This window comes from Nostoc sp. S13 (assembly GCF_029379315.1).
Lineage (GTDB): Bacteria > Cyanobacteriota > Cyanobacteriia > Cyanobacteriales > Nostocaceae > Nostoc.
This window is the reverse complement of the sequence record NZ_JAQYWQ010000001.1, coordinates 115,344-160,391: the sequence shown is the minus strand read 5'-3', so window position 1 is coordinate 160,391 and position 45,048 is coordinate 115,344. Positions and strand designations below refer to the sequence as shown.

At 39.9% G+C, this 45,048-nt stretch carries 37 protein-coding genes and 1 pseudogene; 23 read left to right on the top strand and 15 right to left on the bottom strand.

All coding sequences use genetic code 11. The features are described from left to right. Positions 1-207 precede the first annotated feature (207 nt). Both PUQ00_RS00720 and PUQ00_RS00715 read left to right on the top strand, forming a co-directional pair. Positions 208-2,535: a tetratricopeptide repeat protein gene (locus tag PUQ00_RS00720; RefSeq protein ID WP_300412142.1), complete on the top strand. Its 2,328-nt coding sequence runs from the start codon at positions 208-210 to the stop codon at positions 2,533-2,535. A gap of 3 nt (positions 2,536-2,538) precedes the next feature. Then, positions 2,539-3,705: a CHAT domain-containing protein gene (locus PUQ00_RS00715; protein WP_366145943.1), complete on the top strand. Its 1,167-nt coding sequence runs from the start codon at positions 2,539-2,541 to the stop codon at positions 3,703-3,705. A gap of 175 nt (positions 3,706-3,880) precedes the next feature. On the opposite strand, the gene PUQ00_RS00710 is transcribed toward PUQ00_RS00715, so the two are convergent. Continuing rightward, complete coding sequence (locus PUQ00_RS00710; protein ID WP_300412139.1) at positions 3,881-4,072, bottom strand: hypothetical protein; 192 nt, start codon at positions 4,070-4,072, stop codon at positions 3,881-3,883. A 595-nt stretch (positions 4,073-4,667) separates the two neighbouring features. Between PUQ00_RS00710 and PUQ00_RS00705 the strand changes: the two genes are divergently transcribed. Beyond that, positions 4,668-5,432, top strand: a complete 765-nt coding sequence (locus tag PUQ00_RS00705) for an ABC transporter ATP-binding protein (RefSeq protein WP_300412136.1) — start codon at positions 4,668-4,670, stop codon at positions 5,430-5,432. A gap of 45 nt (positions 5,433-5,477) precedes the next feature. Further along, positions 5,478-5,906, top strand: a complete 429-nt coding sequence (locus PUQ00_RS00700; RefSeq protein WP_300412133.1) for a GNAT family N-acetyltransferase — start codon at positions 5,478-5,480, stop codon at positions 5,904-5,906. Between the two features lie 105 nt (positions 5,907-6,011). Here PUQ00_RS00700 and PUQ00_RS00695 read toward each other — a convergent pair whose 3' ends face one another. Beyond that, complete coding sequence (locus PUQ00_RS00695) at positions 6,012-6,542, bottom strand: orange carotenoid protein N-terminal domain-containing protein (protein ID WP_300412130.1); 531 nt, start codon at positions 6,540-6,542, stop codon at positions 6,012-6,014. A 216-nt stretch (positions 6,543-6,758) separates the two neighbouring features. Between PUQ00_RS00695 and PUQ00_RS00690 the strand changes: the two genes are divergently transcribed. Next, positions 6,759-7,136: a hypothetical protein gene (locus tag PUQ00_RS00690; protein WP_300412127.1), complete on the top strand. Its 378-nt coding sequence runs from the start codon at positions 6,759-6,761 to the stop codon at positions 7,134-7,136. Between the two features lie 54 nt (positions 7,137-7,190). Here the strand turns inward: PUQ00_RS00690 and PUQ00_RS00685 are convergent, their stop codons facing one another. Together PUQ00_RS00685 and queG are read right to left on the bottom strand one after the other, a co-directional pair. Continuing rightward, positions 7,191-7,826 carry an HAD-IA family hydrolase gene (locus PUQ00_RS00685; RefSeq protein ID WP_300412125.1) on the bottom strand — a complete coding sequence of 212 codons (636 nt, stop codon included), beginning with the start codon at positions 7,824-7,826 and terminating at the stop codon, positions 7,191-7,193. Beyond that, positions 7,801-8,775, bottom strand: coding sequence for a tRNA epoxyqueuosine(34) reductase QueG (queG, locus tag PUQ00_RS00680; RefSeq protein WP_300412122.1), 975 nt, complete (start codon positions 8,773-8,775; stop codon positions 7,801-7,803). The genes PUQ00_RS00685 and queG overlap by 26 nt, the downstream gene beginning before the upstream one ends. 360 nt (positions 8,776-9,135) lie before the next feature. On the opposite strand from queG, the gene PUQ00_RS00675 reads away from it, so the two are divergent. Next, complete coding sequence (locus PUQ00_RS00675; protein ID WP_300412119.1) at positions 9,136-9,576, top strand: ketosteroid isomerase family protein; 441 nt, start codon at positions 9,136-9,138, stop codon at positions 9,574-9,576. 201 nt (positions 9,577-9,777) lie between these two features. Here the strand turns inward: PUQ00_RS00675 and PUQ00_RS00670 are convergent, their stop codons facing one another. The 3 genes from PUQ00_RS00670 to PUQ00_RS00660 form a co-directional block, all read right to left on the bottom strand. Then, positions 9,778-10,203 carry an anti-sigma regulatory factor gene (locus tag PUQ00_RS00670; protein WP_300412116.1) on the bottom strand — a complete coding sequence of 142 codons (426 nt, stop codon included), beginning with the start codon at positions 10,201-10,203 and terminating at the stop codon, positions 9,778-9,780. Positions 10,204-10,206: 3 nt separating this feature from the next. Then, positions 10,207-11,880 (bottom strand): SpoIIE family protein phosphatase, encoded by a 1,674-nt coding sequence (locus tag PUQ00_RS00665; protein ID WP_300412113.1) that lies wholly within the window; start codon positions 11,878-11,880, stop codon positions 10,207-10,209. Positions 11,881-12,047: 167 nt separating this feature from the next. Beyond that, entirely contained in the window at positions 12,048-12,767 is a 720-nt protein-coding gene (locus PUQ00_RS00660) for a response regulator transcription factor (protein ID WP_300412110.1), read from the bottom strand. A gap of 283 nt (positions 12,768-13,050) precedes the next feature. On the opposite strand from PUQ00_RS00660, the gene PUQ00_RS00655 reads away from it, so the two are divergent. Then, complete coding sequence (locus PUQ00_RS00655; RefSeq protein ID WP_300412107.1) at positions 13,051-13,806, top strand: WecB/TagA/CpsF family glycosyltransferase; 756 nt, start codon at positions 13,051-13,053, stop codon at positions 13,804-13,806. 426 nt (positions 13,807-14,232) lie between these two features. Next, complete coding sequence (gene ftsE / locus PUQ00_RS00650; RefSeq protein WP_300412104.1) at positions 14,233-14,973, top strand: cell division ATP-binding protein FtsE; 741 nt, start codon at positions 14,233-14,235, stop codon at positions 14,971-14,973. Positions 14,974-15,131: 158 nt separating this feature from the next. Here the strand turns inward: ftsE and PUQ00_RS00645 are convergent, their stop codons facing one another. The 3 genes from PUQ00_RS00645 to PUQ00_RS00635 form a co-directional block, all read right to left on the bottom strand. Then, positions 15,132-16,244 carry an acyltransferase gene (locus PUQ00_RS00645; protein ID WP_300412101.1) on the bottom strand — a complete coding sequence of 371 codons (1,113 nt, stop codon included), beginning with the start codon at positions 16,242-16,244 and terminating at the stop codon, positions 15,132-15,134. Positions 16,245-17,219: 975 nt separating this feature from the next. Next, positions 17,220-17,993, bottom strand: a complete 774-nt coding sequence (locus PUQ00_RS00640; RefSeq protein WP_300412099.1) for an armadillo-type fold-containing protein — start codon at positions 17,991-17,993, stop codon at positions 17,220-17,222. Positions 17,994-18,339: 346 nt separating this feature from the next. Beyond that, on the bottom strand, positions 18,340-18,924 hold the full coding sequence (locus tag PUQ00_RS00635) for a hypothetical protein (RefSeq protein ID WP_300412096.1): 585 nt from the start codon (positions 18,922-18,924) through the stop codon (positions 18,340-18,342). Positions 18,925-19,437: 513 nt separating this feature from the next. Between PUQ00_RS00635 and PUQ00_RS00630 the strand changes: the two genes are divergently transcribed. Beyond that, on the top strand, positions 19,438-20,334 hold the full coding sequence (locus tag PUQ00_RS00630) for an alpha/beta hydrolase (RefSeq protein ID WP_300412094.1): 897 nt from the start codon (positions 19,438-19,440) through the stop codon (positions 20,332-20,334). A gap of 209 nt (positions 20,335-20,543) precedes the next feature. Here PUQ00_RS00630 and PUQ00_RS00625 read toward each other — a convergent pair whose 3' ends face one another. Then, on the bottom strand, positions 20,544-21,131 hold the full coding sequence (locus tag PUQ00_RS00625; RefSeq protein ID WP_300412091.1) for a Uma2 family endonuclease: 588 nt from the start codon (positions 21,129-21,131) through the stop codon (positions 20,544-20,546). Positions 21,132-21,690: 559 nt separating this feature from the next. Between PUQ00_RS00625 and PUQ00_RS00620 the strand changes: the two genes are divergently transcribed. After that, positions 21,691-22,983, top strand: coding sequence for a protein kinase (locus tag PUQ00_RS00620; RefSeq protein ID WP_300412088.1), 1,293 nt, complete (start codon positions 21,691-21,693; stop codon positions 22,981-22,983). Between the two features lie 193 nt (positions 22,984-23,176). Here PUQ00_RS00620 and PUQ00_RS00615 read toward each other — a convergent pair whose 3' ends face one another. Continuing rightward, positions 23,177-23,395: a DUF4327 family protein gene (locus PUQ00_RS00615; protein ID WP_012407469.1), complete on the bottom strand. Its 219-nt coding sequence runs from the start codon at positions 23,393-23,395 to the stop codon at positions 23,177-23,179. Positions 23,396-24,761: 1,366 nt separating this feature from the next. Here PUQ00_RS00615 and PUQ00_RS00610 point away from each other — a divergent pair. From PUQ00_RS00610 to PUQ00_RS00565, 10 genes are all read left to right on the top strand, one after another. After that, positions 24,762-25,178, top strand: coding sequence for a tetratricopeptide repeat protein (locus tag PUQ00_RS00610; RefSeq protein ID WP_300412085.1), 417 nt, complete (start codon positions 24,762-24,764; stop codon positions 25,176-25,178). A gap of 101 nt (positions 25,179-25,279) precedes the next feature. Then, the gene (locus tag PUQ00_RS00605; RefSeq protein WP_300412082.1) at positions 25,280-26,290 is read left to right on the top strand and encodes an NAD-dependent 4,6-dehydratase LegB; all 1,011 of its coding nucleotides are present in this window, start codon (positions 25,280-25,282) and stop codon (positions 26,288-26,290) included. Positions 26,291-26,303: 13 nt separating this feature from the next. Beyond that, positions 26,304-27,488: a LegC family aminotransferase gene (locus PUQ00_RS00600; protein WP_300412079.1), complete on the top strand. Its 1,185-nt coding sequence runs from the start codon at positions 26,304-26,306 to the stop codon at positions 27,486-27,488. Between the two features lie 29 nt (positions 27,489-27,517). Continuing rightward, positions 27,518-28,567: an N-acetylneuraminate synthase gene (neuB, locus tag PUQ00_RS00595; protein WP_300412076.1), complete on the top strand. Its 1,050-nt coding sequence runs from the start codon at positions 27,518-27,520 to the stop codon at positions 28,565-28,567. Next, positions 28,564-29,736, top strand: a complete 1,173-nt coding sequence (gene neuC, locus PUQ00_RS00590; RefSeq protein ID WP_300412074.1) for a UDP-N-acetylglucosamine 2-epimerase — start codon at positions 28,564-28,566, stop codon at positions 29,734-29,736. Before neuB ends, neuC begins: the two co-directional genes overlap by 4 nt. Before the next feature lie 25 nt (positions 29,737-29,761). Then, positions 29,762-30,433 carry a class I SAM-dependent methyltransferase gene (locus PUQ00_RS00585; protein WP_300412071.1) on the top strand — a complete coding sequence of 224 codons (672 nt, stop codon included), beginning with the start codon at positions 29,762-29,764 and terminating at the stop codon, positions 30,431-30,433. Continuing rightward, entirely contained in the window at positions 30,430-31,485 is a 1,056-nt protein-coding gene (locus PUQ00_RS00580) for a GNAT family N-acetyltransferase (protein WP_300412069.1), read from the top strand. The genes PUQ00_RS00585 and PUQ00_RS00580 overlap by 4 nt, the downstream gene beginning before the upstream one ends. A 188-nt stretch (positions 31,486-31,673) precedes the next feature. Next, positions 31,674-32,723, top strand: coding sequence for a nucleotidyltransferase family protein (locus PUQ00_RS00575; protein ID WP_300412067.1), 1,050 nt, complete (start codon positions 31,674-31,676; stop codon positions 32,721-32,723). After that, on the top strand, positions 32,720-33,433 hold the full coding sequence (locus tag PUQ00_RS00570) for an acylneuraminate cytidylyltransferase family protein (protein WP_300412065.1): 714 nt from the start codon (positions 32,720-32,722) through the stop codon (positions 33,431-33,433). Before PUQ00_RS00575 ends, PUQ00_RS00570 begins: the two co-directional genes overlap by 4 nt. A gap of 19 nt (positions 33,434-33,452) precedes the next feature. Continuing rightward, positions 33,453-37,502 carry a CmcI family methyltransferase gene (locus tag PUQ00_RS00565; protein ID WP_300412063.1) on the top strand — a complete coding sequence of 1,350 codons (4,050 nt, stop codon included), beginning with the start codon at positions 33,453-33,455 and terminating at the stop codon, positions 37,500-37,502. On the opposite strand, the gene trxB is transcribed toward PUQ00_RS00565, so the two are convergent. Then, positions 37,478-38,848 carry a thioredoxin-disulfide reductase gene (gene trxB, locus PUQ00_RS00560; protein ID WP_300412162.1) on the bottom strand — a complete coding sequence of 457 codons (1,371 nt, stop codon included), beginning with the start codon at positions 38,846-38,848 and terminating at the stop codon, positions 37,478-37,480. The genes PUQ00_RS00565 and trxB overlap by 25 nt on opposite strands. A 335-nt stretch (positions 38,849-39,183) precedes the next feature. Here trxB and PUQ00_RS00555 point away from each other — a divergent pair. From PUQ00_RS00555 to PUQ00_RS00545, 3 genes and pseudogenes are all read left to right on the top strand, one after another. Next, positions 39,184-39,750: pseudogene (locus PUQ00_RS00555) on the top strand (Uma2 family endonuclease). A 204-nt stretch (positions 39,751-39,954) separates the two neighbouring features. Next, positions 39,955-40,509 carry a type IV pilin-like G/H family protein gene (locus tag PUQ00_RS00550; RefSeq protein WP_300412060.1) on the top strand — a complete coding sequence of 185 codons (555 nt, stop codon included), beginning with the start codon at positions 39,955-39,957 and terminating at the stop codon, positions 40,507-40,509. Between the two features lie 139 nt (positions 40,510-40,648). Next, the gene (locus PUQ00_RS00545) at positions 40,649-42,868 is read left to right on the top strand and encodes a tetratricopeptide repeat protein (protein WP_300412058.1); all 2,220 of its coding nucleotides are present in this window, start codon (positions 40,649-40,651) and stop codon (positions 42,866-42,868) included. A gap of 119 nt (positions 42,869-42,987) precedes the next feature. Here the strand turns inward: PUQ00_RS00545 and PUQ00_RS00540 are convergent, their stop codons facing one another. Together PUQ00_RS00540 and PUQ00_RS00535 are read right to left on the bottom strand one after the other, a co-directional pair. Beyond that, positions 42,988-43,644 carry a nucleotidyltransferase family protein gene (locus tag PUQ00_RS00540; protein ID WP_300412056.1) on the bottom strand — a complete coding sequence of 219 codons (657 nt, stop codon included), beginning with the start codon at positions 43,642-43,644 and terminating at the stop codon, positions 42,988-42,990. A 12-nt stretch (positions 43,645-43,656) separates the two neighbouring features. Further along, positions 43,657-44,814, bottom strand: coding sequence for an XdhC/CoxI family protein (locus PUQ00_RS00535; RefSeq protein ID WP_300412053.1), 1,158 nt, complete (start codon positions 44,812-44,814; stop codon positions 43,657-43,659). Positions 44,815-45,048 lie beyond the last annotated feature (234 nt).

Sequence of the window (45,048 nt, the reverse complement as noted above, 5' to 3'; positions counted from 1 at the left end):
TTACAACATTAAGGAGAAACATTACAACGTTGGTCATTAACATTACAACATTAAGGAGAAACATTACAACGTTGGTTATCAACATTACAACATTAAGGAGAAACATTACAACGTTGGTCATTAACATTACAACATTAAGTAGAAACATTGCGTGAATCACTGACAACTCATAATATAGAAGGTGTTACATAATACTTGCACCGGATTATGAACGAACAGCGCCTACAAGCTTATTACCAGTTGATCAAAAGGTTGCTAAATTGCCCTAGTGGGGAAGAAGCAGAGATTTTAGCAGCTAATACAGAATTACTTGATGCTGGTTTTTTGCAGGCGTTGGCAGCAGTAGCAGATCATTTTGCACAGCAGGGTAATGAAAATATTGCAAACTGGTTGAGAAACCTAGCAACACAACTCACCCCAAAAACTACCCCCATCGCCCCAGACGATATAGACACTTACGATCAATTTTTAAGAGAAATACTGCAAGCAACAGCAGACAGCAACGGCGATGCTCAAGTAATTTACCCATTGCTGGCAGCAAATACCGATAAACTCAATGATATTTTTGCTGACTTATTGTGCCGTTGGGCAACAAATACCCTAGCAGAAGCGGAACCAGATAGAGCAACATACATTGCCGCAGTGATTGGTAATTTTAGTAATCTGATTCAGCAGTTTCCTTTGGGTAGCAAAGCCAACAATATGGAAATTGTGATCGCTGGCTACAAAATCGCTCTCACTGTTTACACCCGTAGCGCCTTTCCTAAAAATTGGGCAACCATGCAAAATATTTTGGCGATTGCTTACGGTGAGAGAATAAAAGGAGAACGAGCCGAGAATATTGAATTAGCGATCGCTGCTTATACTGTTGCACTTGAAGTATACACCCGCAGCGCCTTTCCTGTTGATTGGGCAGGTACGGAAAATAATCTGGGCAATGCTTACAGTAGCAGAATATTAGGAGAGAGAGCCGAGAATATTGAATTAGCGATCGCTGCTTATTCTGCTGCACTGTCCGTTAAAACCCGCAACGCCTTTCCTATTGATTGGGCAATGGCGCAATATAATCTGGGGATTGCTTACCGTGAAAGAATAAAAGGAGAACGAGCCGAGAATATTGAATTAGCGATCGCTGCTTATTCTGCTGCATTGGAAGTTAGAACCCGCAACGCCTTTCCTATTGATTGGGCAATGACGCAAAATAATTTGGGGGTTGCTTACCGTGAGAGAATATTAGGAGAACGAGCCGAGAATATTGAATTAGCGATCGCTGCTTATTCTGCTGCACTGGAAGTTAGAACCCGCAGCGCCTTTCCGGAAAAATGGGCAGATATGCAAAATAATCTGGGAGAGGTTTACCGTAACAGAATATTTGGAGAACGCGCCGAGAATCTGGAAATGGCAATCGCTGCTTGTTTTGCTGCACTAGAAGTAAGAACCCGCAACGCTTTTCCTGAAGATTGGGCAATGACACAAAATAATCTGGGGGCTGCTTACTCATACAGAATATTTGGAGAACGCGCTGAGAATCTGGAAATGGCGATTGTTGCCTATACTACTGCACTGGAAGTTTACACCTGCAACGCCTTTCCTAAACAATGGGCAACCACGCAGAATAATCTGGGGGCTGCTTACTTATACAGAATATTTGGAGAACGCCTCGAGAATCTGGAAATGGCGATCGCTGCTTATTCAGCTACACTGGAAGTCAGAACCCGTAACGCCTTTCCTGATGATTGGGCAATGACGCAAAATAATCTGGGGATTGCTTACTCTGAAAGAATGTTTGGAGAACGCGCCGAGAATCTGGAAATAGCAATCGCTGCTTATTCTGCTGCACTGGAAGTCAGAACCCGCAACGCCTTTCCTGAACAATGGGCAACCACGCAAAATAATCTGGGGGCTGCTTACCATAACAGAATATTCGGAGAACGAGGCGAGAATATTGAATTAGCGATCGCTGCTTATACTGCTGCACTGGAAGTTACAACCCGCAGCGCCTTTCCCCAAAATTATGTAGAAACTTTATTTAATCTTGGCATTTTATACCAAGGCGAAAAACAGTTTAACTTAGCTTACGATAACTTTGTGGCGGCGATAGAAACAGCAGAAGCTTTGCGAGACACAATTATTTCTGGCGAAGAAGCCAAGCGTAAGCAAGCAGAAGAATGGAACAAACTTTTTGCAAGTATGGTGGAAGTTTGCCTAGCATTGAGAAGGGACACCAAGGCAATAGAATATATCGAACGCAGCAAAACTCGCAATTTAGTAGAACTTATCCTCAACCGTGACCTCAAAACTATTTTCCCTCCAGAAGTTGTGACTCAATTAGAAAAACTTCAAGACGAAATAGCCAGTGGTCAGTATCAACTCCAAAATGGCAAAGCCGAAAATCCCACAGACTTAGCCCAACATCTCCAGCAATTGCGACAGCAACGCCAAGTATTACAAGATAGCTATTTACCTGTTGGTTTTGGCTTTAGATTTGACCAATTCCAAAAAACTTTAGAGAAAGGTACTGCAATTATAGAATAGTACATCGTTAAAGATAGAATTATCACTTTTGTTATCAAACCTAACGGGCAAGAATTAACATTTTGGCAATCACAACCAGAAGACTTTAATGCCTTAATTGATTGGAGTAATAAATATCTAAATGACTACTACAACCAGCAAGACCAATATAAAATTCAATGGCGGAATCAGCTAGAAGAACGGCTGAAACAATTAGCAGAAATTCTGCATCTTGAGGAAATCTTAGCCCCATTATCTAAAGAATGCGACAGATTAATCCTAATTCCTCATCGCTTTTTGCACCTGTTTCCTCTCCATGCTTTACCTGTCAAGGAATCATACTTACTTGACTTATTCCCCAACGGCGTAGGCTATGCACCCAGTTGTCAACTCCTGCAACAAGTGCAACTGCGTCAACGTCCTGACTTTCAATCTTTCTTTGCGATTCAAAACCCTACAGAAGACCTTTTTTATGCAGACGTAGAAATAGAAAGTATTCAGCATTATTTTCCAATTGAACAAACAACAATATTGCGTGGAAAAGATGCTAATAGAAACGCTTTAGATACAAAAATAGCAAATCTCGCAGAAGTAAATTGTCTTCACTTCTCGTGTCATGGTTCTTTTAACCTGAACAACCCTGCTAATTCTTGTCTACTTTTAAATGGTGCAATTGTTAATGAAAAACTTGACCTCAACAAATGCTTAACTTTAGGTGATTTATTCAATAAAGATTTTAATCTCAATCAATGCCGTCTCGTTGTTCTTTCTGCCTGTGAAACTGGTATAGTTGATTCCCAAAATATCAGCGATGAATATATTGGCTTACCTAGTGGATTTCTTTATGCAGGAAGTTCAAGTGTAATCAGTAGTCTTTGGACAGTTGATGATGTTTCCACAGCATTTTTATTCATTCAATTATATGAAACCTTGCAAAACTATCCAGAATTAAAACAGGGAGATATAGCAGTTGCTTTAAATAAAGCTCTGACTTGGTTAAGAAAACTGACCAGTAAAGAAGGAGAGCAGCTTTTACAGCAAATTCAGCCTTATATTGATATTATGTTTCAAGGACAAGATGATATTCTTAAAGATTTATTTATTGATGGGGCAAAAACTAAATTTAAATCTAATGCCCGACCGTTCGCTAATCCTTTTTACTGGGCAGCTTTTACAGCTATTGGTTATTAGAATCACACCATGTTTTGACACCTTTTTTAGCTAAATAAATAACAACAGGAGTAGCAATAGCCTGTGGAATTTGACCTGTAGCCGTTAAACTAGTGACAGCAAAAGTTAATAGTCCAGTCATTAACTCATCAATAAATGTTTCGTCGCAAATAAGATAACTAAACTTTTGCGCTAACTAATCTAAAACTGGGTGTGATTTAGTAATAGCAATATTATATTTAGGAGCAAGTAAATTTACAGCTTTAGTTAAATCTCCATCAGATGCTTCTATGATTTTAATTGCATAGAGAGCGTCATCTAACCCTGCAAACTTATCACGATATTCGGCGATTTCTTCTGAAGTAAGGATAATAGAGTTAGCAGTCATGTTTTTTTAATGATATTTAAGATTTTCCCAAATTAACATAATGTAGTTATGAGTGCAACTTTAGCAATTTCACTATTAGATTGACTGATTACCAAACAACCTCTTAGAGGATGTTTGAAAAATATTTTTGATAACATCAAAGCCTCCCAAACCTAACACAGTGGAACCCCCTTCCTTTGTAGGGAAGGGTTTCAAAGCCTCTCGGACTGTGGGGAAGAGGAATGGAAGCGGGGTTCTTTCGGTAAACTTTACGACTTTTCAAACATCCTCTAAAGTAGATTCTTAATTATTTCCCAATTGGTATAATTATGTGTATATTTCATTGATCGCAGAAACTATCCAAATAAAAGACATGAGCACAGGATAGTTACAAAACTTAATCCCTAACATAGTAGATGAGTACTTCGATGATCCTGATGAGGGAAACAAAATTAAAGAGTCGTTTAAACAAAGTTTATTATAAATACGGCAAAAATGGCTAGAAGGAAGACTTACTATTCCAGCATCGGAGGTGTATAAAAGGTATGAGATAGAGCATTAAATGAATTATTCTGTGAGTTTTTAACCAGAGTCTATAACTAATAACTAAATCTTTATGGCAAAAACTATTTCAATTACCGATTCCCTGGTTGCTAATCCTGTACCGAAACCAGTAATCATTCGACTAGAAAACATTTTCAAAATTTATGGTAGTGGCGAAACAGAAATCCGAGCGCTGAATGATGTCAACCTAATTGTGGAACAGGGCGAATATTGTGCAATCATGGGGCCTTCAGGTTCTGGTAAATCCACAGCGATGAATATTATCGGTTGTCTAGACCGTCCCACAGGCGGACACTATTACTTAGATAATCTCGATGTAGCCCAAATGGACGATCGCTCATTAGCACACATCCGTAATAAAAAGCTGGGGTTTGTCTTCCAACAATTCCACCTATTGCCCCAACTAACAGCATTAGAAAATGTGATGTTACCGATGGTGTATGCTAACGTAAATCCTAAAGAAAGAAGCGATCGCGCCACAGAAGCACTGACGCGAGTCGGTTTAGCAAATCGCCTCAACAACAAACCAACTCAACTATCTGGCGGACAACAACAACGAGTAGCTATCGCTCGTGCGATCGTTAATCGCCCCGTAGTACTCCTAGCCGATGAACCCACAGGCGCACTTGATTCGCGCACAACTCAAGAAGTTTTAGATATTTTTGGCGAACTAAATGCCAGTGGAATCACCGTTGTCATGGTAACTCATGAACCAGAAGTTGCCCGTCAAACCCAACGCATCGTTTGGTTCCGTGATGGTGAAGTAGTACATTCTAATCTCACCCCATCTGACTTGAGTCAGCTTGCTATGTTATAAATTCTTACTTTGCTGACTGTAACATCTATCAAATTGTGTGCTGCAATGGTGACATACAAACACGATCTGGAAAATGTTGATTGGCAGGAGATGAAAGCTACACTCAGTCAAGATAAATTCGACAACGGTAGAAGTGCTGAACAACTCAAAGCATCGTTTGCCAACAGTTATGCCACTTGTATTGCTTATGCAGGCGATCGTATTATCGGCACTGCTCGCGTTCTATCCGATGGTATTTGTAATGCTTACATAGTTGATATTTGGACATTTACGCCTTATTGTCACCAAGGAATTGCTAGCACAATGATGCGAATCTTATTAGACAAATTGCAAGGTCAGCATGTCTGTTTGTTTACAGATGATTCTATCCAATTTTACAAAAAACTTGGCTTTACCGAAAGAGAAACTTGTCTGGAGCAGATAATCGGTAAAGGGTTAGTGAATACATCATTAACAGATAGAACAGATAGCTAAATAGCAAGCCTATTTAATTTTTAAGAATTGAAAGCCCAAGATCCCCGACTTCTTTAATAAGTCGGGGATCTTGTTTTAACGGTTATGGATATGGATTTAGTCTAATTACAAACTTGAGGTTTTGCCAGTTTCTGCTTGCGTTGCGATCGGCTTGACATCCGTGTAACCCAATTCACCAGATATTGTCCGAAACACCGATATTTGCTCTTCAAATTCTAATCCTTCAATTTGCGAAAGCAAATCATTAATTTCTTTAGTTGGCTGGTAGGTACTTGGCAAATCAACCACCGTATCTCCCATAGCTACCGCCCAAGCATACCAAACTAACAGTTGATTGTTTTCTTTTATCGCCCCATAAGCACGGGAATGCTCTGTATCCTTACGGTTGACTATATCCCGCATAATTGCCAGTTGCTCCTCATCTGACAATTTGAAATAGTCTTCTGATAGAATTGGTGATAGTTCTGGTTCAGCAGCAGCTGGAGCGGCTGGAGTCACAGAGTCACCCATTTTTTTATAAACCAAATAGAACCAGGCTAATTTTGCATCGGTATCTAAGGCATTAAACGCATCCACCAAGTTTTGAGTTTCATTGCTCTGGGCTTGAGAAATATTTTTATCGTAACTTGCAGTCATAAATTTGTTTCCAAAGAAATTTTACCCGCCAAACTAAGGCTTACCACAGTTTGAGCATCAAATTCTACTACCTATAGAAAGAGTTAAAATAATTTAAAATTGCAGCTTTAATCTACCTTTTAATAGAGGTAAAAGTCTCCCGCAAGAAGCAAGAAAGCAGCACATTACTTTGCTACAATCGCTACAGCAATAAAAAATTTACCTAAGGTTTTAATTATGCCTGATGAAGAAGTGAAGCCCAATTTAAATGAAGCTTCCACCCAGGATGCACAATTAGCTGCCGAAAGTATAGCTAGTGGTGAAGAAAAAGCGCCAACGGTGGATTTTGATAAAGATTATGCAACTGCACAACAATTCAGCGTTAGTGAAGTTGATCGCACAAGTAAAGGTGGAGCAGCAGCCCAAGCAGCGACTGCACCTAAATATCAAACCTCTAAACCAGAAGAGACAAAAACCCAAACCCAGTCAACTGGCAATCCTGATGATTTTCTAGAGTTAGCAAAGGAAGTTGGCAATTCTCAGACTCAGGGTGCAACTAATGTCACTGATGATTTAGTCCAACAAGCTTTGGAAAAGGGTGAACGGAAAAATTAAGTTTTCCCCAATATTAAATAGTTAATAGTTAAATATTTAACTATTAACTATTAATTAACGACTATTCATTACTTCTAATAGTTCGCTAGGTCGCTCAATTAAATAATCTGGATTTTGCTTGGCTAGTACTTCCGGTGAGTTAAAGCCCCAAGTCACTGCAATTACTTGGATATTTGATTTTTTTGATGCTTCTATATCTCTGGTTTCATCTCCCACATAAATAACTTCTTGAGGTTTGAGTTGCCTTTGCCTCAATACATTATTAATGATCGTTGTTTTGCCAAAAATTGTAATTCCTGAGTAGATAAAATCAAATAAGTGATTTAAATCATTAATTGTAAGGAATTGCGTAACATTTTCTTTCGAGTTAGAAGTGATAATTCCCAGTTCATATCCTTGATTCTGGAGTTCCATTAATGCTTCTTTAATTCCCGGAATTGGTTTTAATTCTGGGATTTTGTTTTTTAATTCTCCTTTAACTTTTTTAACTAGAAAAGGGATCTTAAATAGAGAAACTCCTGAGTACTTAATAATTTCCCTAGATGTTAAGTTTTTGAGGAGGGCTAATTGCTCTGGACTTATGTGTCTAAAACCAAAGTCTACAGCTAGACGATTAGCAATACTGACAAGGGCATCTACTGTATCAGCAATTGTGCCATCAAAATCAAAAATAATTACTTTCGGGGTCATTCTTTCGCCTGGATGCGTCAAGATTAGCTAGGGCGTTGCGTCGTAACATTTCTGGCTTAATCCGCCGCAAGGCAGATGCTGGAAATCGTTTATCCCATTCCTGATCTGAGATTTGGGCTAATTCTAGCAGCTGGGGAGCAATATTCCCAGGATAAGGCTGAAACTCTGCAATATCAGTTGTGCTGGCAAAACGTTGATTCCAAGGACAAACATCTTGGCAAATATCGCAACCAGCAACCCAGCCTTGTAAATGGGGTGTGATTGTCTCAGGCAGTTTTTCGTCCCGATTTTCAATGGTATGATAAGCAATGCAGCGATTAGCATCCACGACAAAAGGCTGAGTAATTGCACCTGTAGGACAAGCTTGAAGACAACGAGTACAGCTACCACAGTGTTCTGTATGCGGGCGATCGCTCTCTAATTCCAAATTGGTTAACACTTCTCCCAAAAATACCCAAGAGCCATATTCTCGTGTAATCACATTACCATTTTTGGCAATCCAACCAATTCCGGCTTGTTGTGCTAATACTTTATCTTGTACTGGGCCAGTGTCTGCATAATAACGAGCTAGTACGCCTGCATCAAGTGATTTTAGCCATGTAGATAGCTGCTTGAGTTTTTTATGGATCACCTTGTGATAATCCCTTCCCCAACCATAACGGGAAATTTTGGCGTATTCGTCGCCTTCGGGACGTTGATATGCTGTGTAGTAGTTTAGCGCCACACACACTAGCGATCGCGCCTCTGGCATCACTAAGCTGATATCCTGACGCTTTGAATTAGCCATCCATTCCATATCGGCGTGATAACCCAGTTCAATCCATGCTTGTAACCTCTTTGCTGCTGTGGCATCTACCCTATCTACAGCAACAATCCCAACTTTGTGAAAGCCCAACTCCCTGGCTTTTTCTTTCACTAGACTGCTGCTTGTTACGGAATACTGATTCATTTTTTTATTGGGATTTTGCCTAAAGAAAGGCTATATGACTATACATTACTTAATCAATCGCTTTGATTAAGATTTGTTACTTACATAAAATTTTATTTATAGCCGAATGTACTACTAGGCAAAACCGTCCCTCTCCGACTCGGAGAGGGACAGGCTTAAACTAAAGTTTAAGGTAGGGAGAGGTTCGTCGAACTCACATCTTTTTCAGGAGGGTTAAGACTGCTCCTGTTGAGTTTTGCTCTAAAACTTCCATCGTGAGGAAGATTTAGCAAAATGTAGCAATCTATCTCAAAAGTGGCTTTCTTTTTACCTATTTTTGTATTGAAATTAATATTCAGCTAGGATGATACAGGTAATTTTATGACCTCTGCTGAATTTATCTCGCCAGCGCAGTTGAAAGAAGAATTCCAGATTGAGGGAATTACAGAACCAAGTATACTGCGTTATTTTGAAACCTTAAATGCAGTAGAATTTGAGACAACTGCTGCCTTATTTGCGGGAAATGGTGTGATGCGTCCACCATTTGAATCTGATATTGTGGGGACAGATGCGATCGCAGCCTACTTAAAACAAGAAGGCCAAAACATTAAAGCTTACCCCAACACCGGAATAGCTGACACTTTAGAAAATGGTGATATCCAAGTCCAGGTAACAGGCAAAGCACAAACTTCCTGGTGTAGTGTAAATGTTTTGTGGCTATTTATCCTCAACCAACAACGGCAAATTTCCTATACCAGAATCAAACTTTTAGCTTCTCCCCAAGAGTTACTTTCTTTAAAGTCAGTTCAACCGGGTACATAGTGTCAGCCTAATTAGTCGAATCAAAAGACCTATTCCTCTCCGACGCCCTGAGTAATAGGTTTGTCGAACTCACATTTATTTACATCGTCAAAAGTAGCAAATAAGTATAATGGCTTAGGCAAGGTCTAATAATACCCAAAACAAAATCTAGTTATCTAAAATTCGGATAAATCACATGACTTGAAAAATAGGAACTTTTGTCTATTGGACTAATTCGGGTAAAGTAGCTTCTAACTTGAGACAGTTGGCACCATTAACCTGCAACTGATACTCTACCTTATCCATAAGACGATTCATAATCAGCCAACCATAACCACCTTCTTGTTTTTCTATAGGGTCTGGAGCGTAGTAAGTAGACATATCAAAGCCTTCGCCGTAGTCCCAAACTTCTAGAGCAAGATCCCGGCCTTTGAGTTCCAAACGCAGTAAGATCGGTAAATTTGGTTTCTCCTTGTGAGCATGACGGACTGCATTTGAGTAGGCTTCTACCAAAGCCAGTCTCAAACGACTTGATTGCCGTGACCAATCTACAGAATCTCCTAGCTGGATTTTCAAACATCCCAGCAACCAGTTTTCGACAATATTAAGAAAATTCAAGTCACTTGGTACATGAAGCTCGCTTTTCATGACTTACAAAATCTCCAGTGAAAGTATAGTTTGATCATCTTCTTGAACGTGGTTATCTGCCTGGATGCGAGCTAGTAAATGCTTAAGAGAAAGCGGTTGTTGCTCTTGTTGCAAGAGTTGCCAAAGACCATCTTGATTGAGCATAGAACGCTTCACTGACTCAACGTCAGACTCGGTTTTTACTGCTGAATCAGAATTATTTGATATCATTGCTTCTGTAATTCCATCGCTGGCAAGTAACAATGTGTCTCCAGCAGCGAGAACCAAACGACCAGACTGTGCCTGCCACTTAGGCAAGATCCCCAAAGGAACGCTGCGGACTTTGAGGTAATTGGGATTATCGGCTAAAGCACCTTGGTGTGACCATAATAGTGGATAGATATGACCGGCATTAGTGTAGACGAGTTCCTTAGTGGTAGGGGTATAACAGACTAACACAAGGGTGATAAAATAATTGTTGCTAATCAAGTCTTCACTGAGAGCGTGGTTGAGGTTCTGCATGACCACATTTGGCTCGGCTGGTGTTTCTTGAGATAATTCCCGGCGCAAAACTGAAATAATACTAGCCATAAATAAAGCAGCTGGGACACCCTTGCCAGAAACGTCACCCACTGCTAACCACAAGTCGCCTTTGGGATGAACAAAAACTTCAAAAAAATCGCCTCCGACTTCCCGCGCGGGATAGCAGCAGGCTTGCACCTTGACACCTTTGATGTCAGGTAAAGTTTGGCGTAGCAAGTTGTATTGAATTTGGCGAGCCACTTCCAACTCATTGTGAATCTGCTCTTGCTTTTCTTGGAGGCGCTGGTAGAATTTTGCTTGAGAGAGGGCTAAGGCTGCTTGTTCGGCAACACCTGCAATCAGTTGGATGTCTTCGTCTTCCCAAGGGCGATCGCGTCCCCATTGGTAGAGGGCCAGCACAGCCAACATATGCTGCTGGTAGCTCAGTGGCACAACCAAAAGGTGGGAAGGCTTGCCCTTATAGACATCTTCAGCAAGTTGATAATGACGGGTTTCCAGCACCTTTTCAATTAAAAGAGTGGGGTCGAAGAAGCAATCTGATACATCGGATTCCGGATCGTGGTAAAAAAACCGGTCTTGTGTGAGGCGATCGCCCTCTACTGGTCTGAGCAAGCAACTGGTAGCTTCAAATGTTTGTCCAATAGTTGCTACAATCTTTTGCAGCATACTGTCGTAGTCTAAAGATTCCCGAATTGCTGTTGTTACCGCATTAAACAAAGATTCTCGCCTTAAAGCCCGACGCAATTCTTGGGTGCGCTTCTTAACTAGGCGATATGTATCAGTGGCTTGCTCAACTAACGCTCTCAGCCGATCCGGATTCCAGGGTTTGGTAATGTACTTGAATACCTGACCGGAGTTAATCGCATCCACCAAATCTTCGACATCAGTAAAACCAGTTAACAAAATCCGAATCGTGTCTGGAAAGCGCTCTACAGTACGACTCAAAAATTCAGTGCCATTCATTTCTGGCATTCTTTGGTCAGAAATAATCACCGCCATTTCGCCAAATTTCTCCAAGATTTCCAGAGCAGCAAAGGCATGATTGGCTTTATATACTTGAAAATCTCGCCTAAAAGTGCGGTAGAGTAGATCTAAGTTATCTGGCTCATCATCTACCACCATGAGCTTAAGTTTGTCCAACCCGATCTCAGACATATTTGACTTCAGTTTTCACATATTTGAATGGCGAGATAGTATGATGTTTATCTCACCTGATAAATAACAGAAAATCAGAGAAGCTATTCACTTTGAAAATATAACTTTCTCAAAGTTGTGAGTTTCTCTTGTTCATCCTTAATAATTGCTCCACACCAAAATTAACTTTATCCAACCAACCCAGAACGCAAGGCGCGGACTGCTGCTTGGGTACGGTCATCGGCACATAGCTTATTCAAAATATTGCGAACGTGAGTTTTAACAGTGCCAACAGTGATGTAAAGTCTTTCGGCAATTAGTGCATTACTACAACCTTCGACAATCAACTGTAACACTTCTAATTCCCTTTCTGTCAGGGTGTAAGGTTGAATTCCTTCCAGATTCTCAAAAGAATCAGGGTTAGGGGCAATAGTCTTGGTATCGACAAAAGCCGATTCCAACTTTGGGGGATTTTGTTGCGCTTGTTGTAATACAATCCGAGCGATCGCCGGATCGATCCAGGCGTTGCCATTGTAAGTTACTCGCACTGCTTCCAGCAAATTATCGAATTTGATATCCTTCATGCAGTAAGAGTCTGCGCCAGCAGCAAAAGCTGCCAACACCGCTTCTTTGTTATCCCGCAGCGTCAAAATTAACACCTTTGTGAGTAGCTGCTGTCCATTAATAGTAGATTTTACCTCCCGTGTCAGTTCAATGCCATCCTTATCTGGTAAACCAATATCTACAATCGCAATATCTGGTTGTAGCATTTTTAACATTTTTAGTCCCTCAGCAGCATTAGCAGCTTCACCTACAACTTCAATTTCATCCTTTTGCAGTAGTGCTGTCCGAATACCCACACGAGTTAGGTCATGATCTTCAATCAGAGCGATACGAATTTTACTCATAGCCAACTTCAGCCCGTTACACTACCTTAACTATAAAGTCGAGTTTCGTGACATACTCCCACACTAATCCCAAGTAGTATAGCGGGGGTTAATCAACAGCACTCAATAAGCTAACAATTACTCAATGAGTGCTCATCCTTATTTAGCTTAATTTGTGCTAAAATCGACCGAATAACAAGGTTTTTACCGTCTCCGTCAGAAGATACACCCGTAAGCATTCACTGGCGTTTGATAAAATTAACATTCAAGGAAATCTGGTGTGATGGTTAATCAAGAATAGGCTATGTCTAACGGCAATCAAGCATTTTCAGTGTTGGGAATACCAGTTCATGTGATGGCTAACTATCCAGGCTGGTTGTTAGAATGCCTGCACGCAGGCAAAGGAACTCATGTAGTAACCCTCAATGCAGAAATGACTATGCAGGCAGACCGAAATCAATTCTTAGCTCAGGTGATTAAAAATGCTGAACTAGTGATTCCAGATGGAGCCGGGGTTGTTCTGTATTTGCGGTGGCTGTTATGGCAAAAAGTACAGCGTTTTCCGGGGATTGAATTAGCAGAAAAACTTTTGCAAGAACTTGGGCAACAGAAGACAAGGGCAAAGGTCTTTTTCTATGGAGCAGCGCCTGGAGTGGCCTCAATTGCGGCAGATTTTTGGCAGCAGCAAATTCCAGATTTGAATATAGTAGGCACTCACTCAGGCTACCATTCCCGAGAAGAAGAAGCACAATTGCGACAAACTCTGGCTCAATTGCAGCCAGAAGTGATTTTTGTAGGTTTGGGAGTGCCACGTCAAGAGTTATGGATTGCCGAAAACCGCCATTTGTGTCCTCAAGCAATTTGGATTGGCGTTGGTGGCAGTTTTGATATTTGGTCGGGAACTAAAACTCGTGCTCCCGCCTGGTTAGGAAATAATAATTTGGAATGGTTGTATCGGCTTTATCAAGAACCTTGGCGTTGGCGGCGGATGTTGGCTTTGCCAGCGTTTGCTGCAAAAGCGTTTGTTTATCGTTTGACAGCAAGGGGTGCTATTAGTTAAGAGTGGGGAGTGGGGAGAGACGCGATTAATCGCCTCTGTACAGGAGTTAAGAGTGTTATTACTTATACTATTTGACACAAACTTTCAGAGATATAGATTTCTCGTAGGCAATATTGCTCATGGGTGTAAACTCATAACGTGAAAGTTAGTCTAGAAGCAGCATTTAGAGGTTGTCTCGTTCCCAGTCTCCGACTGGGAATGCCTAATGGGGGGTGCCGCCTCTTGACTTACGCCATCGCAATGAGGTGCATTTCCAGCCTCTAGCTGGAAACGAGATTTTAAAAGGATTAAAGTCTTCCAAAAATTTGAAATTTTCTTTGTTGTATTTTAAATTCCCAGGCGAAACTTGGGAATCCTTATTTTTGAGAGGAATGTCACATCTAAGTCGGCAAACTATTTGGTTGTGGGTATGAGGAAAATTTAACAATGCCAGTATTAACAACTCAAGTTAAGACAGACAAATCAGTTTATAGAAAGGATGGTGAAACTCAACAGCGCGATAGCAATACTACTGCAAAAGTACAATTGCAATCTGTAACCAAGACCTATACGAATGGCTGTCACCCCTTGTTGAATGCGAACCTTGAGATAAAAAAGGGAGAATTTCTGTTTATCACGGGGCCAAGTGGTTCTGGTAAATCAACGCTCTTGAAACTGTTATATGGACAGGAGTTGCCTACACAGGGAGAAGTAATTGTTGATGGATATAATGTAGCGGGTTTACGGGGCGATCGCTTGTCATTATTGCGGCGACGGATTGGCATTGTGTTTCAAGACTACAAATTGATTACCCAACGAACAGTAGCGGAAAATGTGACTTTTGTGCTACAAGCTCAAGGGTATACCCGTAAAGAAATTCAACGACGCCTACAACCAACCTTGAAACTAGTGGGTTTGCTGAATAAAGCTGACTGCTTTCCAGATCAACTGTCTGGGGGAGAGCAACAACGGGTGAGTATTGCACGAGCGATCGTTGGTACACCACCCCTGCTGTTGGCGGATGAGCCGACTGGAAATCTCGATCCAGATAATTCCTGGCAAGTCATCCAGATTCTCCAGAAGTTAAATTCTTTTGGAGCTACGGTAATTGTTACCACTCACGATGAACAATTAGTACGGCGATGCAATCATCGGGTAGTACAAGTTCGCAATGGACAGCTGTCTTAAAAATAAGCATTGGTCATTTGTCATTTGCCATTTGCAAATGACAAATATAGTGATAGTAGGAGCGCACAGCAGGAAGTCAGAGACAGCCGTCGGCTACTCCTGACTTACCCGATCATAGTAGTTCCTAACCTATTTTGTCTTGTTTGCGTGAGTATAATTTATTTCAACAACAACATAGAAAGCACATTTGAGTAATTCTGACCATATCTGGTTTTCCTAATTATTCCAGAAACGATTTTTTTCTGTAGATAAGTGACTGCGATCGCTCCTACAGTTACCACTGAAAAAGCAATCAGAAAGTGACTAGCAAATTTTGGTAAATATACCACCATAGTTTGCCAATAATAAACAAAGAATATATGCCACAAATATATCCATAAAGAGGATGAACTAATAAAAATAATTCCCCTAATCAACACATGATTATTGTTAGATAAATTATACTTATAACAAATTCTATCTACTGCACAGAAAGCAAACAAAGACATAAAAATCCCATAGGAAACAAAGTACATTCTGGGTGGATACTTAAAATCTTGGGTAGATATAAAATGTCCTCGACTACGGTAATAGAAACCAGCTAATAATAAGAATATAGTCAAAAAAATTCCAGAAATAAATAATATTTTTTTTAATCTAAGTTGGGGTAACGCTATGCCCAAGCCAAATAAACAACCATAGGGAATAAGATAAAATAAGTAATCATCGATCAATTGTATAATAATTTGACTATGTAAGTGAAAATGACCAATTTTAATAAATAATATTTCGTATCCCAGATATATTAAAAATAGCAAAGCTAAAAATTTATTTTCCGACTTAGATAAGTTGTATAACTTCAATAAAGGATTTGCAAAAATAGCAACGAGAGTAAATACACGAATAATCCAAACATATCCAATCCCTTTTAAGAAGAGAAAAGTTTCAATTATTTCTGAAGACGAAAATGGATAAGGTTTAGCCAGCAAAAGAAATATCAGATCAGCCGAAATGAAGAAAAAAGTGAAAAATAACCATACCGGGGCAATCAGACGAGGCAATCTTTTTTGCAAATAATTCCAAAATGATATCTTTTTATTCTTAGCTGAATAGTAATATAATGTTCCTGATGCAATAACCATCAGAGGTACATCAAAACGTCTGATGTCAAATAAAATATTATTTTCAGGGCCTACATGGGCAAAAATAATACAAACCAGCGCGATAGTTTTTAAGATATCAAATCTAATATCTCGCTGTTTGTCTAGAGTTTTTTCTATCTTATTTATCATTGGCTACACAAAAGTAATTTAATGTTGATGGCTTTTCAATAATTATGCAAAGTTGCTTCACCAAAAGTATGGAAATTTTGCCAGATAAGAAAAAATAAGAAAATTATTTAACATTGGAAAGACAATTTTGCAGCAGCAACTGGGGCGTTCTATCCTTGATTTTTAAGTAAAATTTGGATTTTGATGTTTAACTAAATATAGGAATCACTTCTGTGCTGTTCCCTGTTCCCTACCGCGCAAGTAAATTCAGGAATCAAATCCGATTGCTATAGTCTGGCATACTATATATTGAATAACCATATTTCTTTACACATACAGTAGAATTCAGGAGCGGAGCTTGGGATTACTCCACCGAGGCATCAGAATTGGTGAATGAGCTACGTCCCGCTACGCTAACAGAAGTAAAACACCGTTTATACCTGGCTTTGAGACGAGTCGCTCTGTACTTTACCTTCATGGAGATGTGCTATATATTACCTAAGTTACTTGCAAAACTTAAGTAGCATAGTAGTATGACTTGACCTTTTTTTTATTAAAAATTAAAAGTTAAAAATTAAGAAGAATAATAATTTTTAATTAATTAATTTGGGGTTCAGAGCAACCACTGATAGCGAAGCGTTAGCGAGTCCTCGAGCGTCTTGCAATTTTTAATTAATAATTTTTAATTTTTAATTGGAGCGTTCGCCTTTGGCGTCTCGTAAAGAAGCGACTTGACCCGAAACTTTCTTTGGTACTGTACCCATCTGGGGAAGCAAGCTACGCGCAGCGTCTCACCAAATCCCATCCGTGAGAAGCTAGCGCCTGCCGTAGGATGCCCGTACTCCCTGACAAGCAAGCTACGCGTAGCATCTCCTGTCTTGAGAAGGGCAGTAGGGAGAAGCAACTGGCGTGCGGTTTATAACCGCCCTTTTTACGTTAAGTTGACACCAATGCACAGATGTGCACTCCTACTCATTCAAATGAGAATGGCTATAACTAATAAACGTGATGCTTGACTTTTGTAGATACGGATACGAAAGTGGCTGCTGTTTTGAGTGGTAGCAGTTGTAAGCGATCGCAAGCTTGTAAACTCTTAAAAGCTGCCTCTCGGATTACAACTTCCTCCTCTTGACTGAGTAGGAGTTGCAAGCATTCGACAACATCTTGCTGCACTGAAGAATCAACCCGCTTATGGCTGATGAATTTAGTTAGTTGACGTAGGGCAATCAACCGCTTCAATGGATCTTTTTCTGTTAAATTGACCAACAACTGATCAAGGTGGTCTTCTTCTCGATTTTCATAGAAGTTGACAATTTGCCATATCAATAAAATTAAAGTTAACAGGGTTCCCACACCTTGCACAATAGCACCAGCGCCAATCCAGGGACTGTAAGAGTCAACCCAAATTGCAACTGCCATGTAAGTGCTGACAGTAGCAAGACCACCACTAACGACTGCTAAGGCTAACCGACGATTTGAACTGTTTAAGAACTTACGTATCTTAGACCAGTGCAATTGCCAGTCCCACTCCTGCATTGAGTAAACCAATACCATTATCCCAACGCCGATTAAGAGAGCCAATAGCAGTATCCAGTTCCACAACAACATGGCAACGACGATTGTCAGTAAGCCCAGAAAGCCACCAGGCCCAGAGACGCGCTTAAATGTTTGCTGCTTTGTAGCTCCCTTTGTCTTGAATTTTGTCAGCGGCCAGTTCCATTTGGGGATCTGGTTGATCAATTGCTGCCAATAAGACGAAGCCTGTGCCACAGTGTTTACCTACTTGATTACAAAATTACCTATTGTATAAGTTTTACTAGAGCTTTGATTCAGTAATCAAAAACCTAACCCCCCAGCCCCCTTCTCTAGCAGGGAAGGGGGAGTCAAACTCCCCTTTGGGCTTGCCTAACAGCAGGCTGATGCCAAGGTCGAGGGGTTGGGGGAGAGATTTTTCCAAGATTACTGAATTGCTGTTCTAGGGATGAAGAAAGGGTGAAGACCCAAACCAAAAGATGCCCGATTTTCATCGACGGATACTAGACTAGTACAGCACGGCGGAAATCAAGATACCATTTTAAATGGCTCATAGCAAGGGCATCTTGTGCGTAAGTCCTATTTAAAGACAAAAACGAAAGTGATCAAGCGTGAATTGACCATCAAAAGCACAGAAGGTAACGCTGTAGATGTTATTCACATTTATAGATAATAAGGTATTGGGGGAAATTGCAGAGTCTGAATTGCCAAGATTAGCGCTTGGTAGTGCAGTTTGACCGAGCAGTTGCCGATCGCGATCGTAGGCAGAAAGCACTAGCCGTTGCGAACTAGTGACAAAGGCGCTAACCGAGTTAACCGGACGTAAGAAAGTAGCTTCTAAAAGTCCGCTTTTAGGCGCTCCCATTAAGACTGTTAGCCCTGAATAGGTTGGAAATGCTGGATTTGATGGCTGTATTGCTAGAGAATTGTGAAAAATTACTCCCCAGCGTTCATACTGGCGCTCTACTGTTTCAAAACACTTCAAGTCTTCTAAGTCTAAACAAATACAAGTAGGTACAGTCACTCTGGCAGCGTCAATACCTGGTTCGACCTGACCCCACCAAGCTGAAGCTGTAATTTCGTTTTGTATATCAAAGTTGTCAAGCGCAAATTTAGCGTCTTCAATCGTTAGTAGTTTATTTGATTGAAGAGTAGCCTGCTTTACCATGACATCCCGCCTTACCATTACCTAGAGAACAATCAGATTAGTTATACATCAAAAGCTATTGTTTCTACATATAGAAGTAGAATTAATAGTTTATTAAAATGAGCGTTTTGACTCTTCATGACGCTCAAAATTATTTATGAGTTTTTTGATAGACTACCATAAAAACTTATGTTTCATTCACGCTTTTGTGATAGTCGCTATCACGAAAAACCCTTATAAAACAGTAATTACAGCGTTAAGTTATTTTTTCATAATAAAAAACAATTACAAAATCTTTACAAGTAATCTAGTAATTTTATATCTACTTAATCTAGCGGTAGCGAGAAGTCCTAAAGTGATTGGTTCGCCGATAATAACAATGAGTGGGAAGTTGGAACTAAACACGCAAGCATCTAGAGTGATAAAAAACACAGCGATGCGGAGAAATTATCAAATACTCTCTTTGCGTCCCCGCGTCCCAGGTCTATTGTTTCACTTGTGCCAACTAATCACCACAGTTAACAAAAAATACTTATGTTTCAACCACTAGGATTTGAACAACGCTCCATAAATACCTCACTAGGTAGAATGGCATACTATACTGCTGCTGGGGCACCTTGGCTGGACAGTGTAACTGCCAAAAATGATCGGGAAACTTTGGTGTTCTTGCACGGCTTCGGTGGTGGATCTTCTGCTTATGAGTGGTCAAAAGTTTATCCGGCTTTTGCCGCCGAATATAGGGTGATTGCGCCAGATTTGATCGGTTGGGGTAGGTCTGAGCATCCAGCGCAAAGTTATAAGATTGAGGATTATTTGACCACGATTCGGGAATTTTTAGAGCAGACTTGTACTGCGCCAGTAACAGCGATCGCTTCTTCTTTAACCGCAGCATTTACAATTCGAGTAGCAGCAGATCATCCTGATTTATTCAAGTCTTTAATTCTTACTACCCCCGCCGGACTTTCCGATTTTGGCGAAGACTATTCCCGTAGTTTTTTTGCCCAGTTAGTCAGCGTTCCCCTTGTTGACCGTTTACTTTACAGCACTGGAATTGCTACGAGTGGGGGTATTCGCAGCTTCTTAGAGCAACGGCAATTTGCCCAGTCTAATCGAGTGTACCAAGAAATTGTAGATGCTTATCTACAATCCGCCCAACAGCCTAATGCTGAGTATGCAGCGCTGTCTTTTGTACGCGGTGATTTGTGTTTTGATTTATCTCTTTATATTCAACAACTAACAACTCCCACCGCCATTATTTGGGGACAAAGGTCAGAATTTACAGGCCCATCCATTGGTCGCCGCCTTGCGGAAATTAATCCCCAAGCGATCCGATTTTTTCAACAGTTGGAAGATGTGGGGTTAACACCGCAGTTGGAATTGCCAGCAGTAACAATTGGGTTAATTCGTAAATTTTTGCCTTTGCTTAATTAGTGGTTTGCTCAGTTGTCAAAGCCTCATCTAATTTTCTACCTTTTACCTTCTTTAATGTTCTAATTTCAACCATAATTGTGTCGCTAGACTTTGAATTTTCGAGGCTTATTGAAGAATTCAGGAGTCAGAGTTAATGCTGAATTCTGACTCCTGAATTCTGTTTTGATAAAGTCGTTTGAAATGCGCCATATGTATCAGAATCGATAAAGCTACATAATCTGCCGTAAATCTAGTACAAATCCAGGTAGTACATTTTCTCCTGATAAAGTAGCAGGATTGTCTAATATCTCTACATTTTTACCTGGACGATAAATTTCTACTTGCTTGTTTTTCCGGTCAATTAACCAGCCTAATTGAGCGCCATTTTCGATATATTCCGGCATTTTCTCTTGCAATTCTTTCAAGGAATCAGAACGAGAACGCAACTCTACTACAAAATCAGGACAAATCGGGGCAAATTTTTCTTGTTGTTCTGGGGTTAAAGCATTCCATCGCTCAATTTTCACCCAAGAAGCATCAGGAGAACGTTCTGCACCATTGGGTAGGGTGAAACCAGTTGAAGAGTCAAAACCTTTGCCTAATTTAGGCTGTTTATTCCAGATTCCTAATTCAACAACGATATCAAAGTTACGGTTGCCAGTATCACTACCTGTAGGTGGCATAATTAATAATTCCCCTGATGCTGTACGCTCAAATCGATAATCGCGGTTTTTCTGACACATCTGGAAAAATTGCTCATCAGTCAAGTCAATTTTCAATTTGAATGTAGAAGGGAAAGTGGTTGTTGTAGCGTCCATAGGCGATTCTGAGCATATTAGTTTTTAGTTTAGTATTTTGTGGTAAGCGATCGCTTGATGAGATGATGGAGAGGGCAAACCACACAACTTGCAACAAAACGTAAAGTAGTAACACACACAGGCGTAATATATAAGTGATGGAATTACATAAATTAAATAATTATTGTAAAGTTATAACCTTTGGTCTTTAATCAAATTCACGAGTGGGTCAAAAATTCTGGTTTTGGCTCCCTAGCGTCATTTGCCGCCGTAGGCATCGCAGCATTTCTAGAGTAGGCGTAGTTTATCCTCTTGAAAGAACTGCCCTCTGCCTCCTGCCTTCCTCGATAAATCGTTGATTAAGATGGAAAGTCTATGTAATAGTGGTAACATCGTAATTTTTCTCACATTCTTGGCATCGAATTATCATCTTTGATATACGCACAAGCCTGTCTCTAATTACCATTAAAGGAAATTGAGGCAATTAATGCCGCGAAGCGATCGCCATTCATCTATAACGCACAACTTGGGTTAATACCTAATCTCCACTCCCTGTTCCTCTTAGCTTTTAGGTTGTATTGTGGTTAGTCTGACTCTGTTAGAACCGCAACAGAAAACACCCCTCCAGCAGTGGTGCTTTGAGAACTCCTCGATAATTCGGATTGGTCGAGCAGCAGATAATCACGTTGTTTTAACTGATAATTTAGTTTCCCGACATCATTTAGAACTCAGACAAGTCGGTTCCTCTACCAATGGCGACGCTTGGCAGCTGATTAGTCAGGGTACAAATGGGACTTTTCTCAACGGTATCCTTGTAATTCAGAGTCCGTTACCAGATAATTCCCTTTTGCAATTGGCACAGGGAGGCCCAATACTGCAATTCCAAATTCAGGAGGTAACAGTACTGGAAACTGGTTTGCGATCGCCACAATCGCCACAAATACAAGAGACGGAAGAAAACGCTGCCGAGACGCTTTACTCAGCAAAAAATTCGGCTAGTTCATCCTCCAGTTGCACTCACGAAGGTAACTCGCCGAATAATCTGTTTTGCATCCACTGCGGTCAACCCCTTTCAGTGCAACAGAGGATTCGCCATTATCAGATATTGCGAATTCTCGGACAAGGAGGTATGGGTACTACTTATCTCGCATGGGATGCGGCTGGTCTGATTGCGGGTATACCACAACTGCTGGTGTTGAAGCAAATGAATGCTGATATGATGAAAATTGCCAAAGCTCAAGAGTTATTTGAGCGGGAGGCGTATACTCTCAAATCCCTTAACCATCCTGGAATTCCCAAGTATTATGACTTCTTTGTAGAAGACGGAAAAAAATACTTGGCAATGGAACTAATCCACGGACAAGATTTAGAAAAACGTGTCTATACTACTGGGCCAGTGACACCAAGCCAAGCGATCGCTTGGATGATCCAAACCTGCGATGTCTTAGACTATCTTCATAGCCAAAGCTCTCCACTGATTCACCGCGATATTAAACCCGCCAATCTGATGGTGCGAAGTTCAGAAAATCGCATAGTGGTGCTGGATTTTGGCGCAGTTAAGGAAATTGGCACAGCGCCCGGTACTCGAATTGGTGCAGAAGGTTACTGCGCTCCTGAACAAGAACGAGGACAACCTTTGACTCAATCTGATTTGTATGCAATTGGGCCAACGCTGATTTTTCTGCTCACAGGAGAAAACCCGTTTAAGTATTATCACCAACGAGGGCGAAACTTCAGGTTTGATGTGGCAAAAGTTCCCACCATTAGTTCCCAATTAAGGGATGTGATTGATCGCGTTACAGAACCATTGCCACGCGATCGTTACCAAACTGCAAAGGAGCTAGCTGCGGCTTTAGCTGCTTGCAAAGTTTAGAGAGTGCGGAGTCGGGAATAGGGAGTGGGAAATATTGAAAACCCCTATTCCACGCGATGTGTAACTTATTCTTGGAACCCCGCTTCCATTGCTCTCTCTCCGCATGGAAAGAGGCTTTGATTCTTACTCCCCTTCCTTGTAGGGAAGGGGTTGGGGGTTAGGTTTGAGAGAAAGTTGCACACGGCATTATTTCCTATTCCTCATCCCAAGTTTCTACAGCTAGCAATTCACTAACTGGGTCTTGCATACTAAAGCCAAAGTCAAGCAGTTCCTGTTTCCAGTGCTGCCATTCATTGCCGTAGAGCAAAGCGATTTTCCAGATGCTATCGCTTGGCTTGATAATATTCGATTCTATGAGTGATTGCACATTGCGCTGCAATTTCACCATTGGGTGAATCACTTGCTGAGTCATAACTCTCGATTGAATTCAGATTTTGTTGGTAAATACTTAATCAAAACTGCTTCCCATTCTGCAATTGTTGCCGGGTCGTAGAGTGGTGTAATTCGGTAAAGCTAGTCTTAACTTTCTAACTATACCATAACAAACTCTACTAAGTTACTGGTAAATTCGGTTTTGTACGGTAATTACCACCACAAAACTCCAATTCCATCAAGCAGTCCTTATACTTTTTGCAGAAATCAGGCAAAGATTCAGGGCGAAGGGTTAAGGGATGCTTATGTTTCCACTTTTCCCTTTAATCTTTCCCCGTCTTCTTTGTCCTCTTATAGCGGTTCCCAGGTGCATGAAGTACATATCAAAACCTCACTCCCTCCCTGAGTTCGGAGAGGGGAGATAAAGCACAGCTTTATCGGGGTGAGCTTAAGCTGTAGATAACCTTTACCCTTTCTCCACTAGAGTGCAACAGTACCTTTTTTGACGCACTCCTCCGCATGAATGACGGGGGATTCTTTCAAGCAGCAATTGCAGGTACAACCCATCTTACATTGCGTCGCCCACTGGATAACGCCCTGCCCAGGATATATATCTTAACTATTAACGGCTGAATAAATGAGCGACTGGGTTGGGGAGGCAGTGCGTTGGGCGGCTCTGCCGACAGCCAAGCAAGTGGTGTTCAGGCATCCGCTTATATTCCCCGTATAAATGACGGGGGCTTTACGCATCACAACTCCTAAGATATTCATTGTGGGCGCAGAGCAAAATAATTAGTCCTCTGTGAAGTTGCAGTGACACTCCGACACCGATTGTAAGCAATACAGTGTGGGCTTGTGGCGGAAATTATCTTTCCAGAACTTTTTTGGCAGTACTCCAAGTTGTTTCCTGCTACAGCAGTTTCTAGTCAGGTACGTATCCTGCCCGACTGTCTTTTTTTAAAGGCTACTATTTGTCTCAATCACGAAAGATATGTGTGCTTGTTGAAGAACCCATCGGACACGGGCTAGTTTGAAAGTTTTTGACTGACAGGGAAATTTGCAATTGAGTAGAAATATCTACTGTTTCTGTTTCTTCAAACGTTATTTAGAATATCGCAAACATCTGGCATTAGGCAAATTAATTGCAAATCTTTATATAATTTTAATGTTTTATCTAGAAAATAAGACCTGGAGGGTCGCCCTGTTTAGATGCAGGAGCGGATCGCATGGCAAAATTGTCGGTACAGCATAGGCTTACCATAAAGTTCCCTCCTCTTCAGAGTCAGCATTTGAATTTTGTGTAAAAAATTTTTAGCCGAGATGTTAGTTTCTGTTGAGCAGATGGGCATCCTCATAACAGGAGGCTTGCTGATACCTAAGTATTTACCACAGCAAGTATGTGAGGCATGGCTAGTTCGGAGGCAGAATACCTAATTACTCGCAAAAAGCAGATTCAGCGGCGACAAAAGATTGTCACGATAGTGTCGATGTTCTCTTTTTTTGGTTCTACGGTATTTGCAATCATTCCGGTAATACAACAGGCTAGTCAACCTAAGCCAGCAATTGCGTCTCCTTCTGCTGAGTCAGGATTACAGCAACAGGCGCGGGGCTACGAGTTGGTTTTACAACGGGAACCAGAAAACCAACTTGCTTTAGAGAAACTGTCTGTGGTGCGGTTGCAATTGAAGGATGCTAAGGGTGCGATCGCACCTTTGGAGAAGCTGGTGAAGTTGCACCCTGAACGGCAAGATTACAAAGTTGTATTAGAGCAGATTAAGAAACAAGAAGGAAAGAGCGATCATAGCACAAATAAGCAGCCCTAAACTAAGTGATGCTTCCTAGTCAAGTAGTATTGTCAAAATCTCACCTACGGCATTTTTATCAAAATAGTGGTTTTCTCTTGGTATACACCCAAAGGTATTCAGTGGAAGATTTATCTAATATCAAAATCTTAGTTACAGGTGCTGATGGCTTTATCGGTTCTCATTTAACTGAAGAACTTGTTAGAAAAGGCTTTGAAGTCCGAGCTTTTGTTTTTTATAACTCTTTTAACTCTTGGGGCTGGTTAGACAACTCTCCTCAAGATATTAAAGAGAGTCTAGAAGTGTTTGCTGGAGATATTCGAGATCCTTACGGAGTAAAGAAAGCCCTAGAAGGGTGCGACATCGTAATGCACTTAGCGGCTTTAATTGCCATTCCTTATTCTTATCATTCTCCTGATACTTATATTGACACTAATATTAAAGGAACACTCAATGTTGTGCAAGCTGCTAAAGAATTAGGATTGCAAAAAGTTATTCATACTTCTACTAGTGAAGTGTACGGTACTGCCAAATTTGTTCCTATTACTGAAGAGCATCCCCTTCAAGGACAATCACCTTATTCAGCAAGTAAAATTGGAGCAGATCAGATTGTAATGTCATTTTACTACTCTTTTAATACTCCAGTCACAATTATCCGACCATTTAATACTTATGGTCCTCGACAATCTGCTCGAGCAATTATTCCAACTGTAATTAGTCAAATTGCTACTAGAAAACACAAAATTAAACTAGGTACATTAAATCCAACTAGAGATTTTAATTATGTCCAAGATACCGTTCAAGGCTTTATCGCTGCGGCTCAATCAGATAATCTTGGTGAAGTTATTAATATTGGCAGTAACTATGAGATATCGATTCAGGAAACTGTTCAATTAATTGCAGAGATAATGAATGTTGAAATTGATGTTGAAACTGAACAGCAACGCCTCCGTCCTGAAAAAAGTGAAGTTGAGCGTCTCTGGGCGGATAATACTAAAGCAAAGCAATTGCTAGGATGGAAACCTCTTTATGGAGGTAAGGAAGGATTTAAGCAGGGACTAACAGAAACCATTAGATGGTTTACTAATGAAGAAAATCTTAAGTTATACAAAGCTAATATTTACAATATATAATAAAATAATTTAAATGAATAAACTTGATTTAATAAGTATCTTAGAAGCATTACAAAAAGTTCTGCCTCAAAATCAAGAGTTTATTGGATTGCATGAACCCTATTTTATCGGTAATGAATGGGTTTATATCAAAGAATGTTTAGATACCAGATGGGTTTCTTCAGTAGGGAAATTCGTTGATAATTTTGAGTCTAGTTTAGCTAACTACACTGGCGTAAAACGGGCAGTTGCAGTGGTAAATGGTACTGCTGCACTTCATATATGTTTACAGCTAATTGGAATTAAAGCAGGAGATGAAGTCTTAATTCCAAGTCTGACGTTTGTGGCAACGGCTAATGCTGTTTCTTATTGTGGAGCTATTCCTCATTTTATAGATAGTGAAGAAAGAACATTGGGAGTAGATCCTAAAAAATTAGGTAATTATCTAGATAGCGTTGCAGAAATTAAATCTGAAGGTTGCTGGAATCGAGAAACTGGGCGATGGATCAAAGGTATTATCGCAGTTCATACATTTGGTCATCCAGTAGACTTAGATCCTTTATGTGAGGTTTGTGAACACTTTCAATTAATCTTAGTAGAAGATGCAGCTGAGTCTTTAGGTAGTTTTTACAACGGACACCATACAGGTAACTGGGGTAAAGTTTCAGCACTGAGTTTTAACGGTAATAAAATTATTACCACCGGAGGAGGTGGAGCCATTCTCACCCAAGATGATTCTTTAGCAAACTTGGCCAAGCATATGACTACAACTGCCAAATTACCGCATCGGTGGGCCTTTAATCATGATCAGGTTAGTTATAATTATCGTCTGCCTAATCTGAATGCAGCTTTAGGATGTGCTCAACTAGAGAATTTACCAGAATTTTTAAGCGCAAAACGGGCTTTAGCAGAAAAATATGCTCAAGTTTTTCAAGGAATTCGTGGCATCAAGTTTTTCAAAGAACCTGATTTTGCACATAGCAATTATTGGCTAAATACTTTGTTATTGAATGAAGATTATGTCGCACAAAGAGACGAGTTATTGGAGTTAACTAATAGTCATGGTATTATGACTCGTCCTGCTTGGACTTTAATGCACAATTTACCTATGTTTCAAGACTCTCCTCGAATGGATTTGAAAGTTGCAGAAAGTTTAGAAAGCAGATTGATTAATATTCCTAGTAGTACTTTTTTATCAAAAAGATTAGGCATAAATTGAAAAAATCTAAGTCTTTATTTAATTAGCCAATGAAAAAAATAGAAGTATTTGGCATACCAATAGGACAGGGATATCCTTGTTTTATCATTGCTGAAGCAGGGGTAAATCATAACGGTAGCCTAGACATGGCTAAACATTTAATCGATAAAGCCTTTGAAGCTGGAGCAGATGCAGTAAAATTTCAATCTTTCAAATCGGAAAAAGTTGTCAGTTCTACAGCTCCTAAAGCAGAATACCAACTGCTGACGACGAATCCTAAGGAATCTCAACTGGATATGATTCGTACTTTAGAATTGTCAGTAGAAGCACATCGAGAATTACAAGCTTACTCTCACAAGCAAGGTATTTTATTTATTTCGACTCCCTTTGATGAAGAAAGTGCAGACCTTCTGGAGGAGTTAAAAGTCCCCCTATTTAAAATTCCCTCGGGAGAAATCACAAACTGGCATTTTCTACAGTATGTGGCACGTAAGGGTAAACCCTTGATTGTTTCAACCGGAATGTCTTACTTGAGCGAAGTTGAAGAAGCCCTACGGTTAATTCGCCAAGCTGGATGTGAACAAGTGGTCTTATTACACTGTGTCTCTAACTATCCCGCGAACCCTGCTGAAGCTAACCTTAAGGCAATGCATTCAATGGCGACAGCATTGCAAGTGCCAGTGGGCTATTCGGATCATACACTAGGGATTGAAGTGGCACTAGCAGCAGTTGCTTTAGGAGCTTGCGTCATCGAAAAGCATTTTACCTTAGATAAAAACTTGCCCGGACCTGACCACAAAGCCTCTTTAGACCCCCAAGAGTTACAGGCATTGGTCAAGGGGGTGAGAACCGTAGAATATGCCTTAGGGAATGGCTTGAAACAACCAACAGAATCTGAAGCTAATACCCGTGTGATCGCTCGTCGTAGCATAGCAGTAAGGTGTGATGTCATAGAAGGGACTGTACTCCAACCAGAAATGCTAACTGCCTTGCGCCCAGCCAGTGGGATTTCTCCAACCCTGCAAGAATTAGTACTAGGTCGCAAGGTAACGCGATCACTTCAAGCCGGTGAGTTGATCTCTTGGAGTGATTTCATATGAGAAATATTGGTGTTGTGACGGTAGGGCGATCAGACTATAGCAGTTGTCTACCGATTCTCAAACAGATTCAACAAGATCCCGATTTAAAATTACATCTAATTGTTACAGGAATGCATCTGTCGCCTGAATTTGGGTTGACTGTGGAAGACATTGAGGCTGATGGTTTTGAGATAGGCGATCGCGTCGAAATGCTCCTCAATTCTGATACACCCGAAGGCGTTGCTAAATCTATAGGTTTAGGGGTGATTGGCTTGGCACAAAGTTTTGCCCATTATCAGCCGGATCTGTTGCTAATTGTAGGCGATCGCTTTGAACTACTTTCGATTGTCAGTTCTGCTTTAGCTTTTCGCATTCCTATTGCTCACATCTCTGGTGGGGATATCACCGAAGGAGCGATAGACAATCAAATCCGTTACGCAGTGACTCAAATGAGCCATCTACATTTTGTGGCTATGCAGCAACATAAAGAAAGATTACTCCAGATGGGCGAAGAACCTTGGCGTGTTTTCGTAACAGGAGATCCAGCTTTAGACTCAATCCAACAAATGAAATTACTGGTGCGAGAGGAGTTAAGTCAGAGTCTTGGACTTGAGTTAAAGCCTCCTGTCTTGCTGATCACCTATCATCCCACGACCCTTAGTAGCATGAGTCCTTTGGAGGAAATTCAGATTGTCTTGAAGGCTTTAGAGCAGGTTGAAGGAACTTTAATCTTTACTTTTCCCAATGCCGATCCTGAAGGACGAGTGATTATTGAAAAAATTCAGGAATTTGTTACTGCTAAACCCCAAGCTAAGTTTTTTTATAATCTCGGTCAGTTAAGATACTACAGTTTACTAGGACAAGCTGACGTAATGGTAGGCAATTCTTCCAGTGGGATTTGGGAAGCGCCCAGTTTTTGCCTGCCAGTAGTTAATATTGGCGATCGCCAGCGAGGTCGTCTGCAAACAAAAAATGTTATCGATGTTGGTCTAAACGTTGAGTCTATCATTGAAGCCATCCACAAAGGATTATCTATCTCTTTCCGAGCGTCGTTAGATCAGCGACAAAATCCTTATGGGAATGGTTACGCAGCCCTTGAAATTGTAGATGTTCTCAAAACCGTTGAATTAGACTTAAATTTATTGCAAAAAAAATTTAAGACCACCAATCACTGTCTTGATAAAACCTAACAACAAACTAGAACAGGTTTAGATTATGAGTTGGGATGCAAGTTGGGAAAACATATTCATCAGCCAGGAATGGGGAAAATATCCTCCAGAAGACGTTATTCGTTTCGTGGCGCGGAATTTTTATGTCTTTCCAGATAGAAAACAAATTAAATTGCTAGAAATCGGCTGTGGTACTGGAGCAAACGTCTGGTATATGAGTAGAGAAGGGTTTGATGTCTATGGAATTGATGGGTCAAATACTGCGATAGCTAAAGCAGAAAATTATTTAGACTCAGAAGGTTTAAAAGCCCATCTCCAAGTCGGAGATCTGATTTCCTTATCTAATTTTTATCCTCCCGCTTATTTTGATGCAGTGCTAGACATAGCGTGTTTGCAACATAACTCAATTGAAAACATTAAAATCATAGTAGAACAAGTTAAAACTATGCTCAAACCTGGGGGCAGAATCTTTTCTATGACCGTTGCTTCTGGATCATGGGGAGATGGCTTAGGGAAAGAAGTCGAACCAGGAACGTTCATTGAGATTACAGAAGGACCTTTAGAGGGTAAAGGGCTGTGTCATTTCTTCAATTTAGAAGAAGTGCAGCAACTCTCGAATTACTTTGCTGATGTGCAAATCGAATATTTAATTCGTAGTCTGAACAACCAACAACAATACTATAAGCATTGGCTTGTCGAAGGCAAAAAACAACTGTGAAATGGCAAATTTTTACTACTCAAGAGATAGAGGGGTGGTACAAAGCACTAGAGCATTTTCACTCAATAGATATCTATTTTCTTCCTGAGTATCATAGGGCGTATGAGTTAAATGGGGATGGAATAGCTTATGCTTTTGTTGCTCAAGATGAAGACCATCTTTGGTTTTACCCTTTCTTTGTACGTCCTATTAAGCAAGTCGGATCTGAAGTCGTAGACAAGCCTTGGTACGATATTGAAACAGTTTACGGATACAGTGGTCCGTTAAGTACTACCAACTATCCACCGTTTTTGACAAAGGTTCAAGTCGTTTTTTCTCAATGGTGCCAAGATAACCGCATCATTGCTGAGTTTATCCGCTTCAATCCACTCCTAGAAAATTACCAATACGTTGATCAGTCTTGTTGGATAATCCTCAATCGAGAAACAGTCGTTGTTAATTTAAAGGGATCTGAGCAAGACTTATGGACAAACTATCCTTCTGTCCACCGAAATATGGTCAATAAAGCTATTAAAAAGGGATTGGTTTGTACAGAAAGTTCTACATCAGAAAGCTTAGAAACCTTCCGACAACTGTATGGACAGACAATGAAACTTCTCGGTGCTATTCCCTATTACTACTTCTGTGAGTCTTACTTTAATTATTTATGGAGTAATCTAACTCAAGCAGTTAAACTATTCACAGTCAGATATGAAGAGCAGATTGTTACTGCTGGATTATTTCTGCAACACGGAGATTGCCTCCATTACCACTTAGCTGGCAGCGATCTCAATTATCGCTCATTTGCTCCTAACAATTTGCTCTTACACACAGTTGCACTATGGGGTCAAAAAAACGGCTTTCGCTGGTTGCATCTGGGAGGAGGACGAACCTCTGATCCCAAAGATGACCTCTTCCGCTTTAAAGCCAGCCTCTCGAAATTGTGCCTTCCTTTTTATATCGGTGGACGCATCCACAATGCAGCTATGTACGAAAAACTCTGCGTTAGTTGGATGCGTCAGCAAAAACTCGTCCAAAGGCCTAGCTACTTCCTTCTTTATCGCTTAACCTGAGCGAATCACTGTTATTTTCTGGTCATTTCTGGGAACTCTATTAATTGACACAACTTGGAAAGCTAATGGCTAAACTCTAGTTTTCAGCAAACGCTGGAAAGGATAAAATTGCCTCATTTCTCTTTGTTACATTAAGTGAACTTTCCAAATTGTGAACTGAAAACCCTGAATAGAACTAGGAAAATACTGTGAAAGACTGGAAAATAATACTGATTCCGCCACAACACTCGATTCGGGAAGCAATCCAGACAATTGATGTTAGTGCTCTGCAAATTGCACTGGTTGTCAACGAACAGCAGCAATTATTAGGAACTGTAACTGATGGAGATATCCGCCGAGCTATTTTGAAAGGGTTCTCGCTAGATGAACCTGTTTACCTAGCGATGAGTCCACAACCCATCACCGTCGATACAAATACGACTAATGATGAAATTATTGCTATGATGCGGCGAAAAAGTATTCGTCAAATACCTGTAATTGATTTAGACAGGCGAGTTGTAAAACTTGCATTACTAGAACAACTACTAGAAGTTACTAAGCGAGATAACTGGGTTATTTTAATTGCTGGTGGTTTAGGAACTCGGTTAGCTCCCTTAACTCACGATTGTCCAAAGCCCTTATTGAGAGTAGGCGGTAAACCAATTCTAGAAAATATCTTAGAGAGCTTTATTGACTGTGGATTTCACCAATTTTTTATTTCAGTCAATTACAAATCTCACATGATTGAAAACTACTTTAGCAATGGCTCACGGTGGGGAGTAAAAATTAAATATCTGCGTGAAACGCAACGTTTAGGTACTGCTGGTGGTCTGAGTTTGCTGCCGAAGCGTCCAGAATTACCTTTTTTTGTAATGAATGCGGATTTATTGACGAAAGTGAACTTCCATAAGATGCTCAATTTTCATCAAGAGCATGAAAGTAGGGCAACAATGGCTGTCACGGAGTATGATTTTCAGATACCTTTTGGTGTAGTTGATACAGAGCAACAAAAAATTATTAGTATTAGAGAGAAACCTCTATATAAGTTTCATATTAATACGGGGATTTATATTTTAGAGCCATCTTGTTTAGAGTCAATTCCTAAAGCAGAATACTACGATATGCCATCTTTATTTGAAACACTAATTCAAAAGCAAGAAAAAACCTCTGCTTTCCCCATTTGCGAATACTGGTTGGATATTGGAAGGATGAGTGATTTTGAGAAAGCCAATGAAGAATTTAGAGAGGTATTTGCATGATTCAAGGTAAAAAAGTCTTAGCAATTATTCCAGCCCGAGCAGGTTCAAAAGGAGTCCCGCGTAAAAATATTCGAGAAATAGGAGGCAAACCTCTGATTGCATGGACAATAGAAGAAGCTAATAAATCTAAGTATATAGACAGATTAATAATGTCATCAGAAGATGATGAAATCATTAGCATTTCCCAAAAATGGGGGTGTGAAGTTGCTTTTAAACGGCCTGTTGAACTGGCTCAGGATGACACCCCAGGAATTGCTCCTGTATTACACGCTTTAAATCAACTTCCTATATATGATTATGTTATCCTACTCCAGCCGACTTCCCCTTTGAGAAAGGTCATAGACATTGATAGTTGTCTTGAAGCTTGTGTTAGGTCTCAAAGTTATTCTTCTGTCTCAGTTACTAAATCTGATTCAAGTCCTTACTGGATGTATACCATAGATAAAGCTGGACAAATGAAGCCTTTTATCAAAACACACGATATTTATGAGCGTCGGCAAGATTTACCAAATATTTATTTATTAAATGGTGCAGTTTATGTTGCCCAAACAGCATGGCTTATAGAAAATAAAACCTTTATATCGGAAGGAACAACTCCATATGTTATGCCAATAGAACGTTCATTAGACATAGATACTGAATTAGATTTTAATCTGCTTCAACTGAGAATTAAAGAGACAGTTACTACTCAAACAATATACACTTGCTAATTTTATTACTAGAAAAACTATGTCTGAAATTAGGTTAGTTATAGTTCAAGGGCCAGCTCAACTGCTAACTATTCTCTCGGTTCTTCGTTCACAAGAAGAAAATGGAGAATATAGAAACTGCGATGACTTTTTGATAATGGGGGGGTATGGAGACCAAAAATTAAATAAAGTCTGTTTACAGATTTCTCAAATTTGGAAATTTAAAGAGAGGTTATCACTTCATGAATTTGAAAGCTTTTGTTCTGTAAAAGCTTGTGAATTTTTGACTGCGACAGATTTATTAAAGAAATATCTCAAGATTCCATTTGCAGATGTTGTTTATACTTGTCGCAACTGGCAATTTGTGAACGAAGTCTTTTTATCAGCTTATCCAAGCGCCCGTAAAATATGTTACGGAGATAGCTTAGGTTTATTAAATCTGAATAGTACTAATTCAATCAGTAAATCTCTAAATCCATCCGGGTTTATTCCTATAGATGATAGCTATCTTATTACACCTATTGATTGCGGAAAATCCTTTGATATTTGTAAGGTTAGACAGATTAAACCAGAGTTTTTTGAATACACTGTTGCTGATAGTGCTAAACAAATAGATGGGCTTAGTGAATATTGTAAAAATATTAGCAATCAATTTGGCAATTCACTAACAATTGCCCTGACATCCTATGAAACAGAAGCAGGATTGATCAAAAATTATCAAGATGAAATTAATTGTTACCTATCAAGTATCTTACCTTATACTCAAATAGGCGAAAATATTTTAGTCAAAGGTCACCTAAGGCAGCAACTCAATCAAGCACAGGTACTAGCTAGAGAATTATGTAAACATAAGCGTAATGCCTTAGTTATTCCAGAATGGTTTACTAGAGTGCCTATTGATCTATTTTGTGTCTTTTTGAAAATTACAAAAGCATTTACGTCTTATTCCTCAGCATGTGTATCAATTGCTTATCTTTGTCAAAGCGAATTGGTGATAGGATATGGGGAAAAAATAATCAACAAATTTTATGAGAATAATGTTGGAGAAGAAAAACTTATATATGAACATATTTTCTCTTTAGCCGTCAAGCAAGCTTATACGAAAAAGTTTGAACCAATAAAATTTCTAGACATAAGAGAACAAATTACAGAATTTCATCAAGATCCAATCTGGATTAAACCAACCACCAACATGCAATACCAAATCCAATCCCAAGTCACAGAAAAAGATATTATTCAGTGGTTTCATCAACTTTACTATAATGCTGCCCAGCAACGAGGGCTAACGTGGCAAAAAACTTACTGGATGGGAATACCAGTTTATAAGTGTCCTCTAGATTTATGGATTTACCAGGAAATTATATTTAAAATTAAGCCAGAAATTATTATTGAAACTGGAACTCTTTATGGCGGTAGTGCTTTGTTTTTGGCACAAATGTGTGACATAATTAGAAACGGTGAAATTGTGAGTATTGACATCCAAGAGCGCCCCAATCGACCCCAGCATCCGCGCATTTCTTATTGGCTTGGTTCTTCAACATCTGATGCTATGATAGAACAGGTGCGGCGAAAAACAGCTAATAAAAGCTCAGTAGTGGTGATTTTGGACTCTGATCATCGTGCAGAACATGTACTGCAAGAGTTGTATTTATATAGTCCATTTGTGACGCCTGGAAGCTATCTTATTGTCGAGGACACCAATATCAACGGTCATCCCGTGTACTCTGAGTATGGGCCAGGACCGATGGAAGCTGTTCAAGCTTTTATGCAGGAAGATTCGTCTTTCGATATAGACCAAGAATGCGAAAAATTATACTTAACTTTTAATCCTTCAGGGTATTTAAAGAAACGTAATATTCAAATATTAAATAATTTCACTAATAAATTCTCTCTTTATATTCAAGAGTATCAAAAAGACCCTGGTGATCCATTAGCGCTCGCTAACTTGCGTCAGTTACGTTATGAAACCGCTACTGAATTATTGAATTTACAAACTTCTCAGATTGAAAGCCTGTATATGGGAGAATTGGGTAAAAAGTATCAATTACTACTAAAACTTGGTTTAAAAAATGAGCAATTAGCTGTTAACGAACAAACTTTAGTTGATGAAGTGCTTACCGATATCTTTAGAGGAGTTAATGATCCTCATACAATAATTCAGTATCTAATGGTAGCTATGCTTTATCTAGATCCTCAGCAGTTACCAGCACCCCCTGAGATTATACACATACCTCATTGGTTACTAAATGATTATGAGACATATCTGTTTAATTCCCATTCCTACTTCCAAAAAATTGGAGACGCAGATAATTACTACCGCTATATCCAATGTTGGATTGATTACTTACATAGTGGAATTCTAGAACGGAATAATTCTGAGCAATGGAATGATTTTTTAGAGTGCTTTGTAAAAAATGCTAATTTTATTCCTGTTTACTTTAATGATGCCAATCTTCAAGATATTTATGTCAAAAGAGCAAAGATTATAGAGTATTTTCTCACAACTAGAAACTATGGCATAGATTATGAATTCGCTGAAAACCCTGTAGGCGGAAAAAAAATTACTTTAGGTATATTAGCCAGCAATTTTCTCCCATCAGCCGAAACATTTGCGGCTCTTCCTGTTTATGAATATATCAGTAGAGATTTTGAAGTAATTTTGTATTCTCTTAATCAAACTGGTCATCAACTAGAGCAATATTGCCAAAGCTGTGCAAACTCCTTTAAACTACTACCACAAGATTTAACAGAACAGGTAAATATTATTCGTGCTGATGATCTCGATATATTATTCATTGCTACCAATGTGACGGCAGTAACGAATCAAATCTGCCTGTTATCAATGCATCGGTTAGCTAGAATACAAGTCACGAGTGGCGGATCTGTGGTAACAACAGGAATGCGGCATATTGATTATTACATCTCTGGTACACTAACTGATCCATCGGCAACGGCAGAACAGCAATATCAAGAAAAGTTGATGAAACTGGAAGGAACTGCTCATTGCTTTAGTTATGGTAATGAAAAAGACAAGGTAATTGTAAAAAGTGAGCGACAAAGTTTAGGTATTCCTGACGATGCTGTTATTTTTATCTCTGCCGCTAACTACTTCAAAATTATCCCTGAACTGATTGATACGTGGGCAAAAATAATTTTTGCTGTTCCCAACTCCGTTTTAGTCCTTCTGCCATTTGGTCCAAATTGGTCAAACGCTTATCCTAAAAAAGCTTTTGTGAACCACTTGAATAAAGTATTTTCAAAGCATGGAATAACAGCAGATCAATTGATAGTCTTAGATCCTCAACCTGTACCAAATCGACAAGAAGTTAAAGCATACTTTGCTATTGCCGATGTTTACCTAGATTCTTTTCCATTTGCTGGAACAACTTCATTGATAGAGCCACTACAGGTTAATTTACCAGTAATTACTAGACGGGGAACTACCTTTCGGTCTACAATGGGGGCTGCAATGGTGCAAGTATTAGATGTACCTGATTTAGTTGCGGATAGTGAAGAGTCTTATATACAGTTAGCGATCACACTGGGAACTGATCCTGAATTACGCCAACAAAAGAGCGACCAAATCAAAGAAAAAATGCAAGGTAATCCTAGTTTTCTAGATAGCCGCTCTTACTCAGCTAAAATAGGCAGCCTCTTCCAAGAACTATTTAGTAAATATCTTACAGATACTCTGAGTCAAAATTTCCGCTTAAAAGATATTAACCTCATTATTTTCCCAGACTGGTCAGAGCCAGAAGACCTACTATATCAAGATTTAGCAAGTGTCATTTCTACTCTCACTACTCACCCAGATAAAAGTCATATAACTCTCCTGATAGATACTCATAACGTTTCTGAGGAAGAAGCTGATATGCTTTTATCGTCTTTGACCATGAATTTGCTCATGGAGGGTGATGTAGATATAACTGAGGGGCCAGAAATTTCTCTACTAGGCAAGATGAGTGATACACAATGGAAAACTCTTTTGCCTAGAATTAATACTCGAATTGCTTTAGCAACAGATAATCAACAGGCGATCGCCCAAGCGAAAGCAGAAACTCTTCCTTACAAATTGCTTTCAATCAACTGACGGTATTCGCTCTTTTGCTTCACACCTTTAACTTCCTTCACCAGTTCCTTATTTTTGAATAATTGAACTGTTGGCGTTCCGGTCACACCAGCATTTTCAGCAATATCTCGGTCTTTGTCGATGTCAATTTCCACAAAGTGAATTTTGCTGTCAAATTCATCCACCACTTTATTTAAAATTGGCTTCAGGGTATGACAAGGGCCGCAACCAGGAGAGACGTATTTAACCATGAGTAAGCGATCGCTTTCATGGAACAATTTCCGTAAAGCATAACCTCCCTGATGGCGCGTCCCATTCAAATTAAATTCAGCTTCTTCCTCGGCTTCAGTCTTTTTGGCTGGCTGATGTTCTAATTCATTATTTGCTGTTTCTGACTGTTGATGAAATTCTTGAATTAAGCCACTGAATGATAACCAACGTTCTGCTAACATCGCTGCCATACAACCAGTACCCGCAGCCGTAATTGCTTGCCGAAACTCATGATCTTGCACGTCGCCAGCAGCAAAAACGCCCTCCACACTGGTTTCTACAGTACCGTGCTTGGTGACAACGTAACCCACCTCATCCAGTTCTAATTGCCCCTTAAATAGAGAGGTATTCGGACTGTGACCAACAGCGTAGAATAAACCCTTAGCGTGCAGTTGGCTCACTTCACCAGTTTTGGTATTGCGGACTTTCACCCCTTCCATATGACCGTTACCGAAGATATCTACAGCCTCTGTATTCCAATGCACCTGGATTTTTGGATTGCTCAAAACCCTGTCTTGCATGGCTTTAGAAGCCCGCATCTTATCAGTGCGTACCAACATATTCACCTTAGAGCCGTATTTGGTGAGGTAAATTGACTCTTCCGCCGCCGAGTCGCCAGCACCAATTACAGCCAATTCTGCGCCGTGAAAAATTGGTGTTGCACCATCGCAAATCGCACAAGCAGAAATTCCCCGACTCCAAAATTCATGTTCGTTAGGTAAACCCAAACGCTTTGCAGTTGCACCAGTAGCAATGACGATGCTGTTAGTTTTAATTTCCCTTTCTTGCGATCGCACTATAAAGGGACGCTGACTCAAGTCAACTGAGATAACATCTTCAGTATATAGTTCAGCCCCCCATCGCTCCGCCTGTGCCTTCATCTGATCCATGAGTTCCGGCCCGGTAATGCCTTGGGGAAACCCAGGAAAGTTCTCGACTTCCGTGGTTGTCATTAGTTGCCCACCAGGTAAACCCCCGGCTTGGAAACCTTCAAATACAACGGGTTTCAGGTTGGCGCGTCCGGCATAAATGGCGGCTGTGTACCCTGCTGGACCAGAACCGATAATTACTAAGTTTTCTACTGTGGGGTTAGTGATGACCATATCCAAACTCATAACGACTACGTTTAATATAGCATAATAAACTGTGATTGACTACGTCAGATGGTAAGCGATGTCTGCGACGGGCTACGCCTACGCAAAATGCCTACGGTACTATGCGCTCAATACTTTTAAAACATCCTCTGAACCGTTATCAATAAGTTCAAAAAATATCTCTGGTAGTTCCTTTATAAGTTCATAAAAAATTACATCTGTTTTCATTGATGCTACTAATGGCAAACTATACAGCCGTTTTTCTTTGAATACAATACATTGTAGCTTTCGTATAGTGCGGTACTTATGATACATATAAGAGTATTTTCTGTAATATTATGTCTTTCACCATTACAGACTTAGAGGAGCTACAAACCGAGCATCCAGAATGGCAGATGGAGCTGGTAGAAGGGAAAATTATAGTTATAGGGCCATCAGATTACGAGTCAGAAGAAATTGGCACTCGGTTGAGTACCTTCTTGAATATTTAGGTAATGTCGCGCAAGCTAGGGCGAGTGACTGGCTCTAGCGCAGGCTTCATATTATCTAGAATAGAAGAGGACGACTTAGAAAAAAGAAACTTACGTGCTCCTGATGTGTCTTTTGTTAAAGCTGAACGACTGAAAAAAACCAAACGCGATTTTGTAGAGTTAGTTCCAGACCTGATGGTTGAAATTAAATCTAAAAGCGACAGAATCAAACCACTTGAGGAGAAGATTCAGTTATTTTTGCAACTTGGATCTGTAGTCGGCATATTGATTGACCCTGACAAATTGACAGTAACGATTTATCGAATAAACCAAGCTCCGGTGGAATTGCACAATGGCGACACGCTGATACTACCAGACTTGCTACCAGGTTGGGAACTGGCAATATCAGAGTTGTGGCCACCTGAGTTTGAATAAGGCACTTCCACAATTAAAATTGAGAATCTAGCCCCTGATGTTGACCAAGCGCTTAGTGATGTTTGTGTGATTTGGGATGGAAGGATTCTGGATTATGTAATTGTATCTCCTCAAACTTTTTTTCTGAAGGTGATAGGAAAGCGATCGCAGGTGGGTAAGTTACATCTAGAACACGCAATCACTTTCTACCCCCGGAAAACACTTATGAAAACCGAACTAAAAGCCAAATTTCTCCAACACATCCTCACCAAGAAGAAGGGAGATGAAGGTTTTACACTTATTGAATTACTAGTAGTAATTATCATCATCGGTATTTTGTCTGCGATCGCCCTGCCTTCTTTCTTGAACCAAGCTAACAAAGCCAAGCAGTCGGAAGCTAAAACATATACAGGTTCCATGAACCGCGCACAGCAAGCTTATTACTTAGAAAATACTGCATTTACAAGTTCAATTGGTACTTTAGGACTTGGTATTGCAACACAAACCGTAAATTACAAATACGCGGCTGTTGTAGATACGCTCGGTACTACAGTAGCCAACCAAGGAATAGTAATACTTGCCACTGCGCCTCTCAAAGCCTATATTGGTGGTGTAGAGCTGACAACCCAAGCTGCTACCAGTGAAGCTACTACCATAGCTGTTTTGTGTGAATCTAATACCGCTATGGTTAACGGTGGTACAAATGCAACTGGCGCTACATTTGCCTACACCGCTGGATCAGCTAGTTGTCCTGCCAATTTCACCTCTTTGGCTAAGTAACCAACCAAGGACAAGGAGTATCTAAATTGTCTCTCAGCTAAATATTTTTCCAAGTGGGTAGATGCTTCTATCCACTTTATTTCCATTATGTAAGTCGTTCACAATTATATTTCTCATAAAATTTTCTCAGAGAATCACAATGATTACTGATATATATAATTGGCAAAATCAAGCTGAACAATACTTTATTCAAGAAAAATATTCGCAAGCAGCACAGTTATATGAGCAAGCAATAGCGATAGAACCAAATGCTATTTCTTATTATTGGCATTTAGGACTACTATTGCTATTACAAGGGCAAGAAGCAGAAGCTCAAATGACTTGGATGCTGCCAATGACAGAGGCAGATGAAGAACAGTTACAAATTTGGACAAATGAACTATTTCAAGTTTTGCAAATAGAAGCTGAAAGGCGTGAAACACTGGCGGAATATTCTCTTGCTTGGTTAATTCGCCAGCATATGCGGGAAATTAACCCTAGTTATATAAATAATTTGCTTCAAATTCTTATACTTTCTATCAAGTTGCAAAAATTTGAAGAAATTGATAGTTTGAATGAGTGGGGATTAATTGAAAGCTTAAATGCAAAAGAAAATATAGAAATTAATACCGAATTATTAATCCAATTTTTAAAAGAATTTTTAAATACTGTTACTTTACATGAAATTAATCTAAATTTAATAGAAGCTAGTCTACCTTATTTCTCTGATACTCATCAATGCTTCTCTATCCTGCTTCCTGCTGCTATGGAAATTGGTCATACTTTGCGGCAGCCTTTACTAGCAGCATCTCTGCTAGAATTGCATTTACGATTGGAGCCAGATAATGTAGAAATTTTGCGGCACTTAGCGACTTTTTATCAAGATGCTCGTAATTATTCTCAAGGTATAGAGACAGCTAGATTGTGTTATTCCTTATCAGAAAGCTTGGCTGATAAAATTTTTGCACTCCATTTGCTGTTAAGGGGTCTAATGTCAGCAGGAGGATATTGGCAAGAGATATGTACAACTTGTCAAGAATTGGAAACTGTGTTTCAACAGTTTATTAAAGCTGAACGAATTCCTTTAGAAGAAGGAAGAATATTACGGTTACTTACGCCATCTTTTGCGATACCTCACATTAAAGATGCCCCTGCTGAATTTCGAGCTATTCATAATCAGTTAGCTGAGATTTTTAATAATTATATTCAATCTTTTGGCCAATCAGAAGGAAAGAACTATACTCATAAAATCATTAATCATCAATCTTTAACAAACTATCCGAAAAAATTAAAAATAGGTTATATATCTTACGCTTTCAGAAATCATTCTGTTGGTTGGCTAGCTCGTTGGTTATTTCAACATCATGATCGAGATAAATTTGATATTCATACTTATTTTGTTAACTACAAATTAGCAACTGATTATCTCCAAGAGTGGTATCTAGGTCAGGCAGGAAAAGCTCGTCAATTAGGTATGAATGGCTGGGAAATTGCTGACCAGATATATCAAGATGAAATTGATATTTTAATCGACCTTGATAGTATCACTCTAGATATTACCACTGAAGTGATGGCACTCAAGCCAGCCCCAATTCAAGTTACTTGGCTGGGGTGGGATGCATCAGGCATACCTGCAATTGATTACTTTATCGCAGACCCTTATGTACTGCCAGATAATGCACAAAATTACTATACAGAGAAAATCTGGCGATTACCCCAAACTTACATAGCAGTAGATGGTTTTGAAGTTGGTGTACCAACTCTCCGCCGCGATGACTTGGATATTCCTATGGATACCGTTGTATATCTCAGCGCCCAAAGAGGATATAAACGCCATCCAGAAACGACAAGGTGGCAAATGCAAATTATTAAACAAGTACCTAACAGCTACTTTTTGATTAAAGGACTTGCTGAGGAGGAAACAATTAAACGCTTCTTTTACCAAATTGCTGAAGAAGAAGGTGTAGATTGTTCTCGATTACGATTTTTACCAATAGTTCATTCAGAGGCAGTTCATCGTGCTAATTTAGGCATTGCTGATATTGTATTAGATACATTTCCCTACAACGGAGCGACAACAACTCTAGAAACATTGTGGATGGGCATCCCTTTGGTGACGCGAGTTGGTGAACAATTTGCAGCTCGTAATAGCTACACCATGATGATGAATGCGGGTATTACAGAAGGCATTGCTTGGACGGATGAAGAGTATATAGAATGGGGTGTACGTTTGGGAAAGGATGAAGTTTTACGCCAGCAAGTTGCTTTGAAGCTGAAAGCATCGCGGCAAACAGCATCACTATGGAATGGCAAACAGTTTACCCGTGAGATGGAAAAGGTTTATGAGCAGATGTGGCAGAAGTATATTGAGGGAAAATAAGCTCCTATAGCGTTTTTCGTTTTTATGCAATATACTTTGATCTCTCTCCAAACCTCTCTCCTAAAAGGAGAGAGGCTTTGAATCTTACTCCCCTTCCCTACAAGGGAAGGGGCTGGGGGTTAGGTCTGTTTTAAACTCAACTGAGAAGCGCTGGCCATTGATAGCAATTGTTCGTAATCCTTTGGTGTATCAATATCGATATCCCCTAGTGGAAACGAAATAGAAAACACTTCATTCAGATTATTATTAATAACTTTTTTTGCTCCTGAAGTTTCTTTCAAAGCAGCAAGTTCTGAAAAAAATCTCTGACTAAATAGAGCAGGTACACCTAATGTACCCCCATATTCACAAGCAATGATCGGCTTTTTTGCCGAATAATAGGTATCCACTAGTTGATTAATAATTTGGTGAGAAACAAATGGCTGGTCGCAAAGTGTAATAATTACTGCTTCTATTTTTTGAGGAAGATTATTCAACAATTCAATACCGCTTTTGATTGAAGCACTCATTCCACAAGCCCAATCCAAGTTATTAACTACTCTAACGGGAAGTTGCTTAATTTGGGGATAAATCTGTTCTGCATTTGCTCCAAGTACTACTACTACAGGTTGACAAACTGAAGCGATCGCTATTTCTATAATGTATTCCAAAAAACTACGTCCTTGGTAAAGCAATAGTTGTTTTGGTGTACCCATACGAGTCGATGCACCCGCAGCAAGAATCATAATTGCTATGGTTGATTTTTGATTGTCTATTTGCTCAGTGTTAAATACCATAACAGATAAAAACTATGTGGTAAGTAGCAAGTTTAAGCTGCTTTCATAGCATTGGTGAATTGGTTGATTGCGATTTCTTAAGAAATTACCACTGCGGTTTTTAAGTACTGCTTGAATTTCAGCAATAATCGCGATCGCTATTCCTTCAGGTGTATCTGCTCCAATGTCAATCCCAATCGGGCCATGCAATCTTTTTAATTCTTCAGTAGTATAAACTATTCCTTGCGAATGTAAATCTTCAAGCAATCTTTCAGTACGCAGCTTTGGGCCTAAAACCCCTATGTAGCGTGCAGGAGATGGCAGCAACATTTTCAAGATTTCCCGATCGTCAAGGTAATTATGCGTCATCACCACAGCAACTGTGTAGTCATCTATAAATACCTGTTTATGTACAATTTCTCGCCGACTAAGAATGATATCACAAGCTATTGGAAATCGCTCTTTAGTTGCCTCATTAGCTCGACAATCGACTATAGTAACTTCCCAACCTAATGCTTGAGCAAACTGTGCTACGGGTACAGCGTCATAACCTGCACCAAATATTACTAGAGGTGTGGGTGGTTGAATCACTTCAATGAAAACTTCTGCACTGCCTAAGGGTAGCTGATAGTTCTTTACGCTTGACTTTTGATTAGCAAAGGCTGCTTGAGTATCTGCAATTAGAGATGGAATTAAATTTGGATCTTTGATGTCAGTGATAATTTTACCATCAGGATAGAGCAGTAAGCGCGACCCAAGTTTGACATTGACTGCGCCTTCAAAGGCAAAGACTGTGGCAATAATACCCAAATGTTTTTTATTAAAGCACTCCTGGGTAAAAGCGATCGCATTCGGTGTACTTTCTCTCTCAAGACGTTCGATGAGAACTTGCACTATCCCATTGCACCCTAGACCAAAGCCCCAAAGAATATCTTCAGAAGCGGTGTTATCGTAAGTAACAACAATTGGTTCGCCATCGGACATTCGTTGTTGAGTATGCTCATATACGTCGTTCTCCAAGCAACCAGCGCTGATTGTTCCGATCATCCGACCTGTATTTGTGATCAACATTTTGGCACCCGGTCGGCGATAGGTTGAACCTTCAGTTTTGACTACAGTCGCGAGGAAAGTGATTTCACCACTTTTTTGACTTGACTCGAAGCCTTGTAAAATTGCTTGTAATTCGTTCATTTGATTGCTTATTTTTCGGTTTCTAGCAGTTTGTCAGCTTAAGCAGGCAGTCCCAATGAAAACAATGTGATGACTGTGCCATTGTGCATCGCTGATAGTGTCAAACACTCCTTCGATTTGCCGCCCGTTAACGATTACAGTCTATACGTTAGACTGACTGCGTTGTTTACCGCACTTCGGCAAGGCTCAGTGACCACCGCAGCATCGCGGTGTTGTACTACTCAAGATAAGCGA

Coding starts and splice junctions, on each gene's coding strand:
- PUQ00_RS00720 (WP_300412142.1), top strand. CDS start 208: ATGAACGAACAGCGCCTACAAGCTTATTACCAGTTGATCAAAAGGTTG.
- PUQ00_RS00710 (WP_300412139.1), bottom strand. CDS start 4,072: ATGACTGCTAACTCTATTATCCTTACTTCAGAAGAAATCGCCGAATAT.
- PUQ00_RS00705 (WP_300412136.1), top strand. CDS start 4,668: ATGGCAAAAACTATTTCAATTACCGATTCCCTGGTTGCTAATCCTGTA.
- PUQ00_RS00700 (WP_300412133.1), top strand. CDS start 5,478: ATGGTGACATACAAACACGATCTGGAAAATGTTGATTGGCAGGAGATG.
- PUQ00_RS00695 (WP_300412130.1), bottom strand. CDS start 6,542: ATGACTGCAAGTTACGATAAAAATATTTCTCAAGCCCAGAGCAATGAA.
- PUQ00_RS00690 (WP_300412127.1), top strand. CDS start 6,759: ATGCCTGATGAAGAAGTGAAGCCCAATTTAAATGAAGCTTCCACCCAG.
- PUQ00_RS00685 (WP_300412125.1), bottom strand. CDS start 7,826: ATGACCCCGAAAGTAATTATTTTTGATTTTGATGGCACAATTGCTGAT.
- queG (WP_300412122.1), bottom strand. CDS start 8,775: ATGAATCAGTATTCCGTAACAAGCAGCAGTCTAGTGAAAGAAAAAGCC.
- PUQ00_RS00675 (WP_300412119.1), top strand. CDS start 9,136: ATGACCTCTGCTGAATTTATCTCGCCAGCGCAGTTGAAAGAAGAATTC.
- PUQ00_RS00670 (WP_300412116.1), bottom strand. CDS start 10,203: ATGAAAAGCGAGCTTCATGTACCAAGTGACTTGAATTTTCTTAATATT.
- PUQ00_RS00665 (WP_300412113.1), bottom strand. CDS start 11,880: ATGTCTGAGATCGGGTTGGACAAACTTAAGCTCATGGTGGTAGATGAT.
- PUQ00_RS00660 (WP_300412110.1), bottom strand. CDS start 12,767: ATGAGTAAAATTCGTATCGCTCTGATTGAAGATCATGACCTAACTCGT.
- PUQ00_RS00655 (WP_300412107.1), top strand. CDS start 13,051: ATGTCTAACGGCAATCAAGCATTTTCAGTGTTGGGAATACCAGTTCAT.
- ftsE (WP_300412104.1), top strand. CDS start 14,233: ATGCCAGTATTAACAACTCAAGTTAAGACAGACAAATCAGTTTATAGA.
- PUQ00_RS00645 (WP_300412101.1), bottom strand. CDS start 16,244: ATGATAAATAAGATAGAAAAAACTCTAGACAAACAGCGAGATATTAGA.
- PUQ00_RS00635 (WP_300412096.1), bottom strand. CDS start 18,924: ATGGTAAAGCAGGCTACTCTTCAATCAAATAAACTACTAACGATTGAA.
- PUQ00_RS00630 (WP_300412094.1), top strand. CDS start 19,438: ATGTTTCAACCACTAGGATTTGAACAACGCTCCATAAATACCTCACTA.
- PUQ00_RS00625 (WP_300412091.1), bottom strand. CDS start 21,131: ATGGACGCTACAACAACCACTTTCCCTTCTACATTCAAATTGAAAATT.
- PUQ00_RS00615 (WP_012407469.1), bottom strand. CDS start 23,395: ATGACTCAGCAAGTGATTCACCCAATGGTGAAATTGCAGCGCAATGTG.
- PUQ00_RS00610 (WP_300412085.1), top strand. CDS start 24,762: ATGGCTAGTTCGGAGGCAGAATACCTAATTACTCGCAAAAAGCAGATT.
- PUQ00_RS00600 (WP_300412079.1), top strand. CDS start 26,304: ATGAATAAACTTGATTTAATAAGTATCTTAGAAGCATTACAAAAAGTT.
- neuB (WP_300412076.1), top strand. CDS start 27,518: ATGAAAAAAATAGAAGTATTTGGCATACCAATAGGACAGGGATATCCT.
- neuC (WP_300412074.1), top strand. CDS start 28,564: ATGAGAAATATTGGTGTTGTGACGGTAGGGCGATCAGACTATAGCAGT.
- PUQ00_RS00585 (WP_300412071.1), top strand. CDS start 29,762: ATGAGTTGGGATGCAAGTTGGGAAAACATATTCATCAGCCAGGAATGG.
- PUQ00_RS00570 (WP_300412065.1), top strand. CDS start 32,720: ATGATTCAAGGTAAAAAAGTCTTAGCAATTATTCCAGCCCGAGCAGGT.
- PUQ00_RS00565 (WP_300412063.1), top strand. CDS start 33,453: ATGTCTGAAATTAGGTTAGTTATAGTTCAAGGGCCAGCTCAACTGCTA.
- PUQ00_RS00550 (WP_300412060.1), top strand. CDS start 39,955: ATGAAAACCGAACTAAAAGCCAAATTTCTCCAACACATCCTCACCAAG.
- PUQ00_RS00545 (WP_300412058.1), top strand. CDS start 40,649: ATGATTACTGATATATATAATTGGCAAAATCAAGCTGAACAATACTTT.
- PUQ00_RS00540 (WP_300412056.1), bottom strand. CDS start 43,644: ATGGTATTTAACACTGAGCAAATAGACAATCAAAAATCAACCATAGCA.
- PUQ00_RS00535 (WP_300412053.1), bottom strand. CDS start 44,814: ATGAACGAATTACAAGCAATTTTACAAGGCTTCGAGTCAAGTCAAAAA.